This is a genomic window from Actinoplanes xinjiangensis (assembly GCF_003148685.1).
Classification (GTDB): domain Bacteria; phylum Actinomycetota; class Actinomycetes; order Mycobacteriales; family Micromonosporaceae; genus Actinoplanes; species Actinoplanes xinjiangensis.
This window is the reverse complement of record NZ_QGGR01000001.1, coordinates 692,060-749,730: the sequence shown is the minus strand read 5'-3', so window position 1 is coordinate 749,730 and position 57,671 is coordinate 692,060. Positions and strand designations below refer to the sequence as shown.

At 72.0% G+C, this 57,671-nt stretch carries 44 protein-coding genes (2 of these 44 running past the window's edge); 20 read left to right on the top strand and 24 right to left on the bottom strand.

Annotated elements, in window-relative coordinates; genetic code table 11:
* From BC793_RS03305 to BC793_RS03290, 4 genes are all read right to left on the bottom strand, one after another.
* Positions 1–1,163, bottom strand: the 5' portion of a protein-coding gene (locus BC793_RS03305; RefSeq protein ID WP_109589002.1) for a globin domain-containing protein. It extends 52 nt beyond the left edge of the window; only the first 1,163 of its 1,215 coding nucleotides appear in the window; the start codon lies at positions 1,161–1,163; its stop codon lies off the left edge, out of view.
* Positions 1,164–1,211: 48 nt separating this feature from the next.
* Positions 1,212–1,649, bottom strand: a complete 438-nt coding sequence (locus BC793_RS03300) for an RrF2 family transcriptional regulator (RefSeq protein ID WP_109589001.1) — start codon at positions 1,647–1,649, stop codon at positions 1,212–1,214.
* A gap of 87 nt (positions 1,650–1,736) precedes the next feature.
* Positions 1,737–3,134 (bottom strand): glycoside hydrolase family 43 protein, encoded by a 1,398-nt coding sequence (locus tag BC793_RS03295; RefSeq protein WP_109589000.1) that lies wholly within the window; start codon positions 3,132–3,134, stop codon positions 1,737–1,739.
* A gap of 11 nt (positions 3,135–3,145) precedes the next feature.
* Positions 3,146–5,641: an alpha-L-arabinofuranosidase C-terminal domain-containing protein gene (locus BC793_RS03290; protein WP_109588999.1), complete on the bottom strand. Its 2,496-nt coding sequence runs from the start codon at positions 5,639–5,641 to the stop codon at positions 3,146–3,148.
* 304 nt (positions 5,642–5,945) lie between these two features.
* On the opposite strand from BC793_RS03290, the gene BC793_RS03285 reads away from it, so the two are divergent.
* The 4 genes from BC793_RS03285 to BC793_RS03270 all read left to right on the top strand — a co-directional run bounded on the left by BC793_RS03285 (position 5,946) and on the right by BC793_RS03270 (position 12,017).
* Positions 5,946–8,054: a PhoX family protein gene (locus BC793_RS03285; RefSeq protein WP_109588998.1), complete on the top strand. Its 2,109-nt coding sequence runs from the start codon at positions 5,946–5,948 to the stop codon at positions 8,052–8,054.
* 64 nt (positions 8,055–8,118) lie between these two features.
* Entirely contained in the window at positions 8,119–8,844 is a 726-nt protein-coding gene (locus BC793_RS03280) for a PH domain-containing protein (RefSeq protein ID WP_109588997.1), read from the top strand.
* A gap of 258 nt (positions 8,845–9,102) precedes the next feature.
* The gene (locus BC793_RS03275; protein WP_158319188.1) at positions 9,103–10,560 is read left to right on the top strand and encodes a glycosyltransferase family 39 protein; all 1,458 of its coding nucleotides are present in this window, start codon (positions 9,103–9,105) and stop codon (positions 10,558–10,560) included.
* A 515-nt stretch (positions 10,561–11,075) separates the two neighbouring features.
* A complete protein-coding gene (locus BC793_RS03270) occupies positions 11,076–12,017 on the top strand; it encodes a phosphoglycerate dehydrogenase (RefSeq protein ID WP_109588995.1) in 942 nt (313 codons plus the stop codon).
* A 206-nt stretch (positions 12,018–12,223) separates the two neighbouring features.
* Here BC793_RS03270 and BC793_RS03265 read toward each other — a convergent pair whose 3' ends face one another.
* Positions 12,224–12,790 carry a helix-turn-helix domain-containing protein gene (locus BC793_RS03265; RefSeq protein WP_109588994.1) on the bottom strand — a complete coding sequence of 189 codons (567 nt, stop codon included), beginning with the start codon at positions 12,788–12,790 and terminating at the stop codon, positions 12,224–12,226.
* 104 nt (positions 12,791–12,894) lie between these two features.
* On the opposite strand from BC793_RS03265, the gene BC793_RS03260 reads away from it, so the two are divergent.
* Both BC793_RS03260 and BC793_RS03255 read left to right on the top strand, forming a co-directional pair.
* A complete protein-coding gene (locus tag BC793_RS03260) occupies positions 12,895–14,472 on the top strand; it encodes a bifunctional NAD(P)/FAD-dependent oxidoreductase/class I SAM-dependent methyltransferase (RefSeq protein WP_109588993.1) in 1,578 nt (525 codons plus the stop codon).
* A gap of 200 nt (positions 14,473–14,672) precedes the next feature.
* Positions 14,673–19,949 (top strand): DUF3320 domain-containing protein, encoded by a 5,277-nt coding sequence (locus BC793_RS03255; RefSeq protein WP_109588992.1) that lies wholly within the window; start codon positions 14,673–14,675, stop codon positions 19,947–19,949.
* Here the strand turns inward: BC793_RS03255 and BC793_RS03250 are convergent.
* The 5 genes from BC793_RS03250 to BC793_RS03230 form a co-directional block, all read right to left on the bottom strand.
* A complete protein-coding gene (locus tag BC793_RS03250) occupies positions 19,939–20,457 on the bottom strand; it encodes a DUF6879 family protein (protein ID WP_109588991.1) in 519 nt (172 codons plus the stop codon). The genes BC793_RS03255 and BC793_RS03250 overlap by 11 nt on opposite strands.
* 78 nt (positions 20,458–20,535) lie before the next feature.
* Positions 20,536–22,026, bottom strand: a complete 1,491-nt coding sequence (locus BC793_RS03245) for an AMP-binding protein (RefSeq protein WP_109588990.1) — start codon at positions 22,024–22,026, stop codon at positions 20,536–20,538.
* Positions 22,026–23,237: an acyl-CoA dehydrogenase family protein gene (locus BC793_RS03240; RefSeq protein ID WP_109588989.1), complete on the bottom strand. Its 1,212-nt coding sequence runs from the start codon at positions 23,235–23,237 to the stop codon at positions 22,026–22,028. Before BC793_RS03240 ends, BC793_RS03245 begins: the two co-directional genes overlap by 1 nt.
* A gap of 341 nt (positions 23,238–23,578) precedes the next feature.
* Positions 23,579–24,589 (bottom strand): MaoC/PaaZ C-terminal domain-containing protein, encoded by a 1,011-nt coding sequence (locus tag BC793_RS03235; protein ID WP_249037370.1) that lies wholly within the window; start codon positions 24,587–24,589, stop codon positions 23,579–23,581.
* A 1-nt stretch (position 24,590) separates the two neighbouring features.
* The gene (locus BC793_RS03230; protein WP_109588988.1) at positions 24,591–25,931 is read right to left on the bottom strand and encodes a 3-oxoacyl-ACP reductase; all 1,341 of its coding nucleotides are present in this window, start codon (positions 25,929–25,931) and stop codon (positions 24,591–24,593) included.
* Between the two features lie 62 nt (positions 25,932–25,993).
* On the opposite strand from BC793_RS03230, the gene BC793_RS03225 reads away from it, so the two are divergent.
* Positions 25,994–27,271, top strand: coding sequence for an acetyl-CoA C-acetyltransferase (locus tag BC793_RS03225; protein WP_109588987.1), 1,278 nt, complete (start codon positions 25,994–25,996; stop codon positions 27,269–27,271).
* Between the two features lie 41 nt (positions 27,272–27,312).
* Here BC793_RS03225 and BC793_RS03220 read toward each other — a convergent pair whose 3' ends face one another.
* The 3 genes from BC793_RS03220 to dhaM form a co-directional block, all read right to left on the bottom strand.
* Positions 27,313–28,677 carry a glycoside hydrolase family 10 protein gene (locus tag BC793_RS03220; RefSeq protein ID WP_109588986.1) on the bottom strand — a complete coding sequence of 455 codons (1,365 nt, stop codon included), beginning with the start codon at positions 28,675–28,677 and terminating at the stop codon, positions 27,313–27,315.
* 213 nt (positions 28,678–28,890) lie between these two features.
* Positions 28,891–29,151 carry an HPr family phosphocarrier protein gene (locus BC793_RS03215; RefSeq protein ID WP_109588985.1) on the bottom strand — a complete coding sequence of 87 codons (261 nt, stop codon included), beginning with the start codon at positions 29,149–29,151 and terminating at the stop codon, positions 28,891–28,893.
* The gene (gene dhaM, locus BC793_RS03210) at positions 29,135–29,521 is read right to left on the bottom strand and encodes a dihydroxyacetone kinase phosphoryl donor subunit DhaM (protein ID WP_109588984.1); all 387 of its coding nucleotides are present in this window, start codon (positions 29,519–29,521) and stop codon (positions 29,135–29,137) included. Before dhaM ends, BC793_RS03215 begins: the two co-directional genes overlap by 17 nt.
* 84 nt (positions 29,522–29,605) lie before the next feature.
* Between dhaM and dhaK the strand changes: the two genes are divergently transcribed.
* The 5 genes from dhaK to BC793_RS03185 all read left to right on the top strand — a co-directional run bounded on the left by dhaK (position 29,606) and on the right by BC793_RS03185 (position 35,189).
* On the top strand, positions 29,606–30,604 hold the full coding sequence (dhaK, locus tag BC793_RS03205) for a dihydroxyacetone kinase subunit DhaK (protein ID WP_109588983.1): 999 nt from the start codon (positions 29,606–29,608) through the stop codon (positions 30,602–30,604).
* Between the two features lies 1 nt (position 30,605).
* Entirely contained in the window at positions 30,606–31,232 is a 627-nt protein-coding gene (gene dhaL, locus BC793_RS03200) for a dihydroxyacetone kinase subunit DhaL (protein ID WP_109588982.1), read from the top strand.
* A 150-nt stretch (positions 31,233–31,382) separates the two neighbouring features.
* Positions 31,383–32,951: a methyl-accepting chemotaxis protein gene (locus tag BC793_RS03195; protein WP_109588981.1), complete on the top strand. Its 1,569-nt coding sequence runs from the start codon at positions 31,383–31,385 to the stop codon at positions 32,949–32,951.
* Positions 32,952–32,999: 48 nt separating this feature from the next.
* A complete protein-coding gene (locus BC793_RS03190; protein ID WP_109588980.1) occupies positions 33,000–33,662 on the top strand; it encodes an acetoacetate decarboxylase family protein in 663 nt (220 codons plus the stop codon).
* A 291-nt stretch (positions 33,663–33,953) separates the two neighbouring features.
* On the top strand, positions 33,954–35,189 hold the full coding sequence (locus BC793_RS03185) for a YibE/F family protein (RefSeq protein WP_109588979.1): 1,236 nt from the start codon (positions 33,954–33,956) through the stop codon (positions 35,187–35,189).
* A gap of 139 nt (positions 35,190–35,328) precedes the next feature.
* Here BC793_RS03185 and BC793_RS03180 read toward each other — a convergent pair whose 3' ends face one another.
* Both BC793_RS03180 and recD2 read right to left on the bottom strand, forming a co-directional pair.
* A complete protein-coding gene (locus tag BC793_RS03180) occupies positions 35,329–35,967 on the bottom strand; it encodes a DUF4360 domain-containing protein (protein ID WP_109589121.1) in 639 nt (212 codons plus the stop codon).
* 239 nt (positions 35,968–36,206) lie between these two features.
* Positions 36,207–38,384: an SF1B family DNA helicase RecD2 gene (gene recD2, locus BC793_RS03175; protein WP_109588978.1), complete on the bottom strand. Its 2,178-nt coding sequence runs from the start codon at positions 38,382–38,384 to the stop codon at positions 36,207–36,209.
* Positions 38,385–38,444: 60 nt separating this feature from the next.
* Here recD2 and BC793_RS03170 point away from each other — a divergent pair, with 60 nt between their 5' ends.
* Complete coding sequence (locus BC793_RS03170; protein WP_109589120.1) at positions 38,445–39,419, top strand: acetylxylan esterase; 975 nt, start codon at positions 38,445–38,447, stop codon at positions 39,417–39,419.
* A gap of 40 nt (positions 39,420–39,459) precedes the next feature.
* Here the strand turns inward: BC793_RS03170 and BC793_RS03165 are convergent, their stop codons facing one another.
* From BC793_RS03165 to BC793_RS03145, 5 genes are all read right to left on the bottom strand, one after another.
* Positions 39,460–39,732 (bottom strand): YggT family protein, encoded by a 273-nt coding sequence (locus tag BC793_RS03165; RefSeq protein WP_109589119.1) that lies wholly within the window; start codon positions 39,730–39,732, stop codon positions 39,460–39,462.
* 111 nt (positions 39,733–39,843) lie between these two features.
* The gene (locus BC793_RS03160; RefSeq protein WP_109588977.1) at positions 39,844–40,668 is read right to left on the bottom strand and encodes an aldo/keto reductase; all 825 of its coding nucleotides are present in this window, start codon (positions 40,666–40,668) and stop codon (positions 39,844–39,846) included.
* A 656-nt stretch (positions 40,669–41,324) separates the two neighbouring features.
* On the bottom strand, positions 41,325–41,690 hold the full coding sequence (locus tag BC793_RS03155; RefSeq protein WP_146246174.1) for a hypothetical protein: 366 nt from the start codon (positions 41,688–41,690) through the stop codon (positions 41,325–41,327).
* 75 nt (positions 41,691–41,765) lie between these two features.
* Positions 41,766–43,226 (bottom strand): benzaldehyde dehydrogenase, encoded by a 1,461-nt coding sequence (locus BC793_RS03150; RefSeq protein WP_109588975.1) that lies wholly within the window; start codon positions 43,224–43,226, stop codon positions 41,766–41,768.
* Between the two features lie 319 nt (positions 43,227–43,545).
* A complete protein-coding gene (locus BC793_RS03145; protein ID WP_109588974.1) occupies positions 43,546–44,355 on the bottom strand; it encodes an IclR family transcriptional regulator in 810 nt (269 codons plus the stop codon).
* A gap of 70 nt (positions 44,356–44,425) precedes the next feature.
* Here BC793_RS03145 and BC793_RS03140 point away from each other — a divergent pair, with 70 nt between their 5' ends.
* Positions 44,426–45,889: an aldehyde dehydrogenase family protein gene (locus BC793_RS03140; RefSeq protein ID WP_109589118.1), complete on the top strand. Its 1,464-nt coding sequence runs from the start codon at positions 44,426–44,428 to the stop codon at positions 45,887–45,889.
* A gap of 75 nt (positions 45,890–45,964) precedes the next feature.
* Here the strand turns inward: BC793_RS03140 and BC793_RS03135 are convergent, their stop codons facing one another.
* A complete protein-coding gene (locus BC793_RS03135) occupies positions 45,965–46,990 on the bottom strand; it encodes a Glu/Leu/Phe/Val dehydrogenase dimerization domain-containing protein (RefSeq protein WP_109588973.1) in 1,026 nt (341 codons plus the stop codon).
* A gap of 103 nt (positions 46,991–47,093) precedes the next feature.
* On the opposite strand from BC793_RS03135, the gene BC793_RS03130 reads away from it, so the two are divergent.
* From BC793_RS03130 to uppS, 3 genes are all read left to right on the top strand, one after another.
* The gene (locus BC793_RS03130) at positions 47,094–47,585 is read left to right on the top strand and encodes an Lrp/AsnC family transcriptional regulator (protein WP_203896063.1); all 492 of its coding nucleotides are present in this window, start codon (positions 47,094–47,096) and stop codon (positions 47,583–47,585) included.
* Between the two features lie 34 nt (positions 47,586–47,619).
* Positions 47,620–48,243, top strand: a complete 624-nt coding sequence (locus tag BC793_RS03125) for a maleylpyruvate isomerase N-terminal domain-containing protein (protein ID WP_109588972.1) — start codon at positions 47,620–47,622, stop codon at positions 48,241–48,243.
* A 241-nt stretch (positions 48,244–48,484) separates the two neighbouring features.
* Positions 48,485–49,282, top strand: coding sequence for a polyprenyl diphosphate synthase (gene uppS / locus BC793_RS03120; protein ID WP_109588971.1), 798 nt, complete (start codon positions 48,485–48,487; stop codon positions 49,280–49,282).
* 84 nt (positions 49,283–49,366) lie between these two features.
* On the opposite strand, the gene BC793_RS03115 is transcribed toward uppS, so the two are convergent.
* Positions 49,367–52,720, bottom strand: a complete 3,354-nt coding sequence (locus BC793_RS03115) for a bifunctional proline dehydrogenase/L-glutamate gamma-semialdehyde dehydrogenase (RefSeq protein WP_109588970.1) — start codon at positions 52,718–52,720, stop codon at positions 49,367–49,369.
* A gap of 103 nt (positions 52,721–52,823) precedes the next feature.
* On the opposite strand from BC793_RS03115, the gene BC793_RS03110 reads away from it, so the two are divergent.
* Positions 52,824–53,738: a LysR family transcriptional regulator gene (locus tag BC793_RS03110; RefSeq protein ID WP_109588969.1), complete on the top strand. Its 915-nt coding sequence runs from the start codon at positions 52,824–52,826 to the stop codon at positions 53,736–53,738.
* 15 nt (positions 53,739–53,753) lie between these two features.
* Here BC793_RS03110 and BC793_RS03105 read toward each other — a convergent pair whose 3' ends face one another.
* Both BC793_RS03105 and BC793_RS03100 read right to left on the bottom strand, forming a co-directional pair.
* Positions 53,754–54,431, bottom strand: coding sequence for a response regulator (locus BC793_RS03105; protein WP_109588968.1), 678 nt, complete (start codon positions 54,429–54,431; stop codon positions 53,754–53,756).
* Positions 54,428–56,041 carry a sensor histidine kinase gene (locus BC793_RS03100; RefSeq protein WP_239169751.1) on the bottom strand — a complete coding sequence of 538 codons (1,614 nt, stop codon included), beginning with the start codon at positions 56,039–56,041 and terminating at the stop codon, positions 54,428–54,430. Before BC793_RS03100 ends, BC793_RS03105 begins: the two co-directional genes overlap by 4 nt.
* Before the next feature lie 106 nt (positions 56,042–56,147).
* Between BC793_RS03100 and BC793_RS03095 the strand changes: the two genes are divergently transcribed.
* Positions 56,148–57,146, top strand: a complete 999-nt coding sequence (locus BC793_RS03095; RefSeq protein WP_109588966.1) for a Bug family tripartite tricarboxylate transporter substrate binding protein — start codon at positions 56,148–56,150, stop codon at positions 57,144–57,146.
* Positions 57,143–57,671: the 5' portion of a tripartite tricarboxylate transporter TctB family protein gene (locus BC793_RS03090; RefSeq protein ID WP_109588965.1), read on the top strand. 35 nt of this gene lie beyond the right edge of the window; the window shows 529 of its 564 coding nt (coding positions 1–529); the start codon lies at positions 57,143–57,145; its stop codon lies off the right edge, out of view. The genes BC793_RS03095 and BC793_RS03090 overlap by 4 nt, the downstream gene beginning before the upstream one ends.

The window sequence follows — 57,671 nt, the reverse complement described above, 5'->3', positions numbered from 1 at the left end:
TCGTACCGGATCCGCTCGTCGGGGATGCCGCGCAGGTGCAGCCCGGCCCGGACGGCCTGCATGAACGGCGCGGGCCCGCACAGGTAGACGTCGGCGTCCGGGTGGACCGGGATGAGGTCGGTGTCGATCCGGCCGGGGTACGTGTCCGGCTCACCGGACGGCTGCTCGTACCAGGACAGGCTCCGGAAGGTGCGCAGCCGGGAGCCGTTGGCGGTCATGTCGGCGCGCAGCGGGTGCCGATCGGGGCTGCGGTCGGCGTGCACCGCGGTCACCTCCCGGGTCGGCTGGGTCCGCGCCACGTGCTCCAGGATCGACGCCATCGGAGTGATCCCCACCCCGGCACTGACCAGCAGCAACGGTGAGTTCCCCGGCTGCAGTGTCAGATCGCCGTACGGCCGGCTGATCCGCAGCCGGTCGCCGGCCGCGACGTGGTCGTGCAGGAACCCGGAGACCACCCCGTCCGGTGCCCCGCCCACCCCGCGCACCCGGCGGACCGTGATCCGCAGCGTCCCACCGGTCGCGGCCTGCGACAGCGAGTACTGCCGCAGCTGCCGCCCGTTGCCCGGCAGATCGGCGGCGACCGTCACGTACTGCCCGGGACGGAAGTCGGGCGCCGCGCCGCCGTCCGCCGGGATCAGCACGAAGGAGACGGTGTCGTGCGCCTCGGCGATCCGCTGCGCGACGGTGAACTCCTGCCACGGGTCGGCGCCGTCCACCCCCGCCTCGGCGTAGAGCCGTGCCTCCCGGCCGATCAGCCGGGCCGCGAACAGCCAGTACACCTCGTCCCAGGCGGCGGCGACCGGTGCGGTGACCGCGTCACCGAGCACCGTCGCGACCGCGCCGAGCAGGTAGCGGCCGACCATCGTGTACTGCTCGGGACGGATGCCCAGAGCGCAGTGCCGATGCGCGATCCGCTCGACGATGTGCTCGAACGCCGGCCCGTCCGGGCCCGCACCGATCAGGTGCGTGGCGTACGCCGCGACCGCACCGGACAGCGAGCCGCGCTGCTCGCCGGTGGCCTGCGCGCTGCGGCTGAACAGGTCCAGCAGTTCCGGGTTCTCGCCGATCATCGTCCGGTAGAAGACGTCGGAGATCTCCTCCAGGTGCTCGCCGACGACGGGCAGGGTGGCCTCGATGACCGGGGCGCTGGATGCGGACAGCATGAGGGGTCTCCTCTTCGCGGGACGAAAGTGGAACGGCCGGGGCCGGGCTCACCCGGCGGGACGGCCGAGGGTGAGCAGGACCTGCCGGACGGGTGGTGCGGCCAGCTCACCGACCGTGATCGGGTCGAGTGAGGCGTAGAAGGCCTCCTGTGCGACACGTAGTGCCCCGCGCAGCCGGCAGCCGCCGCTCAGCGGGCACCCGGGCTCGCCGTCGCAGTCGACGACCTCCGAGGCTCCCTCGAGGTCGCGGACCAGGCCACCGATGGAGGTGCCGGCCGCACCGACCGCGAGCCGGACGCCGCCGTTACGGCCGCGCACCGTCTCCAGCAGGCCCAGGTGCTGCAACCGCTGGACGACCTTGGCGAGGTGGTTGCGGGGCACCGCGACCGCGGACGCCAGCGAGTCGACGGTGAGCAGGTCGTCCGGGCGGGCCGCGGCGAGCATCAGCACACGAAGGCCGATGTCGGTGGAACGGTTCAGTCGCACGGGTCGACCCTACTAAAAGAGGTATCTAATATACCTCTTTTGAGCCGTAGATCACGGGAAGGGCATCGCGCCCTTCCCGTGATCGACTCAGCTCAGCCTGAACACCGTCGCCCTGGCGTCGACGACGAGCGCGCCGTCACGGTGCCGGAGGAACCGGCCGGGCGCGACCCGGATGGTCACCCCGTCCTTGACCGCGCTCCGCGTCACCGGCGTGCCGGTCGTGCCCAGCGCCACCGTGGTCCCGTCGGTTACCAGGAATTTCGTGGGCTGGTCGACCGACTGGACCGTCTCGGTGCCGTCGGCCGCCTTCACGAACCGGAACTGGGTCAGCTCCAGCTCCCGTGGGGCGTGCACGACCTGGAACGCGTCGCCGACGTGCTTGACGAACGAGCGCGGCCGGTCCGACGGCGACAGGCGCACGATGGGCCCGCCCGATCCGACCGGGATGCCGAACAGCGGGGTCCCGTCCTCGTGCCAGTAGACCTTCTGCACCCGGGTGTGCCGGTTGGGGTCGTACAGCGGGTCGCCGGTGATCTGCTTGTAGTCCCGCGCGTGGTAGACGAGCACGTCGGTCCTGCCGTCCTCGGCCACCGTGAACGAGTTGTGGCCCGGGCCGAAGCGAGAAGTGGCCTCGTTGGAGACGAAGATCGGGTCCGGGCTCTTCGTCCAGCTCGCGCGCTGGAGCAGGTCCGCGCCCGCCGAGGCGGTGAGCAGGCCCATGCAGTAGTTGGCGTCGGTGGCGCTGGCCGAGTAGGTGATGAACACCTTCCCGTTGCGGATCAGCACCGCCGGGCCCTCGTTGACCTTGAACCCGATGATCTCCCAGCTCTTCGTGGGCGTGGCGATCCGGGTGGGCTTGGACCTGAACGTCCACGGGTTCGCCATCTCGGCGATGTAGAGGCTGGTGTTGACCGCGATCTCGGGCTCGCTCTGCGCCCACACCAGGTACTGCCGGCCGCGGTGGGTGAAGCTCGTCGCGTCGAGGGTGAAGCCGTCCCACTCGGTGATCAGCTGGCCCTTGAGGGTCCAGCCGGCCGGGTCGCGCGGGTCGTCGAGCGCCGACTCCATCACGTAGGTGCGGATCCGGAACACGTCACCGGCGTCACCGGCGGCGAAGTAGATGTACCACTTCCCGCCGATCCGGTGCAGCTCCGGCGCCCAGATGTGCCCGCCCATCCTGCCGCTGGTGGGGCGGCGCCAGATGACCGACTCCTCGGCCGCGGCCAGGCCCTCGATGGTCGGGGCGCCCCGGACGACCAGGCGGTCGTACTCCGGGACCGAACCGGTGAAGTAGTAGGTCCCGTTCACCGGCCTGGTGATCCAGGGGTCGGCACGCTGGCTGATCAGCGGATCCACGGTCGGCACACCGTAGATCTCAGCATCGCTGGGCAGCGGAACGTGCTGCGGGGCCCCTTCGGCGCCCGCGGGCAGGACCACGGCGAGGGCACCCACGGCGCCGCCCGTCAACAGGGTTCGTCGGTTCATGATCGGGCTCCTCATCGGGTCCGGATGCGCAGGAAGGTGACCGAGTTCGCGGCGAACTCCCGGGTGAAGGTGGACCCGATCCCGCCGACGGTGGAGGTGACCGGCTGGATCGGCTCGGCCGAGCGGGTGTTCTGCTCGCCCGGGTCACCGGTGATGACGGTCTGCTTCGCGGTACGCGCCACCTTGCGCCCACCCAGGTCGATCTTTGTGACCGCCGGGGTGTCCTGCGCGTTGACCACCTTGACGATGATCTCGCCACGCCGGGTGTCCTCGGTGACGACCTGTGCGAACGGCTCGGTGACCGCGTTGTCGTCGAAGGAGGCCCACTCCACGCCGTCCAGGATCAGGGTGACCTTCGTACCCCGTACCTGAATCTTGAGGTCGTAGGTCTGCCCGGTGGTGACGGTGTTGGGCTTGGTGAGGATCTGCTCCTTGGCGGACGTGATCCCCTTCTCGACGGCGCCCTGCGTGTTGTTCCAGCCGCCGAGGTTCCACCAGTAGAACTGGCCGGTCTCCTTGATGCCGAACGAGACCAGGAAGCCCTCCGCGCCGGCCGTCTTGGTGGCCTTGAGCGTGTAGTCGTAGTCGGTCTCGTTGATCGTGGCGGCCTTGACCATGGTGTCCTCGGTGTCCGTGGTCGTCTGGGTGTAGGCGCCGTCGGTCACCGCCCAGTTGCCGCGGTTGGTCACCGACGTCCAGCCGTCGGCGTTGCCGTCGCTGAAGTCGTCGCTGTAGAGCACGGTGCCGTCCGGCCTCGTCACCTTGACGTCGTCGTAGGTCGCGGCGGTACGCCAGGTGGAGAGCCCGATCGCGCCGGTGATCGGCTTGGGCTGGAGCACGTCGCCGGTCGCGGTCGACGGCAGCACCCTGTCGCCGACGTTGTTCATGAACAGCTTCTGCACCTGGTAGCTGGTGGAGCCCCACGACTCGTCGTTGTCGAACCAGATCATGTCCGGCTTCCACTGCACGTTGTCGATGTTGGCGAGCAGCGGCGCGTAGGACGCCATCTTCACCACGTCGGCGTTGCGCTCCAGGCCGGTCATGTACGCGGCCTCGGCCAGCGAGTTGTACAGCTTGTTGTCCAGTGACGCGTATTCGCCGAGGAAGACCTTGGGACCACCGCGGTCGTACGCGTCATAGCGCCGGTTGTTCTGCAGGAACCACGCCGGGCTGTTGTAGTAGTGCTCATCGACCATGTCCGACCCGTGTGCCCGGTTCTTGGCCCACAGGTTCTCGAACGTGCCGCCCTGGTCGTCCGGACCGGAGTTGCTGACCACGGTGATGCTCGGGTATTTGGCCTTGATCGCCGACTCGAACCTGAGGAAGTTCGCCCAGTACTCCTCGGGCAGGTTCTCCTCGTTGCCGACCGCGATGGTGGTGAGGTTGAACGGCTTCGGGTGCCCGGCGGCGGCGCGCACCTTGCCCCACGTGCTGGTGACCGGCCCGTTGGCGTACTCGATGAGGTCGAGCGCGTCCTGGATGTGCCGCTGCAGCAGCGCCTCGTCCACGGTGGCCCGGTTCTGGCCGCAGCCGGTCACCAAGGCCGGCACCACCGGCAGCGGCATGGCGCCGATGTCCTCGGAGAACTGGAAGTACTCGTGGTAGCCGAGGCCGTAGGTCTGGTTGTAGCCCCAGAAGTTCTTGTTGGTGGCGCGCGTCTCGACCGGCCCGACGGTGTCCTTCCACTGGTAGGACCGGGCGCGCGGGTAGTTGTTCGCCGCGTCGTAGGCGTACATGCTGCCGGTGTTGACCAGGCAGCCGCCGGGGAAGCGGACGAAGCCGGGCTTGAGGTCCGCCACCTTCTCGGCGAGATCCTTGCGCAGGCCGTTGGCGCGTCCCTTGTAGGTGTCGCGCGGGAACAGCGAGACCTCGTCGAGGCGGGTCGTGGCGCTGCCGGCCGTCTTCACCGACAGCCGGGCGACGTCGCTGGTCGCGGTGGCCCTGAGCGTGCCGGTGTACTTCTTCCACGTGTCACCGGTGACGGCGACCCGGACCGGCGCGGCGAGGGCGGTACCGTCCGCGGTGTGCAGTGTGACCTCGACAGTGGTGGGCGCGTCGGACCGGGCCCAGACGGAGAAGTCGTACCTGTCGGATCTGCGGACCGCGAGCCCGGTGTTGTAGCCGGAGTTGGTCAGGCTCGCCGCCCCGGTGACCTTCAGGTAGTTGCGGTTGCGCTCGTTGAGTCGCTGGTCGTCGTTGGTCACCACCGCGGAGCCGGTGGCGGCCCAGCCGGTCAGTCCGTTCCAGCCGGCCGCGTCGGTGCCGTTGAACTCGAACGAGCGGTTGCGGACCAGTTCGGCGTAGAGACCGCCGTCGGCCGCGTAGTTGATGTCCTCGAAGAAGACGCCGTACATCGACCTGGGGATGGCGGCGCCGGTCGACGAGCGGTCGACCGTGATGGTGTAGTCCGGTTCGACCGCGTGTGCGGCGACCGGCGGCGAGACCGCGAGCGGGAGCGAGACCAGAACGGCGGCCGCGCCCGCGAGGCGGAAGGGGATTCTGCGCATGAGGGGTCCTCCGGTGCGGAGCGCAACGGTTTCAGGTGTGTTTCCGGTGGACTAGCTCAGCAATGTGTACGCAAACATCGATACCCCTGTCAAGAGTTCGGGCTCGATGTTTGCAGCGCTGAAACCCCAGGAGAGTCATTTTTGTTAGCGCTAACCACTCCGGGTCGGCCGTATGAACGTGACGTACGTTCATAGCCAGTTCACCTTCGCTCCACCAGGTCGTGGTGGTCGCCGTCGACCTGGGCTTTTAGCGTCCGCTCAGCCCGTCATCGCAAGGTGACGAGAGACCGAGGAGAACGAACCGATGCCGGACCTCAATCGCCGACTGCTGCCGCTGCTGGGACACAGTGGCGGTAGTCGCGACGCGATGACCTGTCTGTACCGCTGTGGCAACGCCTGTGACCACCCCGCCCCGAACGAGTCGGGCAACCCGTACCTGGGTGACGTCGTCAACGCCGAGATGACCCGCCGTGGTGTGGTCCGCGCCGGCGCCGTCGGCGCCATGGTGCTCGGCTTCGGCGGCTCCGCGCTGGCGGCCGCCTCGCCCGCCGCGGCCGCCCCGGCCCTCGGTGGCGCTCGGGAACACGGCCACCGCCCGCACCGGGCCGGCCGGCTCAGCTTCGAGACCGTCGCCCCGAACACTCTGGACCAGGTCAGCATCCCGGCCGGGTACCGCTCGTCCGTGGTGATCCGCTGGGGCGACCCGGTGGTGCCCGGCGCGCCCGCGTTCGACGTGGACAACCAGACGGCGGCCGCCCAGTCCCGGCAGTTCGGCTACAACAACGACTTCGTCGGGGTCCTCCCGATCCCGGGCTGTGGCGGTGACCGGGCCCTGCTCGTGGTCAACCACGAGTACACCAACGAGAACCTGATGTTCCGCGGCTTCACCACCATGGACGCCCTCAGCGTCGAGCAGCTGAAGGTCGCGATGGCGGCGCACGGCCTCTCCGTCGTGGAGATCGAGCGCGTCGGGCGCACCGGTGACTGGAAGCCCGTCAAGAGCCGCCGGCTGCGGTACAACCGCCGGATCACGGCGCTGGCCACCGAGTTCCAGCTGACCGGCCCGGTCGCCGGCTCCGCCGTGGTGCGGACCGCCGCCGACCCGTCCGGCCGGATCGTCATCGGCACGCTGAACAACTGCGCCGGCGGCGTCACCCCGTGGGGCACCGTGCTGTCCGGTGAGGAGAACTTCAACCAGTACTTCGTCGGCGGCGACGCGGTCGCGGCCGACGTCAAGCCGAAGCTCAACCGCTACGGCATCTCCACCACGGCCCGTTACCCCAGCGACAGCCGCAAGTGGGACCGGGCCCAGGAGCGCTTCGACCTGGCCCGGCACCCCAACGAGGCGAACCGGTTCGGCTGGATCGTCGAGGTCGACCCGTTCGACCCCGAGGGCCGCCCGCGCAAGCACACCGCGCTGGGCCGCTTCAAGCACGAGGGCGCGAACGTCATCGTCGCCAAGAACGGCAAGGTCGTCGCGTACATGGGTGACGACGAGCGCTTCGACTACCTGTACAAGTTCGTCTCGGACAAGAAGTACATCGACAGCGACTCCCCGTGGGCGCGCCGGCACAACCTGACCCTGCTCGAGTCGGGCACGCTCTACGTCGCCAAGGTCACCGGCGACAGCGACCCCACCGAGATCGACGGCACCGGCAAGCCGCCCGCCGACGGCCGGTTCGACGGCAAGGGCCAGTGGATCAAGCTGGTCTCCGGCAACACCTCGTTCGTGCCCGGTATGACCGCCGTCGACGTGCTCACCTTCACCCGGCTCGCCGGGGACGCTGTCGGCGCCACCAAGATGGACCGCCCCGAGGACGTCCAGCCGAGCCTGCGTACCGGCAAGATCTACGCGGCGATGACCAACAACACCAACCGCGGTGTCGGCACCAACGCCAAGGCGGACGAGGCCAACCCGCGCAACGCCAACAAGCACGGCCACATCTTCGAGATCACCGAGGACCGCGGCGACCACACCGGCACCGGCTTCACCTGGCAGCTGCCGATCGTGTGCGGCGACCCGAAGGCCGCCGACACCTACTTCGGCGGGTACGACAAGGAGGCGGTGTCCCCGATCTCCTGCCCCGACAACGTCGCCTTCGACAGCGCCGGCAACCTGTGGATCTCCACCGACGGCAACGCCCTGGGCAGCAACGACGGCCTGTTCGCCACGCCGATCGAGGGCAAGGAGCGCGGCCACCTGCGCCAGTTCCTGACCGTGCCCAAGGGTGCCGAGACCTGCGGGCCGTTCATCACCTCCGACGACCGGTCCGTCTTCGTCGCGGTCCAGCACCCGGGCGAGATCGCCGGCGCCTCGCTCGACAAGCCGGCCTCGGTCTGGCCCGACGGCGACTTCGCCAAGCCCGGCGTCGTCGTCACCTGGCGCAAGGACGGCGGCCCGATCGGCAGCTGACACCCGGTGAGCGGCCGCGGTCGAACCGCGGCCGCTCCCGGCCTGTCCGGCCTACCATGACGCCGTGCTCAACAAGCTGTTCACGCAGGTGGGGCGGCATCCGACCAGTTTTCTGCTGGTCTGCCTGGCGCTCGCTACCGCTGTCGGGCTGCTGGACAGGGAAGACCGCATCGTCAGTTCAGTGGTCCTGGTCGCGGTGGTCGGGCTCGTAATCCTCGCCGACTATCGGTTCCACCCGGCGAACCTGACGGTCCGGGACGAGCCCCGTGCCTTCGACCTCACCAACCACGTCGTGAACCTGTTCAGCCTCGGCGGTTGCATATTCCTGGCCATCAGTCAGCTGGTGGAGTTCGGTGTGGGCATCGCCCGGGGCGACGAGAGCGGAAGTGTGGCCCTGGTCGTCGGCCTCGTCGCGATCGGGGCCACCGCCGTGGGCGGGGTGCAGGTCCTGCGTCCGGCCGGGGTACGGCTACGGCCCGACGGCATCGAGGACGTCCGGACCTTCGGCACGTTGTTCGTGCCGTGGGAGGCGTTCGCCGGTGTCGACTATCCGGCTGTCGCCTACGGGCGCAACCGCCTTCTCCTGACCTGTTCGGCCCCGGGGGCGGTCCGCAAGACCGGATGGCGGGTGTACGGACCCCTGCTGCCGGTCCCCGGCAACGATCCGGTCTTCCTGTCCCGGGTCATCCACGAGTACGCCCACCGGCCCGAACTGCGCCCCGCCATCGGTGCGGCGGCGGAACGGGATCGCCTCATCGCCGCCTGGGCCGGGCCTCCGGCCGTACCGTAGATGGCCTTTTGTCGGTTGCGTCGCATCGCGCGATGACCTCACGTGAACGTGCCAATGCGGCTGAAAGGTGGATGTCCGAGGGTTTTGTACGGGCCAGGGTGGGGAACGCGGGCCCGGCGAATCGGGACCAGCCCCGGTCACCTGTGATGTCCGCCGGGTCAGGGGCGCAGACAGGCCGAACACCGCGGGGGTGACGGGATGGTGGGTAAGACGCCGACCACGACCAGGTCAGGGACAGCGCCGGCGCCCCGGAAACCGGTGGACGAACCACCGGCCGCCGCCCCACCCACTCCCGCCCCGGCACCGCGGCGCGACGTACGCCGGCTGCTTCCGCTCCTGCCCGGTCTGCTGATGCTCGCCATCGCCCTGGTCGGCGCCGGCCGGCCGGTCCTCAGCTGGGACGAGGTCACCTCCGCCGAGGTCGCCTCGCGGTCGGTGCCGCAGATCCTCGACGTCATCCCCAACATCGACGCCGTGTTCGGCCCGTACTACCTGTTCCTGCACTTCTGGACAGCCCTGGCCGGCACCTCCGAGGTGGCGCTGCGGCTCCCGTCGATCCTCGCGATGGCCGGCGCCGTCACGATCACCGCCGAACTCGGCCGACGGCTGTTCACCCCGGCCACCGGGGTGGTCGCCGGGCTGCTCCTGTGCTTCGTACCGAACACCTCGCGGTACGCGGCCGAGGCGCGCCCCTACGCGTTCGCCTGCTTCTTCGCGGTCCTCGCGCTGCTCCTGCTGATCGAGGCGGTCCAGCGGGGCGGGCGCCTGCGATGGATCTGGTACGGCCTGAGCGTCCTGCTGCTCGGCCTCTCCCACCTGATCGCCCTCACCACCCTCGCCGCGCACGCCGCCTGGCTCGCCGTCCATGCGCGACACCGGCTACCGACGTGGGCGATCGTCACCGGCGTGGCGATCCTGCCCGTACTGCCGATCGCCTACCTCGGCACCACCCAGGAGGACACCCAACTGCACTGGGTCGCGCCGATCAACCCGCAACGGATCTACGCCATGCCCGGCGAGATCGCCGGCTCCCGCGAGGTCGCCTGGCTGCTGATCGGCCTCGCCGCCCTGGCCGTGTGGCGGCCCGCCCGGCAGTTGGTCCCGATCGCCGTCTACGCCGTCGTCCCGCTCGTCACCGTGGCCGCCGTGTCCGCGCTGATCTCCCCGATGTGGGTGGCCCGGTACCTGCTGATCGTCCTCGCACCGGTGGCCCTGCTCGCCGCCGCGGCCCTGCTCGATGTCCGGTCCCGCTGGGCGATCACCCGTGCCGTCGCCGTGATCCTGATCGTCGCGTTCGCCGCCGTGCCCGGCGAACTGGCCGTCCGCGGTGCCACCGCCAAGAACGGCCCCGACTACCGCACCATCGCGAAGATCATCGGCGCGGACGTACGACCCGGTGACGTCGTCGTCTATCCCGACCGCAACCGGGCGATCCGTGCCGGGACCAGCTACTACCTGCGCCGTCAGCCCGCCGCGCCGGCTGACGTGCTGGTCGAGGTGCCGTCCGCCCGGACCGGATGGCTGATCGCCCACGAATACCCGGACCCCGTACCCCGGGTCACCGGCGCCCCACGGATCTGGCTCGTCATCGCCGACCGGCGCGCCGAACCGCTCACCGCGCGGCCCGATCTGAAGCCGTTGATCACGTCGGGTTACCGGCGGGTCGGTTTCTGGCAGCCGAAGAGCGCGACGATCGCCCTCTACGAGAAGAACTAGACCGAATCCTGCCTGGCCGGGTGATCGCCGAGCAACACGTATCGGTTGCATCGTCCGGGACAGTGGTCTGCGAGCGGCGACGGGAGCACACATAACGGTTGTGCGGGCTGCTGTCGTTGTCATGACCCGGCTGGACGCACACAATCCCCGGATTGTGTGCGTCCGCATGTGCCATGACGCAAGTGGCCGCTCACGTTCAATGATCGTGTGCGCTGACCAACGTCGCCCGCGCTGTCGTCGGCGACCGGCGGCGTGTCGATCATCCCGGCGGGAGCGGCGGGAAGGGCGGAGCGGCGGGAAGGGCGGAGCGGCGGGAACGGCGGCACCGCGGAAACCGCGGGAACGGCGCGAACGGCACTACGGCAGGCAGGCGCGAACGGCGGCACCGCGGGATCGGCGGGCGCAGCCGGAGCGGCGGGCGTAGCGGGAACGGCAGTTGCGGGGAATCGGGCGGCGTTGATCTTCGCGGTCGGTCGATCTCCCGCTGTGGCGGTGGGGATGGCAGGCTGGCCGGCATGAAGGTTCTGCTGCCCGGTTCCCTCGCGCTCGATCCGGAACTGCCCGCCGGTGTTCAGACGGTCGTCTATGACGTGCAGGCGCCGGTGCCGGACGAGCACACCGACGCCGAGGTGATGGTGGTCTGGGGCAACACGGCGGACAACCTGGCCGATGCGGCCCGCCGGCTGGGGTCGCTCCGGTGGGTGCAGACGCTCGCCGCGGGGCCGGACGCGGTGCTGAGCGCCGGGTTCGCCGCGGACGTCGTCGTGACGGCGGGGCTCGGGCTGCACGACCGGACCGTGGCCGAGCACACCCTCGGGCTCGTGCTGGCCGCGGCCCGGCGGCTGAACCTGCTGGTCCGGGCGCAGATCGGGCGGCGCTGGGCGGGTGAACTCGGCGGGCTCCAGCCGGTCCGGGAGAGCGGATCGTTCCGTACGCTCGGTGACGCCGACGTGGTCGTCTGGGGCTTCGGCGGTATCGCCGCCCGGCTCGCACCGCTGCTCGCCGCCCTCGGGGCGAACGTCACCGGCGTGGCGCAGCATGCCGGGGAGCGGCACGGCTTCCCGGTCGTCACCGCCGCCGAGCTGCCGGATCTGCTGCCGACCACGGACCTGTTGATCAACATCCTGCCGGCCACCCCGTCGACCGAGCGGGCCGTCGGCGCGGCGGTGTTCGACCAGCTGCCCGCCCACGCCTGGGTGGTGAACGTCGGGCGCGGGGCCACCCTCGACGAGGCCGCCCTGCTCGCCGCGATCCGTTCCGGGCGGCTGGCGGGCGCGGCCCTCGACGTCTTCGAGACCGAGCCGCTCCCGGCCACGTCCGGTCTCTGGGACGAACCGAACGTGATCATCACCCCGCATGCCGCCGGCGGACGACCGGAGGGCGCGTCCGCGCTGCTCAGCGAGAACATCGCCGCCTACCGGGAGGGCCGCCCCCTCCGCAATCCCGTCACCCGCTGACCGCGCCGTGGCGGGTCGAGCGGGCGCGGAGGGACGGCCGCTCCGCAATCCGCTGACCGCGCCGTGGTGAGTGCAGCGGGAGCGTGCGCGGCCGGGGAGGGCCGCTATCCCGTCACCCGTTCACCGCGCCGTGATGAGTGCGGCGGGAGCGTGCGCGGCCGGGGAGGGGCGCTGTCCCGTCACCCGTTGACAGCGCCGGGGTGGGATCAGCGGGAGCGGGCGCGGACGTGGAGGCGCTCGCCCTGGGGGCCGAAGATGTTGATCAGTTCGGCGGGTTCGGTGCCGGCGTTGGCGATCGAGTGCGGTAGCCGGGTGTCGAACTCGGCGGCCTCGCCCGGGTTGAGCAGCAGGTCGTGGTCACCGAGCCGCAGCCGGACCTGACCGGACAGGACGTAGAGCCACTCGTACCCCTCGTGGGTCTGCTGTTCCTGCCCGCACGACGGCGTGCCGGGCGGCAGGATCTGCTTGAAGGCCTGGGGCCCGCCGGGCCGGCGGCTGAGCGGGATGAAGGTGTGCCCGTCGCGCTGGATGGGGCGGGCCCGGATCCGTGGGTCGCCGGTCTCCGGCGCGTCCACCAGCTCGTCGAGGGTGACCTGGTACGCCTCGGCGAGCGGCAGCAGCAGTTCGAGGGTGGGCCGGCGGCTGCCGGATTCGAGGCGGGACAGGGTGCTCACCGAGATGCCGGTGGTCTCGGCCAGCCGGGTGAGGGTGATGTCGCGCTGTTGTCGTAGTTCGCGTAGCCGGGGACCGACAGCGGTGAGGGCTTTTGCCATAACAGCAACGATAGTTGCCACCCGGCCGACGTGGCGGGCACCGTGGGCGCAGACGGACGGCGAGTGGACCGGGCGTGGCAGGTACGGGTGAGAGGAGTACGCCGGTGGAGAAGCAGACATACGACGTCGTGGTGATCGGTGGCGGGGCGGCCGGCCTGAGCGGGGCCCTGGCGCTGGCCCGCTCGCGGCGGTCGGTGCTGGTGGTGGACAGCGGGGAGCCGCGTAATGCGCCCGCCGCGCACATGCACAACATCCTGGGCCGGGACGGCACACCACCGGGGGAGCTGTCGGCCGCGGGCCGGGCCGAGATCATCGGGTACGGCGCCGAGGTGGTGTCCGGGCGGGCCGAGTCGGCGGTGCGCGACGGCGACGGGTTCCGGGTGACGCTCGACGACGGGCGGGTGGCGCGCGGCCGGCGGCTGCTGGTGGCGACCGGGCTGGTCGACGAGCTGCCGGAGATCCCGGGACTGGCCGACCGCTGGGGCCGGGACGTGGCGCACTGCCCGTACTGCCACGGCTGGGAGCTGCGGGACCGGCGGATCGGGGTGATCGCGAACGGGCCGCTGAGCGTGATCCAGGCGCAGATGTGGCGGCAGATCAGCCCGCACGTGCTGATCCTGCTCAACGGCGGTGACGGGTTCGGTGCCGGGCCGTCGGAGGAGCTGGCGGCCCGCGGTATCCCGGTGGTGCCGGGCGTGATCGAGGGCCTCCAGGTGTCCGGGGACCGGCTGACCGGGGTACGGCTGGCCGGCGGCGACGTGGTCGCGGTGGACGCCGTGGTGGCCGGGCCCCGGTTCACCGCCCGCTCCGGGGTGCTGGAGTCGCTGGGTCTGGAGGCGGCCGCGTTCGAGATGCACGGTCACGTACTGGGCCGGCGGATCACCGCGGACGAGAGCGGCGCCACCACGGTGCCGGGCGTGTGGGTGGCCGGGAACGTGACGAACCTGGGCGCCACCGTGGCGGTTGCGATCGCCGGCGGGCAGACCGCGGGGGCGGCGATCAACATGGACCTGATCGCCGAGGACACCCGGGACGCCGTCGCCGCCTACCGGGACCGCATCGCCACCATGTTCACCGAGGACGCCTGGGAGGAGCGCTACCGCGGACGGGACGCGATCTGGAGCGGGCGCCCCAACCCGGTGCTGGTCACCGAGGTGAGTGGGCTGGCCGCGGGCCGGGCCCTGGACGTCGGCTGCGGTGAGGGCGCGGACGCGGTGTGGCTGGCCCAGCGGGGCTGGCAGGTGACGGGGGTGGACATCTCGACGGTCGCCCTGGAGCGGGCGGCCGGCCATGCCGCCGCGGCGGGTGTCGGCGAGCGGATCACCTTCCGGCACGCGGACCTGCAGCAGGATCAACCCGATCAGGGGTACGACCTGGTGAGCGCCCAGTTCATGCACCTTCCGCCGGAGCCGCGCCGGGAGCTGTACACCCGGCTGATCGCGTCCGTCGCGCCGGGCGGCACCCTGCTGGTGGTCGGCCACCACCCGTCGGACCTGGCGACGTTCGTCGGCCGGATGCACTTCCCGGACATGCTGTTCACCGCCGAGGAGATCGCCGCCCTGCTGCCGTCCGACGGCTGGAAGGTCGTCACCGCGGAGGCCCGCCCGCGCCCGGGGACCGACCCGGAGGGCCGCGAGATCACCATCCACGACGCGGTCCTGGTGGCCCAGCGCCACCCGTGACGCCCGGCGGCGCCGCTCAGCCCACCACCGGATCACCGGGCTGAGTGGCGGCCGGCCGTCGTTCGGGGGCGGATTCGGCGGCCGTGATACCCCAGTGGGCGATGACTGGCGGGGCGTGACGGGTGATATGTCCGGCTATTGGCCTACTGTTTGCGGGCAAATAGGCAACGTGGCACCCATGGCCTTGCTGGAATGGGCACATGCGGCCCGATGATGCTGAAGGACCTGCCGACCCGGGCGACGACGTCCGGGCGGCGCTCGCGGCCTGGCGCGACGGGCTCGTCGAACCCGGCGGCGCCAACCGTCTCATCGACCTGCCGCGCGGCGGCGCCGACCTCGTCGAGATCGTCGCCCCCGATCCGGCCGGTGTCGTCGCGGCCCTGCGCCACGGCCGCGACTGCCCGTTGACCGGCGCCGGGGCGAAGAAGACCACCGGCGCCCTGCGGACCGACCTGCCCGAGGGGGTGCTCACCCCACTGCTGCGCCGCCTGCGCCGGCACGCCCAGCTGGAGCAGGCCGACCGCGGCGTCGACGTGCTCCACCTGGCCGTCGGCCTGCTGCACTGGCAGGACACCGACGGCACCGCCCATGCCAGTCCACTGCTGCTGATCCCCGTCGACCTGGTCACCCTCGGTCCCGGCGAGGTGCCGCGGCTGCGGGCCGGCGCCGGTGACCCGATCGTCAACCCGGCGCTGGCCGCCCGGCTGGGCCGGCTCGGCATCACCCTGCCCGAGGTGGACGACCTGCTGGACGGCGCGGACCTGGCCGACTTCGACGTGGCCGCGCTCACCGCCGCGATCGGTGCCGCGGTGAGCCGGCAGCCCGGCTGGCGCACCGCCGCGATCACGGTGCTGGCCCGGTTCGACCCGGCGGCCGAGGCGATCCACCGCGACCTGCTGGAGAACGAGGATCGTGTCCTGGCGCACCCGGTGGTCCGGGCGCTCTCCGAGGCCGACGGCACCCCGGGGGCGTTCGCGTTCGAACCGGCCTCCGCCGACGAGATCGACGCCCTGGCCCCGCCCGACGACGTGCCGCTGGTCCTGGACGCCGACGCCGCCCAGCGTGCCTGCGTGGCGGCCGCCTGCGAGGGGCACAGCTTCGTCGTCGACGGCCCGCCCGGTACCGGCAAGTCGCAGACCATCGCCAACATGATCGGCGCTCTCGCGCACGCCGGGAAGCGGGTCCTGTTCGTCTCCGAGAAGGCGTCCGCCCTGGACACCGTCCAGCACCGGCTGGCCGCCGCGGGACTCGGCAACTACCTGCTCGACCTGCATGGGCCCCGCGCCTCCCGTAAGCAGGTGGCCGCCACGCTCGCCGCCGCCCTCGACGCCGCCGCCCTTCCCGGGCCCGGCATGGACGCCGACGCCCGTGACCTGCTCCGGGAACGGCGGGAGCAGCTCAACGCGTACGCCCGGGCCGTGAACGAACCGCGCCCACCGCTGAGCCGCAGCCTGCAGGACATGATCGGCCGTTTCGCCGGGCTCGCTGGGGTGCCGGAGGCGCCCGCGCCCGCGCTGCACGCCGCGGCCCTGACCGACGAGGCCCTGGACCGCATCCGGGGCGCCGCTGAGCGCCTCACCCGGGCCTGGCGGCCGGCCAACGAGCGCAGCGGGTTCCGGTGGCGTGAGGTCGTCGAGCCGGAGCCGCTGGGCGAGGCGCTGCAGGAGGCCCTGCTCGCGCTGGAGAGTCTGGCCGCGGCCGCCGCCGAGAACGCGGCCGTCACCGCCGCGTTCCACCTGCGCCTGCCGACCGACGCCGCCACCCTCTCCGAGATCGCCGAGCACGCCGCGCAGCGCCCGCCCGGGGTCGCCGACCAGTGGCTGACCGCGATCAGCCTGCGCCCGGTCCGGCAGGCCGCCGAGGAGCTGGCCCAGCGTCTGGAGGTGAGCCGGCGCGCCGCGGAGGCGGTCCGGCACCGCGCCGGTGTCCCGTGGGAGGTGCTGGCCGCCCCGATGGACCTGGACGCCGTCCCCGAGACGCCGCGCCTGGAACCGCCGGCGGTCCGCACCGAGCCGCTCACCGCCGCCGAGGCCAAGGCGCTGGCCGGCCGGTTCGCCGCGGACGCCGACGAACTGGAGCACCAGCAGCGCAACCTGGACCGGGCGACCACCCGTCTCGGCCTGCCCGACGTGATCACCTTCTCCGACGTCGAGCTGGTCCACCTGATCACCGAACTGGGTGCCCGGCCCGACAAACCGGACCGGTCGTGGTTCTCGCCGGGCGCCCAGTCCGCCGTGCACACCGCCGCCGGCACGTTGCGACTGCACGTCGAGGCGGTCAGCGCCGCCCGTGCGGTGGCCCGGGAGATCTTCACCGACGCGGCGCTCTCCGCCCCCGTCGAGGAACTGGCCGAACGGTTCGCCACCGTGCACCGCGGCGCCCGCAAGCTGCTCGCCCCGCACCGCCGCGACAAGGAGACGGTCGCCGGGTTCACCCAGCCGGGGATCGGCGTCGAGGAGGCGGTCGCCGAACTCGGGCTCGCCGTCGCGTGGCGCCGCGCCCACGAGGGCCTGGTCGCCGCCGAACAGCAGCAGGCGCACATGCTCGGCCGCTACTGGAAGCGGCTCGACACCGACTTCCCGGCGATCGGCCGGGCCCTGCAGACCGTCGCCGAGGTCCTGCGGGTCACCCCGCCGGAGGCGCTCGGCCAGGTCGTCGACTACGTCTGCGCCCCGCATGTGGCCGGCGACGAGCTGCACCGGGCGGTCACCGAGGCCCGCGACGTGTTCCGGCACTGGCGGGCCACGCTGCGCCCGGAACCCGACCCGGCGGGCCGGCCCGAACTCGGCCACGGCCCGGTGCAGCACGCCATCAGCTGGATGCGCGCCCAGGTCGGGCCGCTGCGCGACACCGCCGCCCTGCTCAAGCAGCTCGGCGACGCGGTGGGCCGGGACCTCAACGTCGCCGAGGCGATCGGCGTCATCGAGGTACGCCGGGACGTGATCGAGGCCGAGCAGGCGTTCGCCGCCGCCGGCCACGGCTACGAGACCACCCTCGGACCGGTGTTCCAGGGCAAGCAGACCGATCTGCGGGCGCTGGAGGACGCGATCGAGTGGACGGCGCACGCCCGTACGCTGCGTACCGGCACCGACGCCGCACTCAACAACGAGCAGGCGCAGGCGATGACCGCCGGACGGCGGGCCCCGGACCTGACCGGCCTGCTCGAGACGTGGCAGTCGGCCCGGCAGCGGATCATCGACGCGTTCGGCCCGGCCCGTCAGGTCCGCCTCGGCACCGCGCTGGACCGCTACGAGACCGCCCGTGACCTGCTGCGTGACCTGCTCGACGACGACACCGGCCAGGGCGAGTGGTTCGAGTACCTGGCGGCCCGCGGGGTGCTCGCCGAATACGGCGTGGACAGCGTCGTCGACTACTGCGCCGACCACGCGGTGGACGTGCACCGGCTCGGCGAGGTGATCGAACGGGCCGTGTACCGCTCCTGGATCGATGCGATCCTCGCCGAGGACGAGCGCCTGCAACCGCTCGCGTCCGCCGCCCGGGACGAGCTGACCGCCGAGTTCCGCCGCCTCGACGCCGAACTGGTGCAGGACGCGGCCGGCGCCGTCATCGAGGCGCTCCACGCCCGCCGGCCGGACGCGGGCGACGGCGGCCCGGCACGGATCCGGATGGAGGGCGAGAAGAAGAACGGCCACCTCCCGGTCCGTGACCAGCTGGCCGCCGCCTGGGACACCGTCACCGTCCTCAAACCGTGCCTGGTCATGCCGCCGTCCGCGGTCAGCCGGCTGCTGCCCGGCCAGGCCGCCTTCGACGTCGTGGTGATCGACGAGGCGTCCCGGATGACCCCGGCCGCCGCGGTCGCCTGCGCCTACCGCGGCACGTCGCTGGTCATCGTCGGCGACGACGCGCAGCTGCCGCCGGCCGGCGACCAGCCGTCGGTGCTGGTGGTGGCGAACGACTGCGGCGCCTTCACCCGGCTCGGCCTGACCACCCACTACCGCAGCCGGCACGAGAGCCTGATCGCCTTCGCCAACCACGCCTTCTACCAGGACCGGCTGGTCACCTTCCCGTCCGCTCAGGAGCCGGGGCCGGACCTGGGCGTGCAGCTCTACCCGGCGACCCCGGACGACGAGGCCGGTACGGTCGCCGAGCGCGTCCTGCACCACCTCACCACCCGGCCGTCGCTGTCGCTGGGTGTCGTCACGCTGACCGCCGCGCACGCCGACGACATCGCCGACGCGGTCGAGGCCACCCTCACCGGCCGTCCCGATCTGGAGGGCTTCCTCGGCGACTTCGTGGTCGAGGGCGCCGACGCCGCCCAGGGCGACGAACGCGACGTGATCATCCTGTCCACCGGCGCCGACCTGGGCGCGGCCGGCGGGCCCACCGGCGCCCGCCGTCTCGACGTGGCGATCACCCGGGCCCGGCAGCGGGTCGAGGTGATCTCCGCGATCAGCGCCGCCGACCGTGACGAGCCCGGCGGCGAGGGCGAACGCCGGCTGGCTGCCTACCTCGACCACGTCGAATGCGGTGGCCCGACGACCGGCACACGCCCGCTGACCCCACTGGAGGAGGCCGTCCGGGCCACCCTGACCGGCTGGGGACATCAGGTGGACGGGCTGCCCATCGGCATCGGGGTACGACTCGGCGACGCGTACGTCCTCGGTGTCCGCTGCGAACCGTCGGCCGGACCGGCCCGCGACCGGGACCGCCTGCACGACCAGGTTCTCCAGGACCTCGGCTGGCGCCTGCACCGGGTGTGGAGTGTCGCCTGGCACACCGACCGGGAGACCGAGGAGGCCCGCCTGCGGGTCGCCGTCGAGAACGCCCTGGCCACCCCGGACGTCTTCGCCGACCTGCCGGAGCAGACGCTGACCGTCCGCCCGGCGCAGCGGCCCGAGTGGGCGCTGCCCTACGAGCGGGCCGAGGTGGCACCACTGCCGGCCACGACCCGGCTGGACGATGCCGCGGCCCGGCGGCTGCTCATCGACACGGTCGAGCACATCGCCGAGGTGGAGGGCCCGGTGCACGTGGCCACCCTGACCCGCCGGATCCGCGAGGCGTGGGGCCTGAGCCGCCTCACCCAGCAGCTCAAGGCCGCCATCGAGGCGGCGATCACGCAGTCCCGGGCCGGGTTCGACGGGGCGTTCGTGACCGGCCCCGACGCGCCGATCCCGGCGGTCCGGGTCCCCGCGGACGGGGTGAACCGCAAACCCGACCAGGTCGCCGAAGCCGAACTCCAGCTCGCCCTGGAGTATCTGGTGCTCGACGCCGGGCTGGTCGAGGGCGAGGACCTGCTCGCCGCGGCCGGCCGGCTCTTCGGGTGGAGCGGCAGCCGTACCGGCGCGGCCCGGCTCGCCGCGATGCTCGACGAGCTGGTGGCGGCGGGGCGGCTCATCGCCCACCGCAACGGGCTGATCGCGGCGCCCGAGAACGACCTGCTGGACCTGCCCGACCCGGCGACCCTGCCCCGCCGCGAGGAGGCCGGCGCCGGGATGCGGATCGAGGTCAACCTTTGAGGTAGTCGTCGTGCGGGATGCCGGCCGCCCACAGGGCGGTCCGGATCCGTACACAGTGCCGGACGATCGCCGGGTCCTCGGTGACCGCGCCGCCCGCCCCGGACCCGTCCGGGGCGAACAGGGTGAACACCACCCGCCGGTCGTCGAAGAGCCAGAAGTCGTCGTCGGCGACCGGAAGCCCCTCCGCGGCGGTCCGCGGCAGCCACCGGATGTCCTCGCCGGCCTCCACGTTGGCCCCGGAGATGCTCAGCAGCCAGCGCGTGTAGTCCACGTGCGGCACCGGCGCCACCCGCAGCCGGCGCACGCTGCGGCCCGACTCGGTCACCTCCCGCATCAGCTCGAGCCATGGCCGCTGCCAGGCGAAGTCGTCGGGCTCGCCGTCCAGGAACCGCTGGAACGGCACCGCCTCCTCAGGCGCGTGATAGACGTCGCGGACCTCCAGGTGGAAGGCGGTCCGCTCGAACGACCGGAACATGCCCGGAAACGCGTCGCCCGGCAGCAGCAGCATGCATCCCACCCTGACCACAATGGACGTGCCCGGTCCACTCGAAGGTCACGTTGGTGCAGGTGGGAGCAAAACTCGCGTTCAGGAGTTGCGCGGGAGATCCCGTTTCAGGACCTTGCCGGTGGCGTTGCGCGGCAGTTCGTCCAGGAACAGCACGTCACGGGGCACGCAGAACCGGGCCAGGTGCCGGCGCACGTGCTCACGAACCGCCTCGGCGTCGAGCCGCTCACCCGGGCGCAGCACCAGATGGGCGGCGAGCCGCTGGCCCCAGTCGTCGTCCGGGACGCCGACCACCGCCACCTCACGGACCTGCGGCAGCGCGGCCAGCAGGTCCTCCACCTCGGCCGGGAAGATGTTCTCCCCACCGGAGACGATCATGTCGTCGGCCCGGCCGTCGACGTAGAGCCGCCCCTCGTCGTCGAGATGGCCCAGGTCACCGGTGCAGACCTCGGTGCGCCCGGCGGTGTCCTGCCCGGTGTAGCCCTCGAACAGCATGCCGTTGCTGACGTGGATCTGGCCGTCGACGATCCGGATCCGCGTGCCGTGCGGCGGCCGGCCCGCCGTCGTGGGCGCCTCCCGCAGGTCGGCGGGGGTGGCGATGGAGACCCACGAGGCCTCGGTCGAGCCGTACAGGTTGTAGAGCACGTCGCCGTACCGGTCCATGAACCGGGTGGCGAGGCCACCGGGCAACGCCGAGCCGCTCACCGCCGCCACCCGCAGCCCGCGATAGGCGGTGGAGACGTCCATCAGATTCTGGAGCATCACCGGTACGGCCACCAGCGCCGTGACCCGGTGCTCCCCGAGATCCGCCACCAGCCCGGCCGGGTCGAAGCGCCGGCGCAGCACGATCGTCGCCCGCAACGCCAGCGCGATCTGCATGCCGGCGTAACCCCAGGTGTGGAACAGCGGCGCCGCGATCATGATCCGTTCCCCGGCGCGCAGCGGGATCCGGTCGATCACCGAGCAGAGCGGGCTGAACCCGCCGGGCGTCGGCCGTCGCGCGCCCTTCGGCACCCCGGTCGTCCCGGAAGTCAGCACGATCGTCCGGCCCGGCCGTTCCGGTGGCACCGTGAGCCCGGCCGGGGTGGCCTCGATCAGCTCGTCGACCTGTGTCCCGCCGATCCGGTGCGGGACGCCGGCGATCCGGTCGGCGAACTCGTCGTCGTGGATCAGCGCGGCCAGCCCCTGGCCCTGCACGACCTGGTCGAGCTGGTGCCCCGACAACCCGGTGTTGATCAGCACCACGTCGGCGCCCCGGGTGGCGACCCCGATCATGGCCCCCAGCATGCGGGCCGAATTGCGGCACAGCAGGCCGACCCGGTCACCGGCCCGCACCGGCAGCGCGGCGGCCAGCCGGGCCGAGCGGTCCAGCAGTTCGGCGTACGTCACCTGCCGCTCGTCGTCGATCACCGCGATCCGCCGCGGGCTGCGGGCCGCCGCCTGCCGCAACTCGCCGGCCAGCCCGAAACCCCACCGGCCCAGTGCCCCGAACTGCCGTGCCACCCGCACCGGGTCACCCGGCGTCAGCAGCCCCCGCCGCGCCATCGTCGACGCGATGAACAGGGCGTCCATCAGCGGATCTGGACGCCGGAGACGGCACGGGCGATCACCAGCCGCTGAATCTCCGAGGTGCCCTCGAAGATCGTGTAGATCTTGGCGTCCCGGTACATCCGTTCCACCGGGTGCTCCCGCAGGTAGCCGGCCCCGCCGAGGATCTGCACCGCCTTCTCGGTGACGGCGACCGCCACCTCACCGGCCTTCAACTTCGACATCGAGCCCTCACCGGCCTCGAACGGCTTCTCGTTGCGCCCCATCCACGCGGCCCGCCACACCAGCAGCCGCGCCGCGTCGATCTCGGTGCGCATGTCGGCCAGCGCGAACGCCACCGCCTGGTTCTCGATGATCGGCCGGCCGAACTGGACGCGGGTCTTCGCGTACTCCAGCGCGTACTCGTACGCCGCCCGCGCGATGCCCAGCGCCTGCGCACCGACAGCCGGCCGGGACAACTCGAACGTCCGCATCGCCGCCTGCCCCGACCGTCGCTGCCCCTCACGGGCCCGGGCCAGCCGCTTGTCCAGGGCCTCCTTGCCGCCCAGCAGACAGCTGCCGGGCACCCGCACGTCGTCGAGGAACACGTCCGCGGTGTGCGAGGCCCGCAGCCCCAGCTTCTTCAGCTTCCGCGTCGCGGCCAGGCCCTTCGTGTTCGGCGGCACCACGAACGCGGCCTGCCCCCGCGACCCGAGCGACGGGTCCACACTCGCCGTCACCACGTGGATGTTCGCGATGCCGCCGTTCGTCGCATACGCCTTCTGCCCGCTGAGCACCCACTCGTCGGTGGCCTCGTGATAGACCGCCCGCGTCCGCATCGCCGCGACATCCGAACCGGCCTCCGGCTCGGTGCTGCAGAACGCCCCCACCTTCGGGTCCGCGGCGTCACCGAAGCACTGCGGCACCCACTCCATCAGCTGATCCGGCGTCCCCGACCCGAAGATCGCCGCCACCGCGAGGGACGTCCCGGACAGCGCCATCCCGATCCCGCCGTCACCCCAGAACAGCTCCTCGTTGGCGATCGGCAGACTCAGGCCACTGGTGTCGGCCCAGGTGTTGGCCAGGAACTCGAACCCGTACAGGCCGATCTTCGCCGCCTCCTGAAGGACCGGCCAGGGAGTCTCCTCCCGCTCGTCCCACTCCGAGGCGGCCGGCCGGACCACCGACGCGGCGAACCCGTGCACCCAGTCACGCAGCTCACGTTGTTCATCATTGAGATCGAGCCAGAACTCCACGGACAGCCCCTCCGCCAGCAGGTTAACTCGCCGGTAACCTTACGAGCGCGTAACCACCCTGACAACCATCATCAATGAACAAAACCCCTCTTCTCGTACGGGCCACCCCTCCCGCCATGCCACGCCGCCCCGGGCCTACAACGCGACATCCGCGCCACTCCCGGCCGCAGCGCGCCCGCCGGGCATACGCGCCACCCACCGCCAGCCCTCCCCGGCTGGTCCCCACCGCTGCCTCAGCTCCGCCGAGCCACCGGTGACGGCCAGCTGGGTTTTTCGGGCTGGTTCCCACCGTTGTCTCAGCTGCGCTGAGGCAGCGGTGACGACCAGCTGGGTTTTCGGGGTCAGGTTGGGCCGGTGACGATGCCGGTGAGGTGGGGATGGCTGGAGGCGAGGGCGAAGGACCATCCGTCCGGGGTGGACACCGTGGTGAACGTGGCCCGGGCCGGCAGGAGCAGTGGCTTCCTGAACGTGACGTCGACCGTGTAGGCGTCCGGGAGGCGGCCTTCCAGTGCGGCCAGCGCGTGGGCCTTGGTCCACATGCCGTGGGCGATCGGCCGGGGGAAGCCGAAGAGCCTCGCGCCCAGCCGGGACGTGTGGATCGGGTTCCGGTCCCCGGAGACGGCGGCGTAGTCGGTGCCCACCCGTGCCGGTACCCGCCACTCGCTGCCCGCGCTCGAAGCGGCCGCGCCTGGACCGGCCGCGCCTGGACCGGCCGCGCCTGGACCGGCCGCGCCTGGACCGGCCGCGCCTGGACCGGCCGTGCCTGGACCGGCCGCGGCCGACGGGAGCGAGCGCGACCCGTTCGGGGAGTCCTCGCCCGTCGTCTCCGGGGCCTGGGCCGTATCCGGGGTCGTGTCAGGGGCAGGGGCCGGCTGGGGCGGGGCGAGGCGTAGGTAGGTGGAGAGGCCGCGCCACACCTCGGTGCCGTCCAGGGCCGCGGTCGCCAGGATGTCGAAGCGGCGGCCCCGCGGGTGGTCACCCAGCGCGGTGGCCCGGACCGACAGGTCCAGGGCGGCACCGGACGGGATCGGCCGGTGGACGGTGATCCGGTTGGCGATGTGCACGAGGCCGATCAGCGGCAGCGGAAAATCCGGGGCCGTCATCAGGCGCATAGCCAGCGGGAACGCGAGCACGTGCGGATAGGTCGGCGGCAGCGTGTCGGTGAGGCGGAACCCGCAGACCCGGTCGTAGGCGGCCAGGTGGGAACGGTCGACGGTGACGTCCCGCCGGCGGACCTCCACGTCGGGAAGGGCACCGCCGGACCGGGTGAATCCGGGGATCAGGCCGAGGGCGGCGCGGGCGTACGCCGCGGTGGTGCCGGGCCCGGCACTGAGCTCGACGACCGCGACCACGTCAGGCCCCCAGCAGGCTCTGACCGCAGACCCGCACCACGTTGCCGGTGACGGCGGCCGAGCCGGGGGACGCGAACCAGGCGACCGTCTCGGCGACGTCGGCCGGCAGACCGCCCTGCGACATGCTGTTGAGCCGCCGGCCGGCCTCGCGTAGCCCGAGCGGCATCTTCGCGGTCATGGCCGTCTCGATGAAGCCGGGCGCCACCGCGTTGATGGTGATGCCCCGCCCGGCGAGCACCGGAGCGTACGCCTGCACCTGCCCGATCACGCCGGCCTTGCTGGTGGCGTAGTTGGTCTGGCCGCGGTTCCCGGCGATGCCGGCGATCGACGCGACCCCGACGATCCGCCCGCCGGACGGGATCAGACCGCGTTCCAGCAGCAGGTCGTTGACGCGTTCGGGAGCGGTCAGGTTGACCCCGATCACCGAGTCCCACCGGTCGGCGGACATCCGGGCGATCGTCTTGTCGCGGGTGATGCCGGCGTTGTGCACGAGGATGTCGACCCCGGCGTGCGGTCCGGCGGCCAGGTAACCGGCGAGCCGGGCCGGCGCGTCCGGGGCGGTCAGGTCGATCTGCAGGGCCCGGCCGCGGGTCTCGTTGGCGACTCCGGCGAGCGCGTCGCCGGCGGCCGGCACGTCGAGGGCGATGACCTCGGCGCCGTCGCGGGCCAGGATCCGGGCGATGGCCGCGCCGATGCCCCGGGCCGCACCGGTGACCAGGGCGAGCTTGCCGTCGAGGGGGCGTTCCCAGTCGGCGGGCGCGGGTGCGGGCGCGGCACCGATCCGGATCACCTGACCGGAGACGTACGCCGACCGGCCGCTGAGCAGGAACCGCAGCGTCGACTCGGCACCCGCTTCGCCGCCGGGCGCCACATACACCAGCTGGGCGGTGGTGCCGCGGCCGAACTCCTTGCCGATGCTGCGGGTCAGCCCTTCCAGGCTCCGCTGCGCGATCGCCTCCTTCGGCGATGCGGTGGCCTCCGGAGGTGTCCCGAGCACGATCACCCGGCCCGACGATTGCAGAGCACGCGCGTACGGGTGGAAGAAGTCGTAGAGCTCACGAAGCTGTGGGGAGTCGACGATGCCTGTTGCGTCGAAGACGAGCGCGCTGACCCGTACCCCTTCGTCGGTCTTGTCGGTGACCTCGGCGCCTGCGGTCTCCAGCAGTTTGCGGGTCGGCTCGCCGAGCCGGCCGCCGGGGGCCGCGCCGAGCAGGACCGGCCCGGTGACCAGCGGATCGCCGGCCGTGTGGCGGCGCAGCCGGGGCGGATCAGGAAGCCCGAGGCGCTTGACCATGGTCCGGCCGAGACCGGAGTTGGCGAAGTTCGCGTACCTGTCAGCCATGCGAGTAGCCTACCGGTGAGTAACCCTGTGAACACGTGCACCTGTCGATATGGAGAGTAGTCGTGACGAACGTGCGCCGTGTGGCCGTGCTGGGCGGGAACCGCATTCCGTTCGCCCGGTCCGACAGCCGTTACGCCGAGGCGTCGAACCAGGACATGCTGACCGCGGCGCTGGACGGCCTGGTCGCGCGGTTCGGGCTGGCCGGGGAGCGGCTCGGTGAGGTGGTCGCGGGCGCCGTCCTCAAGCACTCGCGTGACTTCAATCTGACCCGCGAGGTGGTGCTCGGTTCCCGGCTCGACCCACGGACCCCGGCCTACGACATCCAGCAGGCGTGCGGCACGGGCCTGGAGGCGGCGATCCTGGTCGCCAACAAGATCGCGCTCGGGCAGATCGACGTCGGCGTGGCCGGTGGCGTGGACACCACATCGGACGCCCCGTTGCAGCTCAACGAGGACATGCGCCGGGCCCTGCTGGAACTCAACCGGGCCCGGACGCTCGGTGCCCGGCTCAAGGCCGTCGCGAAACTGCGCCCGCAGCACGCGGTCAGGCCGGAGCTGCCGCGCAACGCCGAGCCGCGGACCGGTCTGTCGATGGGGGAGCACGCGGCGATCACCGCGCTGACCTGGAACGTCGACCGGGCCGCCCAGGACGAGCTGGCCCTGACGTCGCATCAGCGGCTCGCGGCGGCGTACGACAGCGGTTTCTTCGATGATCTTCTGACGCCCTATCTGGGGCTCACCCGTGACCAGAATCTGCGCCCCGACAGCAGTCTGGAGAAGCTTTCCCGGCTCAAGCCGGTGTACGGCCGGGAGAACCCGACGATGACGGCGGGCAACTCGACGCCGCTCACCGACGGTGCCTCCGCGGTGCTGCTGGCGTCGGAGGAGTGGGCGGCGGCCCGGTCGCTGCCGGTGCTCGCGTATCTCGCCGATTCGGAGACCGCGGCGGTCGACTACGTGCACGGCGAGGAGGGGCTGCTGATGGCACCCGCCTACGCGGTGCCCCGGATGCTGGCCCGCAACGGCCTGACCCTCCAGGACTTCGACTTCTACGAGATCCACGAGGCGTTCGCGTCGCAGGTGCTGTCCACGCTGGCGGCCTGGGAGTCCCCGTCGTTCTGCAAGGAGAAGCTCGGCCTGGACGCCCCGCTCGGTGCGATCGACCGGGCGAAGCTGAACGTCAACGGCTCGTCCCTGGCGGCCGGTCACCCGTTCGCGGCGACCGGCGGCCGGATCGTCGCCACCCTGGCCAAGCTGCTGGCACAGAAGGGCTCCGGCCGTGGCCTGATCTCCATCTGCGCCGCGGGCGGCCAGGGCGTCGTGGCGATCCTGGAACGCTGAACCGGTTCCGGGGCGCGGACGGGCGCCCCGGAACCGGCGTCTCAGCGGGCGGTGCAGGTGAGGGTGCCGGACGGGGGATTGCCGGTGCCCTGGAAACCGAACGACGTGCTCGCGCCGGCGGCGACCGCGCCGTTGTAGCCGACGTTCGTGAAGGACACCGCGCCGGTGCTGCCGCTCGCGGTGGCGCTCCACGTGCTGGTCACCGCGGCGCCGGTGGGCAGGGTGACCCCGGTGGTCCAGCCGCCCAGCGCGGCCGAGCCCGCCTTCACCGTGACGGTGGCGACGAAACCACCGGTCCAGGCGTTGACCGAGACGGTCGCCGCGCATGCACCGGTGCCCTGGGACGGGCTGACCGACACCGACGGTGAGACCGAGCCGGGGTTGCTGGGCGACGGCGAGCTGGTGCCACCGCCGAGTGCGCTGAGGACGGCGGTGTACGCGGCCTTCGGGTTGCCGTTGCCGTCGAAGAGCAGGGGTGTGCCGCTGGCCCGCCACGAGTCGGTGTCGCGGATGCCCCAGACGGTGATGCCGTTGCAGCGGGCGACGGCGAGGCAGTCGCGCACCACGTTGCCGTACGTGGTGGCCTGGGTGGCACCCGAGCCCTCGATGTCGAGCTCGGTGATCTGCACGTCGACGCCGAGGGCGGCGAAGTTCTCCAGCGTGGTGCGGTAGTTGGCCGGGTAGGGCGAGCCGCTGTTGAAGTGCGACTGCAGGCCGACGCAGTCGATCGGCACGCCGCGTGCCTTGAAGTCCTTGACCATGTTGTAGACGCCCTGCGTCTTGGCCCAGCTCCAGTTGTCGGTGTTGTAGTCGTTGTAGCAGAGCTTGGCGGCCGGGTCGGCGGCGCGCGCGGTCTTGAACGCGTCCTCGATCCAGTCGTTGCCGGTGCGCTGGAGGTTGGAGTCGCGGCGGCCGCCGTTGCTGTCGTCGAACGCCTCGTTCACCACGTCCCAGGAGTGGATCTTTCCCTTGTAGTGGGTCATGACCTGGGTGATGTGGTTCTTCATGGCGTTGCGCAGGGCGGTGCCGCTCAGGCTCTGCATCCAGCCGGGCTGCTGCGAGTGCCAGGCCAGGGTGTGGCCGCGGACCTGGGCGCCGATCTCGTTGGCGCGGGTGATCAGCCGGTCGGCGGTGGTGAAGTTGAACTGGTTCTGCTGCGGTTCGAGAGCGTCGATCTTCATCTCGTTCTCGGCCGTGAGCATGTTGAACTCGCGGTTGAGGATGGTCGAGTAGGTCGAGTCGCTCAGCCTGTTGAGTGAGACCGCGGTGCCGAAGTAGCGGCCCTTCTCGGCGGCGGCCGCGCCGAGGGTGGTGGCTGCTTCGGCACTGGGGGAGAGGACGGTGAGCGCGCCGGCGGCCAGGGCGCCGCTCGTCAGGACGGTGAGGATCGCACGGGATCGTCTCATCGGGACTCCAGTCGGGGATCTGGAGGCATCGACAGGCGTCGACACCGATCGGAACGCTACCGATACATTCCGGAAACCTCAACCGGCTGAGTCGACGAAGAGCAGGCAGTTATGCTCCGAAACTTTCGGAGGCTCGAGATCGACAAAAAAATCCGGCTGGTCCTCACCGCTGTCTCGACCCCCGTGAGACAGCGGTGAGAACCAGCCGGGATCTCACTGCGCGGCGCGCAGCACCTCCGCCACCGCGCGCGCGGCGAGATCGGCGTCGTCGCCGGTGGCCCGCACGGTGACCGTGGCGCCCGCGTTCGCGCCCAGCGACATCAGGCGCAGGGCGCTGCGGGCGCTCACGGAACGCTCGCCGAGACACACCTCGACATCCGCGGTGAAGATCGACGCGGCCCGGACCGCCTCGGCGGCCGGGCGGGCGTGCAACGCCGCGGGCAGCACCACCTCGACCTCAGAACTTGGGGACATCGCGGGCCTCCCCGGCCGCCTCGGCGACGGCCGCCAGGTCGGCGCCGGTGGACGCGACGACCGCGGCGGCCACCGCCCCCTCGACGAACGGCGCGTCCACCAGCAGCCGGCCGGCCGGCAGATCGGCCAGCACCGCGCGGGCGGTCAGCACGGCGCTGCCCAGATCGGCCAGGACCAGCACCCCGGCGCCGGTGTCGGCGGCCCGGACCGCCGCCTCGATCTTGTCGGCGCTGGTGCCGAGCGAACCGTCGTCGGTGCCACCGGCCGGTTCCACCCGGACCTCCGGACCCGCGACCTGCGCGAGCAGTTCGTGCACGCCGGCGGCGAGCGTTGAGCTGTGTGACACGAGCACGATTCCCACGTACGCCATGGGTCCCGATGGTAGTCACGCCAAAGGCTTGGCCGAATCACTCAGCGCGACCATGCTGAGGGGACCGAGGCAAAGGAGCCGGCCGTGAAGAAATTCATCAACGATCCGAACGACGTGGTGGCCGAGGCGCTCGCGGGGCTCGCCGCCGCCCATCCCGAGCTGCGCGTCGACCACACCGAACAGTACGTGGCCAGGGCGGACGCCCCGCGCTCCGGCAAGGTGGCGCTGGTCTCCGGGGGTGGCTCCGGGCACGAGCCGCTGCACGGCGGGTTCGTCGGGCCCGGCATGCTCGACGCGGCCTGCCCCGGCGAGGTCTTCACGTCGCCGGTGCCCGATCAGATCCTGGCCGCGACGAAGGCGGTCGACGGCGGCGCCGGTGTGGTCCACGTGGTGAAGAACTACACCGGCGACGTGATGAACTTCCGGATGGCCGCGGAACTCGCCGCCGACGAGGGCATCACGGTGGAGACGGTGCTCGTCGACGACGACGTGGCGGTGGAGGACTCGACGTGGACCGCCGGCCGGCGCGGCACCGGCGCCACCCTGCTGGTGGAGAAGATCGCCGGGGCGCTCGCCGAGGAGGGCGGCAAACTCGGCGAGGTCGCGGCGATCGGGCGCGAGGTCAACGCCGCGTCCGCCTCGTTCGCGTACGCGCTGACGGCCGTCACCACCCCCGCGGCCGGCCGTCCCGGGTTCGACCTGCCGGACGACGAGATCGAGGCCGGCGTCGGCATCCACGGGGAACCGGGCCGCCGCCGGGAGAAGCTGCGCCCCGCCGGTGAACTGGTCCGGTCCGCGCTCGACGCGATCCTGGAGGCGAAGCCGGTCGAGTCGGGGGACCGGGTGATCGTGCTGGTCAACGGGCTCGGCGGCACCCCGCTGATCGAGCTGTACCTGGTCTACGGCGAGGTCGCCACGGTACTGGCCGCACGTGGGATCGAGATCAGCCGGCGTCTGGTCGGCAACTACGTGACGAGCCTGGACATGGCCGGGCTGTCGATCACCGTGACCCGGGTGACCGGCGAGATGGTGCGGTTGTTCGACGCGCCGGTGCGTACCCCCGGTCTACGGTGGGGCGCCTGACGTGGACGTCGCTCTCGCCACCGCCTGGCTGCGTGCCGTCGCGGAATCCGTCGACGCCGACGCCGACGAACTCACGAAACTGGACTCCGCGATCGGCGACGGTGACCACGGCGTCAACCTGCGGCGCGGGTTCACCGCGGTCGCCGCGCTGCTGGACGGCACCGCATTCACCAGTGTCGGCGACGTCTTCGTCCGGGCCGGCGGCACCCTGATCTCCAAGGTCGGCGGTGCCTCCGGCCCGCTGTACGGCAGCGCCTTCCGGGCCGTCGGCAAGGCGCTGCCCCCGGGCCCGGCGGTGACGCCGGCCGACCTGGTCACAGCCCTGCGCGCGGGCCTGGACGCGGTGTCCGCGCTGGGCGGTGCGGTGCCCGGCGACAAGACCATCGTGGACGCCTACCGGCCGGCGGTGATGGCGTTCGGGGAGGCGGTGGCCGGTGGTGCCGCCCTGCCCGAGGCGGCGGCCGGCGCGGCCCGGGCCGCCGGTGACGGGGCCCGCGCCACCGTCTCGCTGACGGCGCGTAAGGGCCGGGCCTCCTACCTGGGCGAACGCAGCGCCGGCCACCAGGATCCCGGCGCCACTTCCACCTGGCTGATCTTCCAGGCCCTGGCCGACGTGACCGCCCCCTGACGTCCCACCCGTCCCTCCCGTCAATCTGGACGAGTCGGCCCGTCAAGGTCACCCCGCGCTGGAGACTGGGGGTCGGGCGGCTCCCTCAAGCGCGGACCGGCGTTGCCGATCATGCGGTCGACGGCGAGCCGGCACGAAGAGGGGACACTGATGGGGCTGAGTAGTCTGTTCGACGACCGGTCGCTGCGGACGAAGATCGGGGCCGCCGCGTTGACCGCGACGGTCAGCGGCCTCATCGTCGGCGCGCTGGCGGTGACGACGATCCACAACCTGAACGACGAGGGCGCCGCGGCACAGCGGCAATCGCTGGCCATCGAGTCGGCGGTCGGCTCCTTCAGCACGAACATCGAGGCGTTCAGCGGCAACGTGTCCGCGATGCAGCTCTACCCGTCCATCGCCGACCGGATCAAGGAGGGCATGGCGGCGAACCAGGCCGCCGTCACCGAGGCCTTCGCGGCGCTGGACACCCACCTCCCCGGCGACGACACGGTGGCCAAGGCCAAGACCGACTGGGCCGATTACCTGGCCTTCATCAGCGCCGACCGCGGCACGGCCTCACCGGCCCAACTCGCCGACGCGCTCAAGGAGTACGACGCGCTGCGCAGCGCGCTGGCCGAAGACCAGACCGCGCTGCGGGAACGGGCGGTCCAGGTGGCCGACAAGAGCATCACCGATGCCGAGTCGGCGGGTTCCAGCGCCGCCTGGACGGTCGCGGTGGTGCTGGTCGTGGGCATGGTCCTGAGTCTGCTCATCGGCTTCCAGGTGGCCGGCCGGGTGCGCCGGACCGTGAAGGAGGTCTCCCGGATCGCCGAAGGGCTGGCCGAGGGCGACCTCACCCGTACGTCCGGGATCACCAGCCGCGACGAGATCGGCCGGATGGCCGCCGCCCTCGACCAGGGCGTGGCCCGCCTCCGCGAGGACATGGTGCAGCTCGGCGGCAGCGTCGGCACCCTCCAGGACGCGGCCGGCCGGCTCAGTTCGGTGGCCGGTGGCGTGGACGCCGCCGCCAGCGAGGCCTCGGTGCAGGCCGGCACCGTCGCGGCCGCCGCCGACACGGTGTCGCACAACCTCCAGGTGGTCTCGGCCGGCTCCCAGGAGATGGGCTCGGCGATCCGCGACATCAGCGTCTCCACGTCGGAGGCGACCGAGGTGGCCGCGCAGGCCGTCCGGGTCGCCGCCGAGACCAACGCGATCGTCGGGCGTCTCGGCGCCTCGTCCGAGGAGATCTTCACCGTCGTCAAGGTGATCACCAGCATCGCCGAGCAGACCAACCTGCTGGCCCTGAACGCGACCATCGAGGCGGCCCGCGCCGGCGAGGTGGGCAAGGGCTTCGCCGTCGTCGCCGGCGAGGTCAAGGACCTGGCCCAGGAGACGGCCAAGGCCACCGAGGACATCTCCCAGCGGGTGCAGGCCATCCAGGCCGACACCAGCGGCGCGGTCACCGCGATCGGGGAGATCACCGAGATCATCGAGCGGATCAACGGCATCCAGCTGACCATCGCCTCGGCGGTCGAGGAGCAGACCGCCACCACCGCCGAGATGAACCGCACCCTCAGCGAGGCGGCCAACGGTGCCGGCGACATCGCGATGACGATCGGCACGGTCTCCGAGGCGACCCGCCGCACCACCGACACCGTCGGCGAGACCCGCCACGCGGCCGAGGACCTCGGCCAGACCGCGGCGCAGCTGCAGGCGGTCGTCTCCCGGTTCCGATACTGAGGCATCGAGAGCGTTGAACGTACGCCCGCGGGGTGCCAGGGTGGAGTCATGTACCCGCCCGAGCCCTGGCACCTGCGCGGACAGATGTATCTGTCGGTGTTCCTGATCCCCCGCCGGGACATGCCGGCCCTGCCTCCGGTGCTCGGCGCCGCGGTGCGCCCGGTCACCGTCGGCGGCCGCGTCGCGGTCGGTGCCGCCTGGGTGTCGTACGAACCGGGCGGCGTCCTGCACTACAGGGAACTGCTCAGCGCCGTCCTGGTGCACGAGCGCGGCCGTCCACGGGTCAGCATCACCGACATCTGGGTGGACAGCGTCGCCTCCCGCGAGGGCGGCCGCAGGCTCTGGGGCATCCCCAAGGAACTCGCCGACTTCACCCTGGACGCGGAGACCGAGCCGCTCGTCGACGCCACCCTCACCGCCCCCGGCGGCGCGGCGATCGGATCGGCGCTGGTCCGGCTCAAGCGGCGGCTGCCGGGCCGGTATCCGCTCGGGTTCACGGTGGCGCAGCAGCTCGGTGAGCACGTGCGGCGCACCCCGGTCCGGGGCCGGGCGGGGCTGCGTACGGCCGCGGCGGCGTGGCGTCCCGAGCCGGACGGCCCGCTGGGCTACCTGAGCGGGCGGCGCCCGGTGCTGAGCCTGGCCGTCACCGACTTCTGGCTGACCTTCGGCCGTTCCGCCGAGGACCGCGCGAAGTCCCGTTCAGCAACCTGAAAAGCCCGGCCGGTCCCGGGAGGCCCGGCCGGTCCCATGAGGCCCGGCTGGTCCTGAGAGGCCCGGCTGGTTCCGAGAGGCCCGGCTGGTCCCCACCGCTGTCTCAGCGCCGCTGAGACAGCGGTGAGAGCCAGCCGAATCTGACGCGGCGGCCGGCCGGGACCTGACGGGGCGGCCGGCACGGACCTGACGCGGCGGGTGGGCGGGTCTGAGGCGGCGTGGGGGCGGGACCGGGGACCGGGCGGGTACGGTTCTCGCGCGGCCGAACCAGCGAACGCGTCGAGGAGCACGATGAGCGGCGACCACCATCACCACGCCCACCGGGAGCTACCGGAGTTCCCGCACGCCCGGCGGCTCACCCTGCTGCTGCTCGTGCCGGCGGTGCTGGTCACCCTGGTCGGGATGCTGCTGCTCTGGCCGCGCGACACCCCGCAGGCCGAGGGCGCGGCGGGCCCGGCCGTGGTGACCGGCGAGGTGGTGGCGGTCACCCCGCAGGAGTGCCCGCCGGTGCCGGAGGGCGACACCCCGCTGGAGAACTGCGGAACCGTCCAGGTGCGGCTCGACGACGGGCCGGTGATCACCACGGACATCCCGAACGGTCCGGGCGCGCCGACGGTGGAGTCCGGTGACGACGTCACGATGCTGACACTCAACGACGAGGGCAGCACCAGCTATTCGATCTCCGACCACCAGCGGGGCGACGAGCTGTGGATGCTCGGCGTCGCGTTCGCACTGGCGGTGATCGCCTTCGGCCGGTGGCGCGGGGTGACGGCGCTGGGCGGTCTGGCGGTCACCTTCGCGATCCTGCTCTATTTCATCGTCCCGGCGATTCTGGACGGCCGGTCCCCGGTGCTGGTCGCGGTGGTCGGCGCCGCCGCGATCATGCTGGTCGTGCTCTATCTGACGCACGGGCTGTCGATGACCACGACCATCGCGGTGGCCGGCACCCTGGCCAGCCTGGCGATCACCGCGATCCTGGCCGCCCTCGCCACCGGGGCGGTGCACCTGACCGGTGTCGCCGACGAGACGTCGAACTTCCTCACCATCACCCGGGGCGACGTCAACATGCGGGGCCTGCTGCTGGCCGGCATCGTGATCGGCTCGCTCGGGGTGCTCGACGACGTGACGGTCACCCAGTCGGCCACGGTCACCGAGCTGGCACTGGCCAACCCGTCGTACGGGTTCCGCCGCCTCTACAGCGCCGCCACCCGGATCGGCCGGGCCCACATCGCCTCGGTGATCAACACGATCGTGCTCGCCTACGCCGGGGCGTCGCTGCCGCTGATGCTGCTGTTCGCGGCCGGTGACACCCCGCTCGACGAGCTGCTCACCTCACAGATGATCGCGCAGGAGCTGGTGCGCAGCGCGGTCGGCACGATCGGCCTGGTCGCCGCGGTGCCGATCACCACGGCCCTGGCCGCACTGCTGGCCGCCCGGCGGTCCCGGCCGGTGGCAGCCCCACCCGTGCGGGCGGAGCCACGACCGGCCGGTGACCCGTGGGCGGCCTTCGTCGACAAGGACCAGTGAGTCGACAAGGACCAATGAGTCGACAGGGACCAGTGAGTCGACAAGGAACAGTGAATCGACAAGGAACGGCGAGCCGATAAGTGGAGCGGGTCGCCGAGGAACGGCGAGGCGACACGTATGGGCGGGAACGGTGAGCGGATCAGCACTTCTTCCAGGCGACCCGGTAGAGCGTGTTGATCGCGGCGTCGGTCGAGTCCATGGACAGGAAGTTGGTGTGCTTCTTCGCGTCCGACGATCCCCGGTTGACCCGCAGTTCGGTGTTGATGTTGAGGTACCGGCGTTCACCGCACGGCAGGTAGCTGTACGACACGATCGCCACCTTGTCGGTGCGCTGCCAGGAGTCCTCCATCGGGCCCTTGAAGTCGTGCCGGCTGCGCGTGCTCTGCGTGTGCCCCTGGAAGTAGTAGTTGGCCGCCTGCTGGCCGTACGCGCCGGGCCGGAGACTGGCGTATCCGCGGTAGTCCGCGCTGGCGATGGCGAACGTGTATCCGGACGGCACCTTGATGTCCAGCGCCAGCTGGCAGTTCTTCCGGAAGTCCAGCGGTGAGGCCTGCGGCCCGACCGAGGCGGTGTACTGCGAATAGGTCACCGTGAAGGCGGTGTAGTCGGGCGAGACCTGGATGTCCGCGCTGCCGTCCGGACATCCGGACCCGTTCGCGGAGACCACGTCGATCACCATCATCTTGTCGGGCTTCGGCGGCTGCGGCTGGGCATGGGCCGGAGCGGCCATCGCGAGCACGCCGAGAAGCGCTGTGCCCGCCGTCATCGAACGCAACATGAGCATTTCCCCCGTCAGTTCTCGAGCCCCTTTCCCGAAACCGAAAAATGGTTCGGAAAAGGCCTGGAAGAATTGATTTACAAGCTCACACTAGCGAGATCAGGAACTGTCGGGAGCGGTGCGCGAAACAGCCGTACCAGCGTCCGGACAACACGACCATTCGGCCGGATTTCCGTAATCACCGCCCAGGCCGTGGGGCGGTGTGGTAGGCGGCCACCGTGGGCCGGGGCCGTGGCGGGTCAGCCGAGACGCCTGGTCAGGGCGGTGTGCCGGCGGCCCGCGCCGACCGTGCGTACCGCCGCGGCCAGCGCACGGCGGGAGCCGACCAGCACGACCAGTCGCTTCGCCCGGGTGATCGCGGTGTAGAGCAGGTTGCGCTGCAACATCATCCAGGCGCTGGTGGTCAGCGGGATGACCACCGCCGGATACTCCGACCCCTGCGAGCGGTGGATGGTGATGGCGTACGCGTGCGCCAGCTCGTCCAGTTCGTCGAAGTCGTACTCGATCTGCTCGTCCTCGTCCGTGCGTACCGTCAGGGTCTGCTCCTCGGGCGACAGCCCGGTGACGACGCCGACGGTGCCGTTGAAGACGCCGGCCACGCCCTTGTCGTAGTTGTTGCGGATCTGGGTGACCTTGTCGCCCACCCGGAACACCCGCCCGCCCAGCCGCCGCTCCGGCAGGCCGTCGCGGTGCGGGGTGAGTTCCTGCTGGAGGAGCACGTTGAGCGCCCCCGCGCCGGCCGGGCCGCGGTGCATCGGGGTGAGGATCTGGATGTCGCGGCGCGGGTCGAGGCCGAATTTCTTCGGCATCCGGCGGCACGCGACGTCGACGGTGAGTGCCGCGGTGGCCTCGGTGTCGTCGCAGGGGAACAGGAAGAAGTCGGTCAGGCCCTCGAAGCGGGGCGGCCGGCCCTGGTTGATCCGGTGCGCGTTGGTGACGACGCCGCTCTCCGCGGCCTGCCGGAAGATCTGGGTGAGCCGTACCCGGGGGATCACGTCGGCGGCCAGCAGGTCGCGCAGCACCTCGCCGGCGCCGACCGACGGCAGCTGGTCGACGTCGCCGACGAGCAGCAGGTGCGCGCCCGGCGGGATCGCCTTGACCAGTTTGTTCGCCAGGATCAGGTCGAGCATCGAGGCCTCGTCGACGACCACCAGGTCGGCGTCGAGCGGGTTGTCGCGGTCGAAGGTGGCGTCGCCGCCGGGCTGGAGTTTGAGCAGGCGGTGCACGGTGGCGGCCGGGTGGCCGGTCAACTCGGCGAGCCGTTTCGCGGCGCGACCGGTCGGGGCGACGAGCTGGATCTTCGCCTTCTTCGCGGCGGCGAGTTCGACGATCGAGCGTACGGTGAAGCTCTTCCCGCATCCCGGCCCGCCGGTGAGGACCGCGACCTTCTCGGTCAGGGCGAGCCGTACCGCCTGCTCCTGCTCGGTGGCGAGGGTCGACCCGGTGCGCTGGTGCAGCCATGTCAGAGCCCGGCCCCAGTCCACGTCGCGGAAGTGCGGCATCCGGTCCGCCCGGTCCCGCAGCAGGGCCAGCAGCGACGAGGAGAGGGACTGCTCCGCCCGGTGGAACGGCACGAGGTAGATCTCGTCCTGCTCCCGTACCACGCCCTCCTCCTCGACGAGTTCGGCCAGGCAGGCGGGGATCAGTGCGGCCGGGACGTCGAGGATCTTCGCCGCGTCGGCCGTCAGATCCGGCAGGGGCAGGAAGCAGTGCCCGTTGTCGGTGGCCTGCGACAGCGTGTACTGGAGGCCGGCCTTCACCCGTTCGGGGCTGTCGTGCGGGATGCCGACCGCCTGCGCGATCGTGTCGGCGGTCTTGAACCCGATGCCCCAGACGTCCGCCGCCAGCTTGTAGGGCGAGTTCTTGACGACCGAGATGGACGAGTCACCGTACTTCTTGTAGATCCGCACGGCGATCGAGGTGGACACGCCCACCCCCTGGAGGAAGACCATCACCTCCTTGATCGCTTTCTGTTCGGCCCACGCCGCGGTGATCTTCTTGGTGCGTTTCGGCCCCAGCCCGGCGACCTCGATGAGCCGCTCCGGCGCGGTCTCGATGATCTCCAGGGTGTCCAGTCCGAAGTGGTCCACGATCCGCTCGGCGAACACCGGCCCGATGCCCTTGACCAGCCCCGACCCCAGGTAGCGGCGGATGCCCTGGATGGTGGCGGGCAGCACCGTCGTGTACGAGACGACCTCGAACTGCCGCCCGTACTGGGGGTGTGACGACCACCAGCCGCTCAGCCGCAGGCTCTCCCCGGGTTGCGCGCCGAGCAGCGCGCCGACCACGGTCAACAGGTCGGTGCTGCTCTTGTGGGCGACCCGGGCCACCGTGTAGCCGGTCTCCTCGTTCACATAGGTCAGCCGCTCGAGAACGGCTTCGAGGACGTGCGGGGGGCGGGAGGTCTCCGGTGGCACGCGACCATGGTGCCCGGTCGGGGCTGGTTCCGGCCAACGTGGGCGCCTAGCGTGATCACCATGGCGCTGTTTGACTTCCCACTCCACGAATTGCGCGAGTACCGCCTCTCCCGCCCGGAGCCGGCCGGCTTCGACGACTTCTGGTCCGGCACGCTCACCGCGGCACGCCGGGCGGCCCTGCCACCGAAGCTGACCGAGGTCGGCACGCCGCTGAAGGGCGTCACCACGTTCGACGTCACCTTCACCGGTTACGCCGGCCAGCCGGTCCGGGCCTGGCTCAACCGCCCGTCCACCGCCGACGGCCCGCTGCCGATCGCCGTCGAGTTCATCGGGTACGGCGGTGGCCGCGGCCTGCCGATCGACTGGCTGACCTGGACCAGCGCCGGGTACGCCCACCTGATCATGGACACCCGGGGTCAGGGTGGCGGCTGGCGTGGCGGCGACACCCCGGACCCGGACGATCACGGCGCCGGCCCGTCGTCGCCCGGCTTCCTGACCCGCGGGGTGCTCGCCCCGGAGACGTTCTACTACCGGCGGCTGATCACCGACGCGGTCCGGGCCGTGGAGACCGCCACCGAGCTGCCCGGTGCCGACGCCTCCCGGCTCGTCGTGACCGGCAAGAGCCAGGGCGGTGCGCTCGCGCTGTCGGCCGCCGGTCTCGTCCCGGAACTGGTGGCGGCGGTGGTCGCCGGGGTGCCGTTCCTCTGCGACATCCAGCGGGCGATCACGATCACCGACAGCAACCCGTACGCCGAGGTGGTCCGGTTCCTGCGGGCCAACCCGCGGGCCGCGCAGCGGACCCTGGACACCCTCGACCACGTGGACGCCGTGCACTTCGCCCGGCGGATCACCGCGCCGTCGATAATGTCGGCGGCCCTGATGGACGACGTGTGCCCGCCGTCCGGGGTGTTCGCCGCCTACAACGCGATCGAGGGGCAGAAGGAGATCGAGGTCTACCCGTGGGACGACCACGCCGGCGGCCGCAGCTTCTTCGACACCGCGGCGCTGGAGTTCGTCGACGACCGGCTCAGCTGACCTGCCCGGCCGGCCCGGTCCGACCGGGCCGGCCGGCCGGTCAGAGCAGCGCGCGGATGATGCCGATCACCACGAAGACGACGATGAACGCCAGGTCGATGGAGACGCCGCCGACCCGCAGCGGGGGCAGCACCTTCCGGACCGGGGCGAGGATCGGCTCGGTGATGCGGTAGATCACGTCGAGGGCCTTGGCCCGGGCCGACCCGGGCATGGCGGGACCGGCCAGCATGACGCTCCAGTCGAGCGCCACCCGAACCAGCAGCACCAGCTGGACCAGCAGCAACACGAAGCTGACCAGGGCGAGAAGACCCATCGGAACCTCCTGTGAGGGGAACGTGACCCCAGTGTGCGGCGGGTTCCTGTGAAGCCGCTTGACGATCTCTGTGACGGTCACCGGATGACGTGACCGTCACAGAGCGGCAGGTCAGTTGAAGTGGTCCGGGTGCGGCCCGGTCCGGCCGTCGCTCTCCAGCGCGTCGATCGCGGCCAGCTCGTCGGCGGACAGTTCGAAGTCGAAGATCCGCAGGTTCTCCGCGATCCGCGACGGGGTCACCGACTTGGGGATCACGATCCGGCCCTGCTGCACGTGCCAGCGCAGCACGACCTGGGCGGGGGTGCGGTCGTGGTCGGTGGCGATCGCCAGCACGGCCGGGTCACCGAGCACGCCGGCCTGCGCGAGCGGGCTCCACGCCTCGGTGATCACTCCCAGCTCCGCGTTGGCCGCCTGGGCGTCCCGCTGCTGCAGGGCCGGGTGCACCTCGATCTGGTTGACCGCGGGCACCGTGCCGCCCAGGTCGGCGACGGCCCGCAGGTGCTCGGGCAGGAAGTTGGAGACGCCGATCGCCCGTACCCGTCCGTCGGCCAGCAGCTTCTCCAGCGCCCGCCAGGTGTCCAGGTACTTCCCGCGTTTCGGGGTGGGCCAGTGGATGAGGTAGAGGTCGAGACGGTCCACCCCGAGCCGGGCGGTACTGGCGTCGAAGGCGCGCAGCGTCTCGTCGTACCCCTGATCGGTGTTCCAGACCTTGGTCGTGATGAACAGGTCGTCACGCGGCACCCCGGCCGATTTCAGTGCTTCGCCGACGCCCGACTCGTTGTGGTAGATGGCGGCGGTGTCGATGCTGCGGTAGCCCGCTTCCAGAGCCGTGGTGACCGCGGCCGCGGTCTGCGCCTCGGGAATCTGGAAGACGCCGAAACCGATCTGCGGAATCGTGACGCCGTTGTTGAGCGTGATGACAGGCGTGTCGCCCATGGAGAATGCTCTCCTCTTCAGCGGGTGTGGCCGCCCGGCTCGCCGACGGTGACCGGCGAGGCGAGCGATGTGCCTCACTTGTACCCGAAGAGGGGGCCGTCCCAACAAAGGTCTCACGGGTGCCCACCGAGGGAGCGCGGTATCACCCGGCTTCGGTGAGAATCTCGTGACAAGCTGTGACAACGTGGTTAAAAGCCGGACGCAACCGGCTCAGGGTGGTGGCCGTCCCGGATGGGCCACCGATGGTGGCGGAGCGTCACTGCCGGGTCCGTTCGGCGCCCGGTTTGCGAGAATGGTCACGGTCCGCGATTCCCCGAAAGTGCATATTTCGGTACGGCCACGCGCCCCCGCTCCAGCAGGTGCCCGCACGACCGCCCCGGTAGGCCCGGCGGCACTCTCCGGCCGTGGCCGTGGCCGTGGCCGTGGTTGCGGGCGCCGGACCGCGGGCGGCGTGTCCCGGTGCGCCGACCTCGTCAGCAGACGCTCCGTCGTTCGTGACAGGCCACCCCGGCCGCATCGTGGCCGGCAGAGCCCGCTGGTCCCGTTCCGCTCGTCCCCCGTCACCGCACGTGGGTGACTGTCCGCGGGCTCGGACCGTCCCCGGTCACCTCGTCGTGGTCGCCCCGCCGGTCGCGCCACCGGTCGTGCCGTGGCGTTCACAGGCCGACCACCCGACGGGCGGCGATCGCACCCCGACGGCGCCCGGTGCGGCGGGTCACCGCGGTGCCGGTGCCCCGGACGTCGGCCGACGGGTCGGTCCACGGCTCCGGCAGGGCCGGTTCCCACGGCTCCGGCAAAGCCGGTTCGGCACGCCGGACCGGGAGCCTGTCCGGCGTGTTCTCCGGCCGTCGGGGGCCTCGATGGGGGGTGAGGGCGGGCACCACCAGAGTGTTGCCGCCACCGCCCGGCCGGGCCGGGACGGTGTGGCCGGGTGCCGGCGGCGGGACCGCCGGCACGTGGCCGCTGGGGGGCTCGGTCGTGCTCCGGGACCCGTCAACCGGTATCGCCTCGGCTCGATTCATGGCGCTCATTATTGATGAACGTGCATTTAACGCAAGCCTCCCGGAGGGCATGTAACGGCACGGAAACAACTTCGATCAGAACGGGTACGCAGGCGGCTTGTCACGCAGAGTGACCCAGCGGGTCTCGGTGAACGCCTCCACGTTGGCCGCCGCGCCACCGAACCGGGAGCCGGTCCCGGACGCCCCGACACCGCCGAACGGGCTGTTCGCCTCGTCGCTGACGGTCTGGTCGTTGATGTGCACGATGCCGGTGGGGATCCGGTCGGCCAGGGCCAGGCCGCGCATCACGTCCCGGGTGACGATGCCCAGCGACAGGCCGTACTCACTCGCGGTGGCCAGCCGGACCGCCTCGTCGGTGTCACCGAATCGGATGACCGGAGCCACCGGCCCGAAGATCTCTTCCCGGAATGCGGGCGTGTCGCCGGAGACGTCGGCCAGCACCGTGGGGGCGTAGAACAGATCCCGGTAGGTGCCGCCGGCCGCCACCCGGGCCCCCGCGCCCGACGACCGGGTCACCACCGAGTGGATCTTGTCGCGCTGTCCGGCGTCGATGATCGGACCGAGCGCCACCTGCTCCCGCGCCGGATCGCCGACCGGCAGGTTCGCCGCCTTCGCGACCAGGGCCTCGACGAACTGGTCGTAGAGGCTCGTGTGCACCAGATGCCGGCCGGTGGTCATGCAGATCTGCCCCTGGTGGAACCACGACCCGAACGACGCCGCCGCGACCGCACCCTCGATGTCGGCGTCCTCCAGCACCACGAGCGCCGAGTTGCCGCCCAGCTCCAGATGCGCGCGCTTCAGGTGCTCCCCGGCCAACGCGCCGACCCGGCGGCCGGCCGCGGTCGACCCGGTGAACGAGATGACCCGCACGTTCGGGTCGGTGACCAGGGCCTCGCCGACGTCGGCCGCGCCCGGCAGCATCTGGAGCACCCCCGGCGGCAGCCCGGCCTCCTCGAAGATCCGGGCCAGCGTCACGCCACCGGTGACCGCGGTGCGCGGGTCCGGCTTGAGCAGGACGGCGTTGCCCAGTGCCAGGGCCGGCGCCACCGAACGGATGGCCAGGATGATGGGCACGTTGAACGGCGCGATCACCGCGACCACGCCGGCCGGCACCCGGCGGGTCATCGACAGGCGGGGCTCCTCGCTGGGCAGCAACTCGCCGTACGGGCGGGCCGGCAGCCCCGCCGCCTCGTAACACTCCTGCTCGGCGACGTGCAGCGCGAACCCGGCCATCGGCGCGATCGCGCCGACCTCGCGGACGTTCCAGCCGGAGATCTCGTCGGCGTGCTCCATCCACAGTTGCGCGGCACGGCGCAGCACCGCGGCCCGGCGGGGGTGCGGGGTGTCCGCCCAGGCGCGCTGGGCCTCGGCCGCGATCCGCCCGGCCTCGGTCACGTCCTCCGCGGTGGCCCGCCCGATCCGGCCCAGCACCGCACCGGTGGCGGGTTCGGTCACGTCGTACGTGCCGCCGCGCCCCGGCCGCCACTCGCCGCCGAGAAAGATGTTGCCGGTCCAGAGTTTGTCGTCGAGAAGCATGGGGGTCGCCTCCAAGCGCAGGGGTGCGCCGAAGGTATGCCGGTGTTTCCGGCAGATCAACGACTCGTTCCATCCACTCGAACACCACCCCCGAAAACCGAACACCGCCCGCACCAGCATCCACTTCCCCCCGGCTGGCCCTCACCGCTGTCTCAGCGCCGCTGAGACGACGGTGGGAGCCAGCCGGGTGGTGTGGGCTGGTCGTCACCGCTGTCTCAGCGTGGCTGAGACGACGGTGGGAGCCAGCCGGGTGGTGTGGGCTGGTCGTCACCGCTGTCTCAGCGTGGCTGAGGCAGCGGTGGGAGCCAGCCGGTGGGGGTCAGCGGTGGCCGAGGCGGGTGCTGATCTCGGCGGTGCACTGGCGCAGCGGGCGTTCCAGGCGGGCGACCACGGCGTCCGCGCTGGTCGACCAGACGGTCAGGTGCACCGCGATGTTGACGGCGGCGACCACCCGGCCGGTCCGGTCCCGCACCGGTGCCGCCACCGACCGCAGCCCGGACGCCAGCTCCTCGTCGTTCACCGACACCCCGGTCTGCCGGATCTTCGCGAGCGCAGCCATCAGCTGTTCCCGGTTGGTCAGCGTCTTCGGCCCGCGCCGGGCGAAGTCGGTCCGGTCCAGCAGCCGGCGCAGCACGGCCGGCTCCTGATGGGCGAGCAGCACCTTCCCCATCGACGTGCAGTACGCCGGCAGCCGCGACCCCACGTGCAGGTTCAGCCCGATCGCGAACCCGCCGACCGGCCGTCCGCTGCGGCGCCGCTCCACGTAGACGATGTCAGGCCCGTCGAGGATCGCCATGCTCACCGTGTAGCCCGTCTCGTCGGCCAGGTTCTGCAGGCAGGGCGCCGCCACCCGGTTGATCTCCAGGGAGTCGAGCGCCGCGAACCCCAGGTCCACCACCTTCGGCCCGAGCGAGTACTTCTTCGTCTCCGGGTCCTGTTGCAGGTAGCCGAGGCGGGTCAGGGTGGCCACGTACCGATGGGTGGTGCTCTTGTTCAGCGTCACCGCGCGGGAGATGTCGGCGATGCCCAGCACCGGCCGGGTCTCGTCGAACGACGACAGGATCATCAGCCCGCGCTCCAGGGACTGGGAGAACGCTGCGCCGCTACCGGCTTCTTCGTCGACGGGCATGGCGCAGCCTAACCCTCCGTTCGAACTGTCGGAACGCCGTCGCCTGCGGTCGGATACCATCGGCGACGCGATGGACCGGGCGATCGACGTGCGACACCACATCGGCGGGGACTGGCTGGACTCCGCCGGCGGGCGCACCTACCCCAAGACCGACCCGTGGACCGGCGCGCTCTTCGCCGAGGTGGCCGCGGGCGACGCGGAGGACGCCCTCGCTGCGGTCACCGCCGCCGACGCCGCCTTCCCGGCCTGGTCGGACTCACTGCCGATCGAGCGACAGCAGGTCCTGCTGCGTGCCGCCGACGCCCTCGACCGGCGCCGTGACGAGGTACGCGGACTGCTCGCCGCCGAGACTGGCTGCGGTGTCCACTTCGCGGAGGTCCAGCTGGACTTCTGTGTCAATCTGCTCCGGCAGGCGGCCGCTCTGGCGTACGCCCCGGCCGGTCAGGTCCTGCCGTCCGACCTGGCCGGCACCCGGGCGCTCGCCATCCGGCGCCCGGTCGGTGTGGTCGCCGCCATCGCCCCGTGGAACGCGTCGCTCGTGCTCGCCGGCCGTGCCGTCGTCGCCCCGATCGCCACCGGCAACACCGTCGTCCTGAAACCGTCGGAGGAGGCGCCGTACACCGGTGGCGCCTTCTGGGCCGCCCTGCTCAGCGAGGCCGGCCTGCCCGCCGGGGTGCTCAACGTCGTCACCCACGCCCCCGGTGAGGCCGGCGCGGTCGCCGAGGCCCTGATCGCCGACCCGCGGGTGCGCCGGATCAGCTTCACCGGTTCCACCGTCACCGGCCGCCGCATCGCCGAGACCGCCGGCCGCCACCTCAAACGCGCCGTCCTCCAGCTCGGCGGCCACAATCCGTTGCTCGTGCTCGCCGACGCGCCCCTCGACCGGGCCGTGGACGCCGCGATCTACGGTGCGTTCGTGCACAGCGGCCAGACCTGCATGTGCGCCCGCCGGATCATCGTCGACCGGGCACTGTTCGACGACTTCGCGGTCCGGTTCGTCGCCCGGGCCGCGGCTCTGCCCGTCGGCGACCCCACCGATCCGGCGACGGTCGTCGGCCCGGTCGTCAACGAATGGGCGCTGTCGCTGCTGGAACGCCGCGTCCGCGAGGCCGTCGACCAGGGTGCGCGCCTGCTCACCGGCGGTGTCCCCGCCGGCCGCTGCTTCCCGCCGACGGTCCTCGCCGACGTCCCGCCGACCTCGGAGCTGGCCTTCGACGAGACGTTCGGCCCGGTCGTCCTGCTCGAGGCGTGCGACGGCGCCGAGGACGCACTGCGCCGGGCGAACGCCACCGACTTCGGCCTGACCGCCGGCATCATCACCGGCGACCCGTATCGTGGCCTCGACCTGGCCTGCCGGCTCCGGGCCGGCATCGTGCACGTCAACGATCAGCCGGTCAACGACCAGCCCCAGATGCCCTTCGGTGGCGTCAAGGACAGCGGGGCGGGCCGCTTCGGCATCGGTTTCGCCGCCGAGGAGTTCACCGAGGTGCAGTGGGTCAGCGCCCGCCAGGAGCCCCGCCGCTACCCGTTCTGACCTCGGCGTAGCCGCGGATCGGGACACCCGGCACGATCGCCTGGACCGGCAGCGGCAGGCTGGCCGGGGCGCCGGTCAGCAGGCCGCCATGGTGGAGACCACCGGCTCTCCGATCAGGAAACCGGCGAGCCGGGACGCCGCCGCGGCGGGTGTCGACGAGGTCTCCCGGGCGGCGTCCAGGATCCGGGCGAGGGTGTCACCGACGGCGGCGATCCGGGTCGCGACCTGCGCCGGCGTCTCCCGGTGCAGGTCGGTCGCGACGGCGTGGATGATCCCGCCCGAGCCGACCACCACGTCCGGCGCCCACAGGATGTCCCGTGCGTGCAGCAGGTCCGCCGTCTCCGGTTCGTCGAGCTGGGCGTTCGCCGGGCCGGCGACGGCGGCGCACCGCAACGCCGGGACGGTCGCGGCGGTGAGCAGGCCACCGAGGGCGGCCGGGACGAGCACGTCCACCTCCGCGGTGAGACAGCTCTGCGGATCGGTCCAGGTCGCTCCCAGAGATTCAGCGACGGTACGCCGGGAGCCGTCCACATCCGACGCGACGACCTTGCCACCGGCCGCCGACAGCAGGTCCACGACGTGCGCGCCGACCCGGCCGGCCCCGAGGACGGCGAAGCTCCGCCCGGACAGCGAGGGCGATCCGAAACGGTCGGCGACGACGGCCTGGATCGCCGCGACCACGCCCGCCGCGGTCGCGGGGGAGGAGCCGCCGCCCCGGCCGAGCACATGGGCCGTACGCTCCCCGATGATCGCTATGTCAGCGGGCCCGGTCCCGACGTCCGGCCCGGTCGCGTAGATCCCGCCGAGACCCTCGATCACGTCGGCGACGTCGTGCAGGACGGCCCGCCGGTCCACGGGCCCGCACGCCGGCAGCACCACCACGGTCTTGCCGCCCCCGTTCGGCAGGCCGGCCAGCGCCGTCTTCGACGTCATCGCCGCGGACAGGCGCAGCGCGTCGTCGAGTCCGGCGCGCCAGTCGCGGTAGACGGCCAGCCGGCAGCCCCCCACCGCCTGCCCGAGCGCGGTGGAGTGCACCGCGACGACGATCGGGAACCCGGACCGTGTGCCGCGTTCGACCACGACCCGCTGGTGGATCGGCATGTGCTTCTCCCGTACATCTGAAGGGTTTGTGGTTTTGAACCTAGGACGCCGGACGGACCGCCAGTGATCACGCCGAACATCGTTCGGCTCACGGGCCATAATGATGGTCGTGGATGACATTGATTCGGCGATCGTGCGGGAATTGCAGACGAACGCCCGGCAGACCAACCGGGAGCTGGCCCGGGCCGTCGGTGTCGCGCCGTCGACCTGTCTGGAGCGGGTGCGTCTGCTGCGTGACCGCGGGGTGATCACCGGGTATCACGCGGACGTCAGCCTCACCGCGCTCGGCCGGGAGGTGCAGGCGCTCCTGCACGTCCAGGTCCGCCCCCTGAACCGGGAGGTGATCGAGGGGTTCAAGTCGTACGCCTCCGGCCTGCCCGAGGTGCTGTCGGTCTTCGTCCTGGCCGGCGGTGACGACTTCCTCGTGCACGTGGCGGTGCCCAGCGTCGAGGGCCTGCACGCCTTCCTGATGGACCGCTTCTCCGGCCGCCGGGAGATCGTCGGCTTCCGCAGCTCGGTGATCTACCAGCACCACCGCAACCGGGTCATCGATCCGCTGGATCCCACCGGAAACGCGCACGCCGCGGTTCGGTGAGGGGGACGAGCGTCGCGCGTGGCACCGTGGTGGCATGGACTACCGCCGCAACTACCGATCGGCCGCCATCGCCTTCGCCGACCTGGTCTCCCGGATCCCGCCGGCCGCCCTCGACGGCCCCGGCCTCGGCGAGTGGACACTGCGTGACCTGCTCGGCCACACCGTCAGTTCGGCGTTGCGCCAGGTTCCCACGGTGCTCGCCGACCGTGCGCCGACGCTGCTGGTCCCGGCGCCCGAGGCGTATTTCGCCCTGGCCCGGGTCGCGCCCGCCGACCTGATCGCCGCCGTCCGCACGGCGTCGACCGACGATGCCCGCGCCACCGGCGCCACCCTCGGCGACGACCCGGCCGAGGCCGTCAGCGGCTACATCGGCAAGGCGACGGCCGCCCTCGCCGGCGTCGGCGACGACGACCTGGTCGCCACCCCGGCCGGCGGTATGCGCGTCGAGGACTGGCTGCCCACCCGGACGTTCGAACTGGTCGTGCACGCCTCGGACGCCGCCGTGGCGGCCGGCCTGCCGATCGGTTTCGACCATGACACGCTGGCGTCGACGGCCGCCCTCGCCGCCCGCATCGCCGTCGCCGTCGGCCAGGGCATCCCCACGATCCGCGCCCTGACCGGCCGGGCCGCCCTCCCCACCGGCTTCACCGTCGTCTGACCGACCGCGCTCTCCCGGCCCGCCGATCACGTCGCCGGCCGACCGGCTGCTCCCCACCGCTGTCTCGCGGCGCGGCGCGGCCGACCGGGCTGGTTCCCACCGCTGTCTCGCGGCGCGGTAGACAGCGGTGGGCACCAGCCGGGCCCCGGATTGTGGCGATCGTGTGCGCGGGACGTGTGGGTGGGGTGAAGGCTGCCCGCGGAAGGGCCCCGCCGGGCCGGTGGAGTGGTTCGTTGTCCGGATGTGGTTGAGACAGTTCCTGTACGCGGTCTACGCGCGGCGGCTCCGCAAACGGCTCGACGGGGCGAACCTGCCGCGGCATCTGGCGATGGTGATGGACGGCAACCGGCGGTGGGCCCGGCAGATGGGCTTCGACGATCCGCGGGTCGGGCACCGGTACGGCGCCGAACACCTGGACGAGGTGCTCGGCTGGTGCGCGGAGATGGGGATCCGGCACGTCACGGTCTTCGTCGCGTCGGTCGACAACATGCGCCGACGTGACGCCGGTGAGGTCGGCAACCTGATGCGCATGATCGAGGACGTCGTCGCCGAACGGCTGTCCCGCCCGTCCAGCGTGTGGCGCCTGCACCTGGCCGGCCGGCTCGACGTCCTCCCGGACTCCACCCGGGACGCCCTCAAGCTGGCCGCGGACTCCAGCCGGGACGCCGCGCGTTCCACCGCGGACGGTCACGGCGGCTTCCATCTCAATATCGCGATCGGCTACGACGGGCGGGAGGAGATCGTCACCGCCATCCGCGCCCTGCTCGACGAGGAGGCGAAGGCCGGGTACAGCGTCGCCGACATCGCCCAGCGGCTGACCGCCGACCGGATCGCCGCGCATCTGTACACCGGTGGCCAGCCCGACCCGGATCTGGTCATCCGCACGAGCGGCGAACGCCGTATGTCGGGCTTCCTGCTGTGGCAGGCCGCCTACTCGGAGCTGCACTTCTGCGACGTCTACTGGCCCGGCTTCCGGCGGATCGACTTCCTGCGGGCCCTGCGTTCGTACGCCGCCCGCAACCGCCGTTTCGGCGCCTGACCCCGCGACCGGTCCGCGAGCCGTGGCGACGTGAAACGCCCTCCGCGCCGGTGTGGGCGCGGAGGGCGTACCGGATGAGAATCGTCAGAGGACGGCGGCGGCCAGGGGCAGCGGGTTGCCGAACCGGTGGGCGGTGATGCTGATCGCCTGCTCCCGCAGGAACGGCAGCAGTTCCACCCGTCCCGCCTCGGTGACCGGCCCGGACCAGACCGCCAGGTCGGGGCGCCCGCCGGTGGCGGCGGCCAGTGCCGGCGCGTCGCCGCCGACGAGGCGGACCCGGCCGGCGGTGAGCCCGGCCGCGAACGTCGCGTCGTCCTCCACGGTGAGGCCGGGGCAGCGCGCGGCCAGCGCGTCCGGCAGCGGGACCGCACTGCTGACCCGCACCTCGGCGCCGGTGAGCAGCCCGGCCGCGAGGACCCGCACCAGGTCGGCGATCGAGCCGCCGTCGGCGAGGCGCACGGTGACCGGCGCCGGCAGGTAGCGGAACACGTTGCGTTCCACGGTGAGGCCGGTGACGTCCGCGGGGGTGCGGAAGTCGAAGGCGGCGTCACTGCGGGCCGCCCGCTCGACCGACGCGAAGGCGCCGGCGTCGATCACCGGGCGGGCGTCGGCGAGCAGGTCGCGGACTCCCGGGTGCGTGATCTCGACGGCGGACGTGGCGGGGCGGGGCGCCCAGCCGGTGAGGCCGACCAGGTAGTTGGGGCCACCCGCCTTGGTGCCGGGACCGACCGCCGAGCGCTTCCAGCCGCCGAACGGCTGCCGCTGCACGATGGCGCCGGTGATGCCGCGGTTGACGTACAGGTTGCCGGCCTGGACGCGGTCGAGCCAGGTCCGGATCTCGCCCTCGTCGAGGGAGTGCAGACCCGAGGTCAGGCCGTAGTCGACCTCGTTGACGAGGTCGATCGCCGCGTCCAGGGTGTCGGCGGTCATGATGCCGAGGATCGGGCCGAAGTACTCGGTGCGGTGGTAGGCCGATCCGCGCCGTACCCCGTCGCGGACCCCGGGGCTCCACAGCTTGCCCGAGTCGTCGAGCCTGCGGGGTTCGAGCAGCCACGTCTCGCCGGCACCGAGGGTGGTCAGCCCGTCGAGCAGCTTCCCGGCGGCCGGTTCGACGAGCGGGCCCATCGTGGTACGCGCGTCCGCCGGATATCCCACGTCGAGCGACGACACCGCGTCCAGCAGTTGGGTCCGGAACCGCTGCGACCGGGCGACACTGCCGACCAGCACGACCAGCGACGCCGCCGAGCACTTCTGGCCGGCGTGCCCGAACGCCGACGACACCACGTCCTTGACGGCCAGGTCGAGGTCGGCGCTGGGGGTGACGATGATGGCGTTCTTGCCGCTGGTCTCGGCGAGCAGCGGCAGGTCGGCGCGGAACGAGCGGAACAGTTCGGCGGTCTCGTACGCCCCGGTCAGGATGACCCGGTCGACGAGCGGGTGCGCGATCAGTTCCCGGCCGAGCGTGCCCTCGTCGACCTGGAGCAGGGTGACCAGGTTCGGGTCGGCGCCGGCCGCGGAGAGCGCGTCGCGGAGGATGCCGGCCAGGACGGTGCCGCAGCGTTCGGCGGGGCCGGCCGGCTTGAGCACGACCGGCGAGCCGGCGGCGAGGGCGGCCAGGACCGAGCCGGCCGGGATGGCGACCGGGAAGTTCCACGGCGGCGTGACCAGGGTGAGCCGGGCCGGGACCGGGACGGCGCCGTCGGTCCGGCTCAGCTCGAAGGCCCGCTCGGCGTAGTAGTGGGCGAAGTCGATCGCCTCGGACACCTCGGGGTCGGCCTGGTCGACGGTCTTGCCGGCCTCGGCGGCCATCACCTCGAGCAGCGTGTACCGGTGCTCCTCCAGGGCGTCACCGACGGCGTGCAGCACGGCCCGGCGGTCGGCGGCGCCCCAATTCGCGGCGGCCGCCTTCTCCAGGGCCTCGTCCAGGTGCTCCCGGTCGCTGATCCGCGGCACGTCGACGCCGAGTGTGGACGACTCGACCCGGGTCAGGACCTGACGGACGCGGTCGCGGTTGGCGGCGACGGCCGGGTCGGTGTCGGGGGTGCCGGCGAACGCTCCGGGGACCGGCCGCGGGACGGCGGCGAACCGGTCCTCGACCCGGTTCGGCCGCGGGACGTCCGGGGTGAGGTCGGCCAGCGAGGCGAGGAACCGGGCCTCCTCGCGGGCGAACAGCTCCGCCGAGGAGTGCAGTTCGAACACCGCGGACATGAAGTTGTCGGGGCTCGCGCCCTCTTCGAGACGGCGGATCAGGTAGGCGATGGCCACGTCGAACTGCTCCGGGCGTACCACCGGGGTGTAGAGCAGCAGACCGCCGACCTCACGCCGGACCGCCTCGGCCTGGCCCTCGGCCATGCCGAGGAGCATCTCGAACTCGATGCCGTCGCGGACGTCGCGCCGGCCGGCCAGGACCCAGGCGTACGCGATGTCGAACAGGTTGTGCCCGGCCACGCCGAGGCGCACGTTACGGATCCGGTCCGGGTGCAGGGCGTAGTCGAGGACCCGCTTGTAGTTGGTGTCGGTCGCCTGCTTGCTGTCGCAGGTCGCCACCGGCCAGCCGTGCAGCTCGGCCTCGACCCGTTCCATCGGCAGGTTGGCGCCCTTGACCAGGCGCACCTTGATGCCGGCGCCGCCGCGCTCGCGCCGGGAGGCGGACCACTCCTGAAGGCGGATCATGGCGCTGAGCGCGTCCGGGAGGTAGGCCTGCAGCACGATGCCGGCTTCGAGGCCGAGCAGCTCGGGCCGGTCGAGGAGCCGGGTGAAGACCGCGATGGTGAGGTCGAGGTCCTTGTACTCCTCCATGTCGAGGTTCACGAACTTGCGCTGCGCGGCGGCCAGGGTGAACAGCGGTAGGAGCTTGCCGGCGATCTCCTCGACGGCCTCGTCGAACGCCCACGGGTTGTGCGGGGCGACCGCCGACGACACCTTGATCGACACGTAGTCGACGTCGGGCCGGGCCAGGAGCTTCTCGGTGCTCTTCAGGCGCTGGTCCGCCTCGCCGCGCCCGAGGACCGCCTCGCCCAGCAGGTTGACGTTGAGCCGGACGTTGCGCCGTTTGATCCGCTTGATCGCCCTGCCGAGGCGCGCGTCGGTCGCGTCGACGATCAGGTGTCCCACCATGTGACGCAGGGCGCGGCGGGCGACCGGGACCACCACGCCCGGCACGATCGGTGCGAAGAAGCCGCCGGCGCGGACCGCGAGCCGCAGGTGCGCCGGGAGGAATGCCGGGATGTTCCGCGACAGCGCCGACAGGTTGCGTGCGCTGACCCGGACGTCCTCCGGCCGGATCACCCCGTCCACGAAGCCGACGGTGAACGCGAGCCCGTTCGGGTCGCGGAGAACACCGGCGAGCTGCGCTGCCGAGCCGCCGACGGGAACGGACGCCGCCTCGCGCAGCCAGCGCCGGACAAGGGCGATCGTCTCTTCGGCGATCTCAGACATCGGGATGCTCCTTCCGTAATGCGCAACAGTCTGCAGTCCCGTATCAGGTAAGGAAAAGCGATGCTTTATTAGCGATGCACTTAAGTTCAGCTAACGTAATGGGATGCTGGAGATCCGCCGTCTGATCCTGCTCCGGGAGCTGGCCGTCCGGGGCACCATCGCGGCGGTCGCCGAGGCGCTCAACTTCACCCCCTCCGCGGTCAGCCAGCAGCTCAGCCAGCTGGAGAAGGAGGCCGGCACCCAGCTGCTGCGCAAGGCCGGCCGCCGGGTCCAGCTCACCCCGCAGGCCGAGGTGCTGGTCGCGTCGGTGGCCGAGGTCCTGGACACTCTGGAGCGCGCCGAGGCCCGCCTCCAGGCCGCCGCGACCCGGGTCACCGGCCGGGTCCGGGTCGCCGTCTTCCAGTCCGCCGCGCTCGCCTTCATGCCCACCACCCTCCGCGCGATGGCCCAGCGTTACCCCGACGTCCGTGTCGAGATGGTCCAGCGCGAACCCGAGGAGGCGCTGCGCGAGACGTGGGCCCGCGACTTCGACATGGTCATCGCTGAGCAGTACCCGGCGCACGCCGCGCCACACCATCCCGGCCTCGACCGGCGCGACCTGACCACCGACGCGATCCGCCTGGCCCTGCCCGCGGAGGCGGAGTCCCTGCGCCCCGTCGACTCGCTCGACACGGCCCGCCACATGCCGTGGGTGATGGAGCCGCGCGGCGCCGCCTCCCGCCACTTCGCCGAGCAGGCCTGCCGCGTCGCCGGCTTCGAGCCCGACGTCCGCTACGAGACCGCCGACCTCCAGGCCCACATGCGCCTGGTCGAGTCGGGCAACGCGGTCGCCCTCATCCCCGACCTGATCTGGGCCGGCCGGGAGACCTCCGCGAGGCTGCTGCCGCTCGCCGGATCCCCGCGCCGCACGATCTTCACGGCCCAGCGCACCGCAGGCGCCGCCTCACCCGCCGCCCGCGCCTTCCGCGACCTCCTCGAACAGCAGGCCTCTTCGGGTACGGCCACCCGCCCCGCCTGACCGCAAGAGGCCTCGTCAGGAGCCGACCCACCGGTACCGGTGCTCCGGGCGTCCGGGCACCGCGTAGCGCAGCCGCACCTCGGCCCGCCCGCTGTCGCGCAGATGCTCCAGGTACCGCCGGGCGCTGACCCGGGAGATCCCGATCCGGTCGGCGCACTCGGCCGCGGACAGGGTCTCGGCCGCCGACCGCAGCGCCTGCTCGACCAGCCGCGCCGTCTCCGGGCTCAGCCCCTTGGGCAGCCCGGTGGCCAGGCCGGGCGTGGACGCGCGGGCGAGCGCCCGGTCCACGTCGGCCTGATCGCGCACCCGTACCCCGTCGAGTCCGCTCCGGCGCCGCGCGTACTGCTCCAGCCGCTGTCGCAGGTCGTCGACGCCGAACGGTTTGAGCAGGTAGTTGACCACCCCGTGCCGGACCGCCCCGCGGACCGCGTCGGCCTCCTTGGCGGCGGTGATGACCATGACGTCGCAGTCCTGACCGGCGGCCCGCAGCCGCACCACGACGTCGAGTCCGAACATGTCCGGCAGGTAGAGGTCGAGCAGGATCAGGTCGGGCGCGAGCCGCGTGGCCGCGTCGACGGCCTCCTGCCCGGTGTGCGCGGTGCCGACGACCTGGAAGCCGGGCACCTGCTCGACGAAGCCGCGATGGATGCGCGACACCATGAAGTCGTCGTCGACGACCAGGACGCCGATCATGGGGCAACCCTCTCCGGGACGGTCAGCCGGGCGGTGAACATCGCCCCGTCCGGCGTGTTCGTGACGGCCACCTCGCCACCGTGACGTTTGCAGATCAGCCGGGTCAGCGCCAGCCCGATGCCGCGTTCGCCACCCTGGGCCGCCTTCGTGGTGAACCCGTGCGAGAACACCTCCTGCGCCAGTTCCGGTGCCACGCCCGGCCCGGAGTCGCGGACCACGATCTCCACGGCCGTGGTGTCCTGGCGCAGCTCGACCTCCACCCACGCGTCCCGTTCCGGGTCGCCGGCCGCGGCCGCGTCGACCGCGTTGTCGACCAGGTTGCCGACGACCGTGGCGACGTCCGCCGACCGGTCCGCGGACAGCCGGCCCAGATGGGTGCTCTCGGAGATGCGCAGCCGTACCCGGCGCTCGGCGGCCTGCGCCGACTTCGCCATCAGCAGCGCCGCCACCGCCGTGTCGTGGATCCGGCTGGTCAGCGTGAGATCGAGCGACTCGCGGTGCCGGGCCAGCGCGTTCACGTAACGCACCACCTCGTCGTAGTCGCGGATCTGGATCAGCCCGGAGATGGTGTGCAGCTGGTTGGCGAACTCGTGCGCCTGCGCCCGCAGCACCTCCGTCGTGCTGCGGAACGATCCCATCTCCCGCTCCAGCCGCGCCAGTTCGGTCCGGTCCCGCAAGGTGGTCACCGAGCCCAGCCGGCGCCCGTCCTTGGTGACGTCCATCCGGTTCATCACCAGCACCCGCCCGCCGCGGACCACCACCTCGTCGCGTTCGCCCTCGGCGCCCCCGGTCAGCACATCGTGCAGCCGGCCGTCGATGCCCAGCTCGGCGAGGCTGCGGCCGGCGCCGTCCTCGGGCAGGTCCAGCAGCGTCCGGCCGACCGCGTTGACCAGCGTGATGCGATGCTGCGGATCGAGCGCGATCACCCCCTCGGCGATCCCGTAGAGCATCGCCTCCCGGTATTCGGCGAGCCCCGCGATCTCCCGCGGCTCCAGCCCGAGCGTCTGATGCTTGATCCGCCGCGCCTCCAGCCAGGACCCGGCGATCCCGACGAGACTGGCGATCCCCAGGTAGATGGCGAGGTTCCCGGCACCGTCGCGGGCCCGCTGCCAGATCGTCGGCGACCGCTCACCGATCATCACCGTGCCCAGCCGCTGCCCGAGGGTGCCCGGCTCGGCGCTCAGCACCGGCACCTGCGCCACCAGTTCCCGGGAGCCGTCGACGACCAGTTCACCGGACCAGCCGCGGCCCTCGGCCACGCCCGGGTCGCCGAGCGGCAGGAGGGTGCGCACCAGGATCGGGTCGGTCGAGCTGACCACGATGCCGCGGGCGTCGGCGATGGTCACCGACGTGACGTCGGACTGGGTACGCACGGTCTGTACCAGCGGCGCCAGCGTCTCGCCCGGTGCGGGCCGGGGCAGCCGGTCCCGGACGAGCGGGCTGTCGGCCAGTTGCTCGGCGAGTGCCGCCACCCGCCGGCCCTCGACGCTGCTGAACGCGGCCGCCGACTGGGCCAGCGTCAGCGCCGCCACCGCCACCAGCACGACCAGGATGATCGTCACCTGGAGGGCGAGAAGTTGGCCGGCAAGCGTGGTCCGGCGGAACGTCACGACCACAATTAACTCAACCTCCGTTGTAGTCACAACGCAGACCCGGCAGCCGCCGAAGGGCCACCATCATCGCGCTGGACATCGACGAAACGAAAGAGAAACCGCGATGAAATCTCTGGCCAGGGCTTTCCTGGGCATGGCCGCCGCCGTGACGGTGCTGGCGGCGGGCGGTTGCGGTGCGACCGCGGACAAAGGTGGCGGCGCGGACGGCGGTCCGGTCGCCGGGCTGCGGCTGATGGTGCCGAACAGCCCGGGCGGCGGCTACGACACCACCGCCCGCAGCATCGCCAAGATCATGGAGGACGACAAGATCGCCTCCGGTGTCGAGGTCTTCAACCTGTCCGGCGCCGGCGGCACGGTCGGCCTGCAACGGACCGTCAACGAGAAGGGCAACGGCAAGCTCGCCATGCAGATGGGCCTCGGCGTCGTCGGGGCCTCGTACACGCAGAAGTCCCCGGCGAAACTCACCGAGACCACCCCGCTGGCCAAGGTGATCGAGGAGCCCGGCGCGATCGTGGTGGCCAAGGACTCGCCGTACCGCACCATCACCGACCTGGTGACGGCCTGGAAGGCGGACCCGAAGAAGCTCGCCGTCGGCGGCGGCTCGTCGCCCGGCGGTCCCGACCACCTGCTGCCCATGCAGCTGGCCCAGGCCGTCGGCATCGACGCCCGGCAGGTCAGCTACGTCTCCTACGACGGCGGCGGCGAGCTGCTCCCGGCGGTCCTCGGCGGCAAGATCGCATTCGGCGCGAGCGGCGTCGGCGAGTTCCTCGACCAGGTCGAGGCCGGTCAGGTACGCGTCCTGGCGGTCACCAGCGACAAGCGCATCGACGCGGTCGCCGACGTGCCCACGCTCAAGGAGTCCGGCGTCGACCTGATCTTCACCAACTGGCGCGGCATCGTCGCCCCGCCCGGTATCACCGACGCCGACCGGCAGACCTGGATCGACGCCCTGACGAAGATGCACGGCACCGACGCCTGGCGTGCCGAGCTGGCCAAACACGGCTGGACCGACGCATTCGTCACCGGCGACCAGTTCGCCACGTTCCTCACCGACCAGGACAAGGCGGTCGCCGACATCCTGACCGGGCTCGGCCTGGCATGACCGAGCCCGCGAGCGATGCGGCGATCCAGCCGCCGACCGGCTCGCCGGAGAAGGCCCCTCCTCCGGCGGGCGGCCGGGGCCGGGACCGCGCGCAGTACGGCATGTGCGCGTTCCTGGCCCTGGCCGGCGTCCTCGTCCTCCTCGACGCCCTCGGCACCGGCAGCGCCACCAGTAGCAACGACCCGATCGGCCCGCGCCCGGTGCCGATCCTGCTCGGTGCGCTGCTGCTGATCGCCGCCGTCGTCTACGCGATCGACGTGGCCCGCGGCGGCCACGGCGAACCGGAGGGCGGCGAGGACGTCGACCCCACCTCGTCGATCGACTGGCGCACCGTCCTGCTGGTGGCGCTCGCGTTCGCCGTCAACGCGGTCCTGATCGAGCCGCTCGGCTGGGTGATCAGCGGATCCCTGCTGTTCTGGTCCACCGCGTTCGCTCTCGGCGCCCGCCGGCACCTGCTCACCGCCGCGGTCGCGATCGCGATGGCGCTGATCACCTTCTACGGGTTCGCCATCGGCCTCGGTGTGA

What these genes read in the sequence shown, in the direction of transcription:
- BC793_RS03295 (WP_109589000.1), bottom strand. Translation starts at nt 3,134, where the DNA reads ATGAACCGACGAACCCTGTTGACGGGCGGCGCCGTGGGTGCCCTCGCC.
- BC793_RS03290 (WP_109588999.1), bottom strand. Translation starts at nt 5,641, where the DNA reads ATGCGCAGAATCCCCTTCCGCCTCGCGGGCGCGGCCGCCGTTCTGGTC.
- BC793_RS03285 (WP_109588998.1), top strand. Translation starts at nt 5,946, where the DNA reads ATGCCGGACCTCAATCGCCGACTGCTGCCGCTGCTGGGACACAGTGGC.
- BC793_RS03270 (WP_109588995.1), top strand. Translation starts at nt 11,076, where the DNA reads ATGAAGGTTCTGCTGCCCGGTTCCCTCGCGCTCGATCCGGAACTGCCC.
- BC793_RS03265 (WP_109588994.1), bottom strand. Translation starts at nt 12,790, where the DNA reads ATGGCAAAAGCCCTCACCGCTGTCGGTCCCCGGCTACGCGAACTACGA.
- BC793_RS03255 (WP_109588992.1), top strand. Translation starts at nt 14,673, where the DNA reads ATGCGGCCCGATGATGCTGAAGGACCTGCCGACCCGGGCGACGACGTC.
- BC793_RS03250 (WP_109588991.1), bottom strand. Translation starts at nt 20,457, where the DNA reads ATGCTGCTGCTGCCGGGCGACGCGTTTCCGGGCATGTTCCGGTCGTTC.
- BC793_RS03245 (WP_109588990.1), bottom strand. Translation starts at nt 22,026, where the DNA reads ATGGACGCCCTGTTCATCGCGTCGACGATGGCGCGGCGGGGGCTGCTG.
- BC793_RS03230 (WP_109588988.1), bottom strand. Translation starts at nt 25,931, where the DNA reads ATGGCTGACAGGTACGCGAACTTCGCCAACTCCGGTCTCGGCCGGACC.
- BC793_RS03220 (WP_109588986.1), bottom strand. Translation starts at nt 28,677, where the DNA reads ATGAGACGATCCCGTGCGATCCTCACCGTCCTGACGAGCGGCGCCCTG.
- BC793_RS03215 (WP_109588985.1), bottom strand. Translation starts at nt 29,151, where the DNA reads ATGTCCCCAAGTTCTGAGGTCGAGGTGGTGCTGCCCGCGGCGTTGCAC.
- dhaM (WP_109588984.1), bottom strand. Translation starts at nt 29,521, where the DNA reads ATGGCGTACGTGGGAATCGTGCTCGTGTCACACAGCTCAACGCTCGCC.
- BC793_RS03195 (WP_109588981.1), top strand. Translation starts at nt 31,383, where the DNA reads ATGGGGCTGAGTAGTCTGTTCGACGACCGGTCGCTGCGGACGAAGATC.
- BC793_RS03190 (WP_109588980.1), top strand. Translation starts at nt 33,000, where the DNA reads ATGTACCCGCCCGAGCCCTGGCACCTGCGCGGACAGATGTATCTGTCG.
- BC793_RS03185 (WP_109588979.1), top strand. Translation starts at nt 33,954, where the DNA reads ATGAGCGGCGACCACCATCACCACGCCCACCGGGAGCTACCGGAGTTC.
- BC793_RS03180 (WP_109589121.1), bottom strand. Translation starts at nt 35,967, where the DNA reads ATGTTGCGTTCGATGACGGCGGGCACAGCGCTTCTCGGCGTGCTCGCG.
- BC793_RS03170 (WP_109589120.1), top strand. Translation starts at nt 38,445, where the DNA reads ATGGCGCTGTTTGACTTCCCACTCCACGAATTGCGCGAGTACCGCCTC.
- BC793_RS03165 (WP_109589119.1), bottom strand. Translation starts at nt 39,732, where the DNA reads ATGGGTCTTCTCGCCCTGGTCAGCTTCGTGTTGCTGCTGGTCCAGCTG.
- BC793_RS03160 (WP_109588977.1), bottom strand. Translation starts at nt 40,668, where the DNA reads ATGGGCGACACGCCTGTCATCACGCTCAACAACGGCGTCACGATTCCG.
- BC793_RS03155 (WP_146246174.1), bottom strand. Translation starts at nt 41,690, where the DNA reads ATGAATCGAGCCGAGGCGATACCGGTTGACGGGTCCCGGAGCACGACC.
- BC793_RS03150 (WP_109588975.1), bottom strand. Translation starts at nt 43,226, where the DNA reads ATGCTTCTCGACGACAAACTCTGGACCGGCAACATCTTTCTCGGCGGC.
- BC793_RS03145 (WP_109588974.1), bottom strand. Translation starts at nt 44,355, where the DNA reads ATGCCCGTCGACGAAGAAGCCGGTAGCGGCGCAGCGTTCTCCCAGTCC.
- BC793_RS03140 (WP_109589118.1), top strand. Translation starts at nt 44,426, where the DNA reads ATGGACCGGGCGATCGACGTGCGACACCACATCGGCGGGGACTGGCTG.
- BC793_RS03135 (WP_109588973.1), bottom strand. Translation starts at nt 46,990, where the DNA reads ATGCCGATCCACCAGCGGGTCGTGGTCGAACGCGGCACACGGTCCGGG.
- BC793_RS03130 (WP_203896063.1), top strand. Translation starts at nt 47,094, where the DNA reads ATGGTCGTGGATGACATTGATTCGGCGATCGTGCGGGAATTGCAGACG.
- BC793_RS03125 (WP_109588972.1), top strand. Translation starts at nt 47,620, where the DNA reads ATGGACTACCGCCGCAACTACCGATCGGCCGCCATCGCCTTCGCCGAC.
- uppS (WP_109588971.1), top strand. Translation starts at nt 48,485, where the DNA reads ATGTGGTTGAGACAGTTCCTGTACGCGGTCTACGCGCGGCGGCTCCGC.
- BC793_RS03115 (WP_109588970.1), bottom strand. Translation starts at nt 52,720, where the DNA reads ATGTCTGAGATCGCCGAAGAGACGATCGCCCTTGTCCGGCGCTGGCTG.
- BC793_RS03110 (WP_109588969.1), top strand. Translation starts at nt 52,824, where the DNA reads ATGCTGGAGATCCGCCGTCTGATCCTGCTCCGGGAGCTGGCCGTCCGG.
- BC793_RS03105 (WP_109588968.1), bottom strand. Translation starts at nt 54,431, where the DNA reads ATGATCGGCGTCCTGGTCGTCGACGACGACTTCATGGTGTCGCGCATC.
- BC793_RS03095 (WP_109588966.1), top strand. Translation starts at nt 56,148, where the DNA reads ATGAAATCTCTGGCCAGGGCTTTCCTGGGCATGGCCGCCGCCGTGACG.